The 56,022-nt window shown below is 40.5% G+C and carries 64 protein-coding genes and 1 riboswitch (2 of these 65 running past the window's edge); of the genes, 15 read left to right on the top strand and 49 right to left on the bottom strand.

Translation table 11 applies throughout. From position 1 onward, the window contains the following. The 4 genes from ACWPUA_RS02970 to ACWPUA_RS02955 form a co-directional block, all read right to left on the bottom strand. Positions 1–200, bottom strand: partial view of a chromosome partitioning protein ParB gene (locus tag ACWPUA_RS02970; RefSeq protein WP_454379007.1) — the 5' portion only. 199 nt of this gene lie to the left of the window's left edge; only the first 200 of its 399 coding nucleotides appear in the window; the start codon lies at positions 198–200; its stop codon lies beyond the left edge, outside the window. Between the two features lie 27 nt (positions 201–227). Continuing rightward, positions 228–878 carry a phosphatase PAP2 family protein gene (locus tag ACWPUA_RS02965; RefSeq protein WP_454379005.1) on the bottom strand — a complete coding sequence of 217 codons (651 nt, stop codon included), beginning with the start codon at positions 876–878 and terminating at the stop codon, positions 228–230. Then, positions 868–1,431 (bottom strand): ECF transporter S component, encoded by a 564-nt coding sequence (locus tag ACWPUA_RS02960; protein ID WP_454379003.1) that lies wholly within the window; start codon positions 1,429–1,431, stop codon positions 868–870. Before ACWPUA_RS02960 ends, ACWPUA_RS02965 begins: the two co-directional genes overlap by 11 nt. 148 nt (positions 1,432–1,579) lie before the next feature. Further along, a riboswitch (FMN riboswitch) is annotated at positions 1,580–1,798 on the bottom strand. 53 nt (positions 1,799–1,851) lie between these two features. Beyond that, complete coding sequence (locus tag ACWPUA_RS02955) at positions 1,852–2,355, bottom strand: tRNA (cytidine(34)-2'-O)-methyltransferase (protein WP_049494228.1); 504 nt, start codon at positions 2,353–2,355, stop codon at positions 1,852–1,854. A gap of 423 nt (positions 2,356–2,778) precedes the next feature. Between ACWPUA_RS02955 and trkA the strand changes: the two genes are divergently transcribed. From trkA to ACWPUA_RS02940, 3 genes are all read left to right on the top strand, one after another. Continuing rightward, complete coding sequence (trkA, locus tag ACWPUA_RS02950) at positions 2,779–4,128, top strand: Trk system potassium transporter TrkA (protein WP_454379000.1); 1,350 nt, start codon at positions 2,779–2,781, stop codon at positions 4,126–4,128. Positions 4,129–4,131: 3 nt separating this feature from the next. Then, the gene (locus ACWPUA_RS02945; protein WP_414309923.1) at positions 4,132–5,571 is read left to right on the top strand and encodes a TrkH family potassium uptake protein; all 1,440 of its coding nucleotides are present in this window, start codon (positions 4,132–4,134) and stop codon (positions 5,569–5,571) included. Between the two features lie 850 nt (positions 5,572–6,421). Next, complete coding sequence (locus ACWPUA_RS02940) at positions 6,422–7,126, top strand: CPBP family intramembrane glutamic endopeptidase (protein ID WP_454378998.1); 705 nt, start codon at positions 6,422–6,424, stop codon at positions 7,124–7,126. A 244-nt stretch (positions 7,127–7,370) separates the two neighbouring features. On the opposite strand, the gene ACWPUA_RS02935 is transcribed toward ACWPUA_RS02940, so the two are convergent. From ACWPUA_RS02935 to ACWPUA_RS02925, 3 genes are all read right to left on the bottom strand, one after another. Beyond that, positions 7,371–8,915 (bottom strand): peptide chain release factor 3, encoded by a 1,545-nt coding sequence (locus tag ACWPUA_RS02935; RefSeq protein ID WP_454378996.1) that lies wholly within the window; start codon positions 8,913–8,915, stop codon positions 7,371–7,373. Between the two features lie 209 nt (positions 8,916–9,124). Further along, positions 9,125–9,817 carry a YwaF family protein gene (locus tag ACWPUA_RS02930; protein ID WP_454378994.1) on the bottom strand — a complete coding sequence of 231 codons (693 nt, stop codon included), beginning with the start codon at positions 9,815–9,817 and terminating at the stop codon, positions 9,125–9,127. A gap of 34 nt (positions 9,818–9,851) precedes the next feature. After that, the gene (locus ACWPUA_RS02925) at positions 9,852–10,526 is read right to left on the bottom strand and encodes a YwaF family protein (protein ID WP_454378992.1); all 675 of its coding nucleotides are present in this window, start codon (positions 10,524–10,526) and stop codon (positions 9,852–9,854) included. Between the two features lie 212 nt (positions 10,527–10,738). Here ACWPUA_RS02925 and gatC point away from each other — a divergent pair, with 212 nt between their 5' ends. From gatC to nusB, 9 genes are all read left to right on the top strand, one after another. Further along, entirely contained in the window at positions 10,739–11,041 is a 303-nt protein-coding gene (gene gatC / locus ACWPUA_RS02920; RefSeq protein WP_036756926.1) for an Asp-tRNA(Asn)/Glu-tRNA(Gln) amidotransferase subunit GatC, read from the top strand. Beyond that, on the top strand, positions 11,041–12,507 hold the full coding sequence (gene gatA, locus ACWPUA_RS02915) for an Asp-tRNA(Asn)/Glu-tRNA(Gln) amidotransferase subunit GatA (protein ID WP_454378990.1): 1,467 nt from the start codon (positions 11,041–11,043) through the stop codon (positions 12,505–12,507). Before gatC ends, gatA begins: the two co-directional genes overlap by 1 nt. Then, positions 12,507–13,952: an Asp-tRNA(Asn)/Glu-tRNA(Gln) amidotransferase subunit GatB gene (gatB, locus tag ACWPUA_RS02910; protein ID WP_454378989.1), complete on the top strand. Its 1,446-nt coding sequence runs from the start codon at positions 12,507–12,509 to the stop codon at positions 13,950–13,952. The genes gatA and gatB overlap by 1 nt, the downstream gene beginning before the upstream one ends. A 53-nt stretch (positions 13,953–14,005) precedes the next feature. Next, entirely contained in the window at positions 14,006–14,398 is a 393-nt protein-coding gene (locus ACWPUA_RS02905; protein WP_006151606.1) for a hypothetical protein, read from the top strand. A gap of 50 nt (positions 14,399–14,448) precedes the next feature. Then, positions 14,449–15,417: a zinc-ribbon domain-containing transport protein gene (locus tag ACWPUA_RS02900; RefSeq protein ID WP_320693770.1), complete on the top strand. Its 969-nt coding sequence runs from the start codon at positions 14,449–14,451 to the stop codon at positions 15,415–15,417. Between the two features lie 9 nt (positions 15,418–15,426). Then, on the top strand, positions 15,427–16,578 hold the full coding sequence (locus ACWPUA_RS02895; RefSeq protein WP_454378987.1) for an SPFH domain-containing protein: 1,152 nt from the start codon (positions 15,427–15,429) through the stop codon (positions 16,576–16,578). A gap of 80 nt (positions 16,579–16,658) precedes the next feature. After that, the gene (gene efp / locus ACWPUA_RS02890; protein ID WP_004251910.1) at positions 16,659–17,219 is read left to right on the top strand and encodes an elongation factor P; all 561 of its coding nucleotides are present in this window, start codon (positions 16,659–16,661) and stop codon (positions 17,217–17,219) included. A gap of 22 nt (positions 17,220–17,241) precedes the next feature. Continuing rightward, entirely contained in the window at positions 17,242–17,631 is a 390-nt protein-coding gene (locus tag ACWPUA_RS02885) for an Asp23/Gls24 family envelope stress response protein (RefSeq protein WP_036756919.1), read from the top strand. Further along, entirely contained in the window at positions 17,624–18,046 is a 423-nt protein-coding gene (gene nusB / locus ACWPUA_RS02880; RefSeq protein ID WP_004251901.1) for a transcription antitermination factor NusB, read from the top strand. The genes ACWPUA_RS02885 and nusB overlap by 8 nt, the downstream gene beginning before the upstream one ends. Positions 18,047–18,167: 121 nt before the next feature. Here nusB and ACWPUA_RS02875 read toward each other — a convergent pair whose 3' ends face one another. From ACWPUA_RS02875 to ACWPUA_RS02815, 13 genes are all read right to left on the bottom strand, one after another. Then, the gene (locus tag ACWPUA_RS02875; RefSeq protein WP_004251895.1) at positions 18,168–18,935 is read right to left on the bottom strand and encodes an acetyl-CoA carboxylase carboxyl transferase subunit alpha; all 768 of its coding nucleotides are present in this window, start codon (positions 18,933–18,935) and stop codon (positions 18,168–18,170) included. Next, entirely contained in the window at positions 18,935–19,798 is an 864-nt protein-coding gene (gene accD, locus ACWPUA_RS02870; RefSeq protein WP_004251892.1) for an acetyl-CoA carboxylase, carboxyltransferase subunit beta, read from the bottom strand. Before accD ends, ACWPUA_RS02875 begins: the two co-directional genes overlap by 1 nt. 34 nt (positions 19,799–19,832) lie before the next feature. Continuing rightward, positions 19,833–21,200 carry an acetyl-CoA carboxylase biotin carboxylase subunit gene (gene accC, locus ACWPUA_RS02865; RefSeq protein ID WP_000488670.1) on the bottom strand — a complete coding sequence of 456 codons (1,368 nt, stop codon included), beginning with the start codon at positions 21,198–21,200 and terminating at the stop codon, positions 19,833–19,835. Between the two features lie 11 nt (positions 21,201–21,211). After that, positions 21,212–21,634: a 3-hydroxyacyl-ACP dehydratase FabZ gene (gene fabZ, locus ACWPUA_RS02860; protein ID WP_000565515.1), complete on the bottom strand. Its 423-nt coding sequence runs from the start codon at positions 21,632–21,634 to the stop codon at positions 21,212–21,214. After that, the gene (gene accB / locus ACWPUA_RS02855; protein ID WP_223333641.1) at positions 21,631–22,110 is read right to left on the bottom strand and encodes an acetyl-CoA carboxylase biotin carboxyl carrier protein; all 480 of its coding nucleotides are present in this window, start codon (positions 22,108–22,110) and stop codon (positions 21,631–21,633) included. The genes fabZ and accB overlap by 4 nt, the downstream gene beginning before the upstream one ends. A gap of 2 nt (positions 22,111–22,112) precedes the next feature. Beyond that, complete coding sequence (fabF, locus tag ACWPUA_RS02850; RefSeq protein ID WP_223333643.1) at positions 22,113–23,348, bottom strand: beta-ketoacyl-ACP synthase II; 1,236 nt, start codon at positions 23,346–23,348, stop codon at positions 22,113–22,115. 22 nt (positions 23,349–23,370) lie between these two features. Then, the gene (gene fabG / locus ACWPUA_RS02845) at positions 23,371–24,105 is read right to left on the bottom strand and encodes a 3-oxoacyl-[acyl-carrier-protein] reductase (RefSeq protein ID WP_036756905.1); all 735 of its coding nucleotides are present in this window, start codon (positions 24,103–24,105) and stop codon (positions 23,371–23,373) included. Between the two features lie 32 nt (positions 24,106–24,137). Beyond that, a complete protein-coding gene (gene fabD / locus ACWPUA_RS02840; protein ID WP_454378973.1) occupies positions 24,138–25,058 on the bottom strand; it encodes an ACP S-malonyltransferase in 921 nt (306 codons plus the stop codon). Further along, complete coding sequence (gene fabK / locus ACWPUA_RS02835) at positions 25,051–26,025, bottom strand: enoyl-[acyl-carrier-protein] reductase FabK (protein WP_004251880.1); 975 nt, start codon at positions 26,023–26,025, stop codon at positions 25,051–25,053. The genes fabD and fabK overlap by 8 nt, the downstream gene beginning before the upstream one ends. A gap of 116 nt (positions 26,026–26,141) precedes the next feature. After that, positions 26,142–26,366: an acyl carrier protein gene (locus tag ACWPUA_RS02830; protein ID WP_000257840.1), complete on the bottom strand. Its 225-nt coding sequence runs from the start codon at positions 26,364–26,366 to the stop codon at positions 26,142–26,144. Between the two features lie 58 nt (positions 26,367–26,424). After that, positions 26,425–27,399 (bottom strand): beta-ketoacyl-ACP synthase III, encoded by a 975-nt coding sequence (locus tag ACWPUA_RS02825; RefSeq protein ID WP_006151802.1) that lies wholly within the window; start codon positions 27,397–27,399, stop codon positions 26,425–26,427. After that, on the bottom strand, positions 27,399–27,833 hold the full coding sequence (gene fabT, locus ACWPUA_RS02820; RefSeq protein WP_004251873.1) for a fatty acid biosynthesis transcriptional regulator FabT: 435 nt from the start codon (positions 27,831–27,833) through the stop codon (positions 27,399–27,401). The genes ACWPUA_RS02825 and fabT overlap by 1 nt, the downstream gene beginning before the upstream one ends. Before the next feature lie 91 nt (positions 27,834–27,924). Further along, positions 27,925–28,710 (bottom strand): enoyl-CoA hydratase, encoded by a 786-nt coding sequence (locus tag ACWPUA_RS02815; protein ID WP_454378970.1) that lies wholly within the window; start codon positions 28,708–28,710, stop codon positions 27,925–27,927. Between the two features lie 253 nt (positions 28,711–28,963). Between ACWPUA_RS02815 and ACWPUA_RS02810 the strand changes: the two genes are divergently transcribed. The 3 genes from ACWPUA_RS02810 to serS all read left to right on the top strand — a co-directional run bounded on the left by ACWPUA_RS02810 (position 28,964) and on the right by serS (position 32,190). Then, positions 28,964–30,328, top strand: coding sequence for an aspartate kinase (locus ACWPUA_RS02810; RefSeq protein WP_006147931.1), 1,365 nt, complete (start codon positions 28,964–28,966; stop codon positions 30,326–30,328). Positions 30,329–30,330: 2 nt separating this feature from the next. Beyond that, positions 30,331–30,702, top strand: coding sequence for a DUF956 family protein (locus tag ACWPUA_RS02805; protein ID WP_004251868.1), 372 nt, complete (start codon positions 30,331–30,333; stop codon positions 30,700–30,702). Between the two features lie 213 nt (positions 30,703–30,915). Then, complete coding sequence (gene serS, locus ACWPUA_RS02800) at positions 30,916–32,190, top strand: serine--tRNA ligase (RefSeq protein ID WP_454378967.1); 1,275 nt, start codon at positions 30,916–30,918, stop codon at positions 32,188–32,190. 95 nt (positions 32,191–32,285) lie between these two features. On the opposite strand, the gene groL is transcribed toward serS, so the two are convergent. The 29 genes from groL to ccrZ all read right to left on the bottom strand — a co-directional run. Beyond that, the gene (gene groL / locus ACWPUA_RS02795; RefSeq protein ID WP_454378965.1) at positions 32,286–33,905 is read right to left on the bottom strand and encodes a chaperonin GroEL; all 1,620 of its coding nucleotides are present in this window, start codon (positions 33,903–33,905) and stop codon (positions 32,286–32,288) included. A gap of 15 nt (positions 33,906–33,920) precedes the next feature. Further along, positions 33,921–34,205, bottom strand: a complete 285-nt coding sequence (groES, locus tag ACWPUA_RS02790; RefSeq protein WP_269797236.1) for a co-chaperone GroES — start codon at positions 34,203–34,205, stop codon at positions 33,921–33,923. Positions 34,206–34,341: 136 nt separating this feature from the next. Continuing rightward, on the bottom strand, positions 34,342–34,635 hold the full coding sequence (locus tag ACWPUA_RS02785) for a DUF202 domain-containing protein (RefSeq protein ID WP_414277170.1): 294 nt from the start codon (positions 34,633–34,635) through the stop codon (positions 34,342–34,344). 102 nt (positions 34,636–34,737) lie between these two features. Beyond that, on the bottom strand, positions 34,738–35,592 hold the full coding sequence (locus tag ACWPUA_RS02780; RefSeq protein ID WP_454379312.1) for a PTS system mannose/fructose/sorbose family transporter subunit IID: 855 nt from the start codon (positions 35,590–35,592) through the stop codon (positions 34,738–34,740). Further along, complete coding sequence (locus tag ACWPUA_RS02775; RefSeq protein ID WP_006151610.1) at positions 35,576–36,418, bottom strand: PTS mannose/fructose/sorbose/N-acetylgalactosamine transporter subunit IIC; 843 nt, start codon at positions 36,416–36,418, stop codon at positions 35,576–35,578. The genes ACWPUA_RS02780 and ACWPUA_RS02775 overlap by 17 nt, the downstream gene beginning before the upstream one ends. Before the next feature lie 52 nt (positions 36,419–36,470). Beyond that, positions 36,471–36,965 carry a PTS system mannose/fructose/N-acetylgalactosamine-transporter subunit IIB gene (locus ACWPUA_RS02770; protein WP_254724525.1) on the bottom strand — a complete coding sequence of 165 codons (495 nt, stop codon included), beginning with the start codon at positions 36,963–36,965 and terminating at the stop codon, positions 36,471–36,473. 14 nt (positions 36,966–36,979) lie between these two features. After that, positions 36,980–37,417: a PTS sugar transporter subunit IIA gene (locus tag ACWPUA_RS02765; protein WP_454378961.1), complete on the bottom strand. Its 438-nt coding sequence runs from the start codon at positions 37,415–37,417 to the stop codon at positions 36,980–36,982. 139 nt (positions 37,418–37,556) lie between these two features. Further along, complete coding sequence (locus ACWPUA_RS02760) at positions 37,557–38,855, bottom strand: ABC transporter substrate-binding protein (protein WP_250306800.1); 1,299 nt, start codon at positions 38,853–38,855, stop codon at positions 37,557–37,559. Next, on the bottom strand, positions 38,852–39,535 hold the full coding sequence (locus ACWPUA_RS02755; RefSeq protein ID WP_254724613.1) for a response regulator transcription factor: 684 nt from the start codon (positions 39,533–39,535) through the stop codon (positions 38,852–38,854). The genes ACWPUA_RS02760 and ACWPUA_RS02755 overlap by 4 nt, the downstream gene beginning before the upstream one ends. 6 nt (positions 39,536–39,541) lie before the next feature. Then, the gene (locus ACWPUA_RS02750; protein WP_454378959.1) at positions 39,542–40,858 is read right to left on the bottom strand and encodes a sensor histidine kinase; all 1,317 of its coding nucleotides are present in this window, start codon (positions 40,856–40,858) and stop codon (positions 39,542–39,544) included. After that, positions 40,858–41,841: a substrate-binding domain-containing protein gene (locus ACWPUA_RS02745; RefSeq protein WP_250306798.1), complete on the bottom strand. Its 984-nt coding sequence runs from the start codon at positions 41,839–41,841 to the stop codon at positions 40,858–40,860. The genes ACWPUA_RS02750 and ACWPUA_RS02745 overlap by 1 nt, the downstream gene beginning before the upstream one ends. 188 nt (positions 41,842–42,029) lie before the next feature. Then, positions 42,030–42,425 (bottom strand): single-stranded DNA-binding protein, encoded by a 396-nt coding sequence (locus tag ACWPUA_RS02740; protein WP_414309940.1) that lies wholly within the window; start codon positions 42,423–42,425, stop codon positions 42,030–42,032. 76 nt (positions 42,426–42,501) lie between these two features. Beyond that, entirely contained in the window at positions 42,502–43,263 is a 762-nt protein-coding gene (locus ACWPUA_RS02735; RefSeq protein WP_320693777.1) for an SDR family NAD(P)-dependent oxidoreductase, read from the bottom strand. A gap of 41 nt (positions 43,264–43,304) precedes the next feature. Further along, the gene (gene ytpR / locus ACWPUA_RS02730; protein ID WP_454378956.1) at positions 43,305–43,931 is read right to left on the bottom strand and encodes a YtpR family tRNA-binding protein; all 627 of its coding nucleotides are present in this window, start codon (positions 43,929–43,931) and stop codon (positions 43,305–43,307) included. A gap of 9 nt (positions 43,932–43,940) precedes the next feature. Continuing rightward, a complete protein-coding gene (locus ACWPUA_RS02725; protein WP_006144978.1) occupies positions 43,941–44,258 on the bottom strand; it encodes a thioredoxin family protein in 318 nt (105 codons plus the stop codon). Beyond that, entirely contained in the window at positions 44,255–44,545 is a 291-nt protein-coding gene (locus tag ACWPUA_RS02720; protein ID WP_024053819.1) for a DUF4651 domain-containing protein, read from the bottom strand. Before ACWPUA_RS02720 ends, ACWPUA_RS02725 begins: the two co-directional genes overlap by 4 nt. A 235-nt stretch (positions 44,546–44,780) precedes the next feature. Then, complete coding sequence (locus tag ACWPUA_RS02715) at positions 44,781–45,035, bottom strand: DUF1912 family protein (protein ID WP_004251830.1); 255 nt, start codon at positions 45,033–45,035, stop codon at positions 44,781–44,783. A gap of 9 nt (positions 45,036–45,044) precedes the next feature. Continuing rightward, positions 45,045–46,379, bottom strand: a complete 1,335-nt coding sequence (locus tag ACWPUA_RS02710) for a DUF438 domain-containing protein (protein ID WP_454378953.1) — start codon at positions 46,377–46,379, stop codon at positions 45,045–45,047. Continuing rightward, positions 46,379–46,612: a DUF1858 domain-containing protein gene (locus ACWPUA_RS02705; protein WP_006151852.1), complete on the bottom strand. Its 234-nt coding sequence runs from the start codon at positions 46,610–46,612 to the stop codon at positions 46,379–46,381. The genes ACWPUA_RS02710 and ACWPUA_RS02705 overlap by 1 nt, the downstream gene beginning before the upstream one ends. Positions 46,613–46,716: 104 nt before the next feature. Next, a complete protein-coding gene (locus ACWPUA_RS02700; protein ID WP_454378951.1) occupies positions 46,717–47,496 on the bottom strand; it encodes a hypothetical protein in 780 nt (259 codons plus the stop codon). A 146-nt stretch (positions 47,497–47,642) separates the two neighbouring features. Continuing rightward, a complete protein-coding gene (gene rbfA, locus ACWPUA_RS02695) occupies positions 47,643–47,993 on the bottom strand; it encodes a 30S ribosome-binding factor RbfA (RefSeq protein WP_004251823.1) in 351 nt (116 codons plus the stop codon). 165 nt (positions 47,994–48,158) lie between these two features. Beyond that, positions 48,159–50,900 (bottom strand): translation initiation factor IF-2, encoded by a 2,742-nt coding sequence (gene infB / locus ACWPUA_RS02690; protein WP_454378949.1) that lies wholly within the window; start codon positions 50,898–50,900, stop codon positions 48,159–48,161. Positions 50,901–50,916: 16 nt separating this feature from the next. Next, entirely contained in the window at positions 50,917–51,216 is a 300-nt protein-coding gene (locus tag ACWPUA_RS02685; protein ID WP_316599279.1) for a YlxQ-related RNA-binding protein, read from the bottom strand. Next, positions 51,209–51,502, bottom strand: a complete 294-nt coding sequence (rnpM, locus tag ACWPUA_RS02680; RefSeq protein ID WP_247912793.1) for an RNase P modulator RnpM — start codon at positions 51,500–51,502, stop codon at positions 51,209–51,211. Before rnpM ends, ACWPUA_RS02685 begins: the two co-directional genes overlap by 8 nt. Positions 51,503–51,523: 21 nt before the next feature. Further along, a complete protein-coding gene (gene nusA, locus ACWPUA_RS02675; RefSeq protein ID WP_454378946.1) occupies positions 51,524–52,660 on the bottom strand; it encodes a transcription termination factor NusA in 1,137 nt (378 codons plus the stop codon). Positions 52,661–52,701: 41 nt separating this feature from the next. Then, positions 52,702–53,181 carry a ribosome maturation factor RimP gene (gene rimP, locus ACWPUA_RS02670; RefSeq protein WP_004251813.1) on the bottom strand — a complete coding sequence of 160 codons (480 nt, stop codon included), beginning with the start codon at positions 53,179–53,181 and terminating at the stop codon, positions 52,702–52,704. 165 nt (positions 53,182–53,346) lie between these two features. Continuing rightward, positions 53,347–54,498 (bottom strand): glycoside hydrolase family 3 protein, encoded by a 1,152-nt coding sequence (locus ACWPUA_RS02665; RefSeq protein WP_454378943.1) that lies wholly within the window; start codon positions 54,496–54,498, stop codon positions 53,347–53,349. A gap of 168 nt (positions 54,499–54,666) precedes the next feature. Further along, a complete protein-coding gene (gene trmB / locus ACWPUA_RS02660; protein WP_454378941.1) occupies positions 54,667–55,302 on the bottom strand; it encodes a tRNA (guanosine(46)-N7)-methyltransferase TrmB in 636 nt (211 codons plus the stop codon). Beyond that, a protein-coding gene (gene ccrZ / locus ACWPUA_RS02655; protein ID WP_006150214.1) for a cell cycle regulator CcrZ crosses the window boundary here: on the bottom strand, positions 55,299–56,022 show its 3' portion. 71 nt of this gene lie beyond the right edge of the window; 724 of the gene's 795 nt are visible here — the last part of the coding sequence; its start codon lies beyond the right edge, outside the window — the gene reads right to left on this strand; its stop codon occupies positions 55,299–55,301. The genes trmB and ccrZ overlap by 4 nt, the downstream gene beginning before the upstream one ends.

The raw sequence follows: 56,022 nt of genomic DNA, 5'->3' as shown, positions 1-56,022 counted from the left end.
ATCGTATTCCGACCTGCCAATAAAGCCTGATAAGCCCTGTGATGCCCATCTGTAATCAGCAAGCCATCTCCAAATGCAAGAACACTGATTGGATTTATATTTTGTCTCTCTACCGAGTGATAAAGCATCTGGATATCTTGCAACTTCTTTTCTGATAAGTATAGTTGGGTCGGATGAAGATCTTTTATGTTGACTTCCATTTTTATCTCCTCAAGAAGGGCTAAATCCTACTTTTGCTTGCCTGTAAAGCGCCATTGAAAGCGAAGTTTGTCATAAAATGGAAATTCAATGAATAGAATTCCAAGACCCAGACAGAGACTGGCAAGAACATCTGATGGGTAATGAACTCCCAGATAGACTCTGGAAATGATTACACTTACTAGATAGATTCCCAGTAAAATCTGGAGAATGAGCTTTACAGTCCTATCTTTCACTCTCTGTCCCACAATGATAATTAGAGAACCGATTAAGAGGGTTACTGCTAGCGAGTGACCACTAGGGAAAGAAAAGCCCTCTTCTTCAACCAAGTGTAAAATTTCAGGTCGAGGACGCTGATAGAGGTGTTTTAAGGACACAATTAAAATTCCAGCCAAACTAAGATTGCCAGCTACTAAAAGGCTTTCTGACTTCCACTTTTTTAGATAAAAAATAACAGTCAATAGAATTGCCCAAGAAATAACGATTGGTAAGTCAATCAGACGAGTAATCCCTCGAAAGATAGTTGTCAATATAGCTGGTAAATCTCCACGGATTGCTGTCTGGATAGACGAATCAAATGGTATCAATTGTTCTGGATAAAACTTAACGACATAACCCAGAATTACAAATAGTAAAAGGGCAAAAGAGCCCTTTGTTAAATATGTTTGTTTATCTTTCATAGTATTTCAAAGTTGGTTTCAAGAGGACAAATAATAACCAGAATGAGATGGCAAAGATGACTCCTTCAATCAAATTAAATGGTAAGACCATTGCCAACAAGTAATTACTAAGTCCTAGAATATTCTCTATATCGAAGTTAGCAAATTTTGCGTACAAAGGTACAGCATAAACGTAGTTTAGAACTAACATGGCTAAAGTAAGACCAATCGTCCCTGCTAAGGAAGCTAGGACAAAACGCATGGTTGTACGCTCTTTTTTCCAAATCAGACCAAAAGCAAGAACAAAGACTCCTAAGGCTACGATATTCATCGGCAAACCAATATAGGTACTAACTCCTTGGTTGTTCAGAAGGATTTTCAACAAGGACCGAAGGAATAGTACTCCTAAAGCCGCTGGTAAATCCAAGACTACCAAACCTATAAGAACTGGTAAGATACTGAACTCAATCCTTAAAAAGGGTGCCGCCGGTAGAAGCGGAAAGTCAAAGTACATCAACACAAATGAAAGTGCTGATAAAATTGCAATGGTCGAAAGTCGACGTGTGTTTGTCATAACAGGTTCCTCCAATTTTCTATAAAATCAGAAGAAGTTGGAAAGTTTCTCTCCATCTACTCTCTTAACTATCTCAAAAAATAACCTAAGCTTACAAAGAAACTGGTTTTATTTCTATTATAATGAAGCAGAATAGACAAAGCTATCCTTTCGTCTTCTCCCATCCAGACTATACTGTCGGTTGTGGAATCTCACCACATCAGCTTGCGCTCGCGGACTTATTTGGCTAAGATATTTTAGATTTATCTAGACGTCGCAGTCGAAGATAATACTTAAAGTATATCGAGACAAGACAACGAAGAGAAAGCTAAAATAGCTAGTCAAATTTACCGCCGGTCGGGAATTTCACCCTGCCCTGAAGACCCTCTAATGATAACAAAAAAAGCTTGCAAGCGCAAGCATTTTATCTCTTATCAGTGTTTATTTCAACTTATCCGTTTCGTAAGTATGAACCAGTTCGAGACCCGCAAAATTCTGTTGACGAAGGGCCTCATAGACAATCATACATACTGTATTGGATACATTGAGACTACGAACATGTTCATCATTCATAGGAATTCTGAGAGCTTTTTCAGGATGTTCTCGCATAAATTCCTCAGGCAAACCTTTATCTTCACGCCCAAAAAGAAAATAATGGTTTCCTTCTATCGTGAAGTCAGCATCTGAATAGACCTTTTCTGCAAACTTGGAAATCAAGTAGAGTTGACCATCCATTTTTTTCATAAATTCATCTAAACTATCATAAAAATAAATCTCAAGTTTGTCCCAATAGTCTAGCCCGGCTCGCTTCATTTTACGATCATCAATCGGAAAGCCCATCGGTTTGATAATATGAAGGGGCGCATTCGTCGCCGCACAGGTTCGTGCAATATTTCCCGTATTTTGTGGAATTTGTGGTTCAAACAATACAATATGATTGGCCATGCCTTGCTTCCTCTCACTAGTGCAAAAAAATAGCCACACTGCCCGGAGTCAAGCTCAGCAAACAGCGTGGTTAAGGCATCGTTAACTTACCTCACAACAGGTTTGAAGTAAATCAGCGAAACTACTTTTTTAGTATAACACTTTCAGCCTGATTGTCAATAGAAATGACTTGATTTTTTCATTTTTTTACAAACATATTTACAAAAGTTGAAATTTCAACTTTCAGCAAGCAATATCATAGAATTTACATAGATTGAGAATTTTCGGAACAAGTTTTTTCATAAACATATGATGTTTAAAGCAAAATATTTATTCGAATTCCCCTAATCCCTTTATTAAAGAAGGAAACAGTCGGTTGTTGAGTGCATTTTTTTCTAAAAAAAGGTATGATAGAGACATATTGAAAAAGTAGGTTAACTAACTATGAAGATTATTCTTGTCGGAGGGGGAAAAGTCGGTTCTGCTCTCTGTCGTTCACTGGTTGCTGACAACCATGATGTTGTCTTAATTGAACAGAACGAAACTGTTCTAAAATACTTGACTAGCCGTTTTGATATTATGGGAATCGCAGGTAACGGAGCTGACTTTGCTATGTTAGAAGCAGCCAATGTTCAAGATTGTGATATTTTCATTGCCATGACTCAATACGACGAGGTCAACATGGTTTCGGCTGTTTTGGCCAAAAAAATGGGAGCAAAGGAAACCATTGTTCGTGTACGCAATCCTGAATATTCCAACCCTTACTTTAAAGAAAAAAATATTCTTGGATTTTCACTCATTGTAAACCCTGAACTCCTAGCAGCTCGTGCTATCGCTAATATTATAGACTTCCCTAATGCTCTTTCTGTTGAGCGTTTTGCAGGCGGATTAGTCAGCTTAATGGAATTCAAGGTACGAAATGACAGTAATATTTGTCAGATGTCTATTGCTGATTTCCGTAAAAAGTTTGGCAATGTAATCGTCTGTGCCATCGAACGCGATCACAAACTCATGATTCCTAGCGGAGATATGATTTTAGAGGATAAAGACCGTATCTTCGTGACAGGAAGCCGTGTCGATATGATGCTCTTCCACAACTATATTAAGTCCAGAGTTGTTAAGAGTCTGCTCATTATTGGTGCTGGAAAAATTGCTTACTATCTTTTAGGTATTCTAAAAGACAGTCGTATCGATATAAAAGTTATTGAGGTCAATCCTGAAAGAGCCGCCTTTTTCAGTGAAAAATTCCCTAAACTCTATATAGTCCAAGGTGATGGAACAACTAAGGACACCCTCTTAGAAGAAAGTGCCCAAAACTACGATGCTGTTGCCACTTTGACAGGAGTCGACGAGGAAAATATCATTACCTCTATGTTCTTGGATAATGTAGGCGTTCAAAAGAATATTACTAAGGTAAACCGAACAAGCCTATTGGAAATCATTCATGCGACAGATTTTTCAAGTATTATCACGCCTAAGACAATCGCTGTTGATACCATCATGCACTTTATCCATGGTCGTGTAAATGCGCAATATTCTGACCTTCAAGCTATGCACCATCTAGCAAATGGACAGGTAGAAACTCTTCAATTCCTAATCAAAGAAGCCAATAAAATGACTGGCAAGCCTTTAACTCAATTGAAGCTCAAAAAGGATGTCTTGATTGCTGCTATTATCCGCAATGGGAAAACGATCTTCCCAACAGGAGAAGATACCCTCCAGGTCGGTGATAAGCTAGTGGTTATCACTTTGCTTTCAAATATCACCAAGATTTATGATTTGTTAGAGAGGTAAGCTATGAATAGAAGTATGGTACGCTTTCTTCTTGCAAAGCTACTCTTGATTGAAGCTGGGCTACTTTTAGTTCCGGTTGGTATTGCTCTTTACTATCGAGAATCTAGTCAAGTTTTTACAGCTCTTTTCTCTACCATCGGGATTCTTGTTGTCCTAGGTCTACTCGGAATCATCAGTAAACCTAAAAAACAACGTATCTATGCCAAAGAAGGAGTCTTAATTGTTGCCCTATGTTGGATCCTCTGGTCTTTCTTTGGCTCCCTTCCCTTTGTCTTTTCAGGTCAAATCCCCAATTTTATCGATGCCTTCTTCGAAACTAGTTCCGGCTTCACTACTACGGGAGCAACTATCTTAAATGACGTTTCTGTACTAAGTCGTTCGCTTCTATTTTGGCGGAGCTTTACCCACCTCATCGGAGGTATGGGGGTGCTAGTTTTTGCACTAGCTATTATGGACAATGCTAAAAATAGCCACTTAGAGGTTATGAAGGCTGAGGTTCCTGGACCAGTATTTGGTAAGGTGGTATCTAAGCTAAAAAATACAGCACAAATCCTCTACATCCTATATCTGGCAATGTTCGCCCTCTTTGTAGTGATTTATTATCTTGCCGGTATGCCACTCTACGATAGTTTTGTCATCGCTATGGGAACTGCTGGGACTGGTGGTTTCACTGTTTACAATGATGGAATCGCCCACTATAATAGTTCTCTCATTACCTATCTGACGAGTGTTGGGGTCTTGATGTTTGGTGTCAACTTCAACCTCTACTACTATCTCATGCTTCGTCGAGTCAAGGAATTCTTTTTCGATGAGGAGCTTCGTGCTTATCTCTTGATTGTCGTCGTTTCTACCGGCTTAATTACTCTCAATACACTCCACCTTTATAGTGGCGTTTCACAAAGTTTTGAGATGGCCTTCTTCCAAGTCTCTAACATCATCACTACAACTGGTTTCGGTTACGGAAACATAACCAATTGGCCTTTGTTTTCTCAGTATATCCTACTGATGTTGATGGCCATTGGTGGTTCTGCTGGATCTACTGCTGGTGGTCTCAAAGTGATGCGTGGAGTTATTCTAGCTAAAATTGCTAAAAATCAATTTTTGTCTACCATATCACCTCACCGTGTTTTAACTCTCCATGTTAACCAAACGGTAATTGATAAGGATACCCAGCACAAGATTCTCAAGTACTTTGTAGTTTACGTCATGATTCTACTCAGCTTAATTTTCATTATCAGTTTAGATGCTGACAATTTAATGATTGTTACGAGTGCCGTTTTCAGTTGCTTTAACAATATCGGCCCAATTCTCGGAACAACTGCAAGTTTCTCAATTTTTAGTCCATTTTCAAAACTCCTCCTATCCTTTGCAATGATTGCAGGACGTCTTGAAATTTATCCAATCATCCTACTCTTTATGAAGCGAACCTGGTCTAAGCGTTAACAATGTTATTATCAAAAAGCACATCCCTCAAAAATGAGGGATGTTTTTTTCTGTTGATAAGATTTTTAAAAGACAGTTGAGAGTCAAAAAATAACACTTTGGAAAAAGATGATTTTTCATGAAACATTTTAGTTATAATTTTTAAAAAACGTGGGGGTTTTATATGGAAAAAATGAACAAATCAATCCAACTTCTTTTATTGATTTCCTTGGTATATTTAGGTTGCTGTAGTTGCTTAGTTTGGCCTGGTATTGCTTTAACACTCAAACAATCCTGCTTTTACTTTTTACTTCTCTTACTATTTTTAGCAGGTATCTGTACATTTATCCACTATCTTTCAGGTCATAATCATGTAAAAAGTCAACTACATAATCGTAGTCGATCCTTCTTTTTATTGTATAGCAGCATGGTTATCATTAACGTTGCTGGAGTCTGTTTTATTTTATTTGAAAGTATAAGCACTGACACTCTACTACAAAAAGAAATCGTTGACTTGTTACTCATCTCTTTCTTTTTCCTTTTCGGACTTGATATTGCTACCTTTCTGCCGTTAAACAAATGGAGAAAATTACCAACTCATAAAAAGACAGGCAGGTTAACAACCCTTATCTTTCTTAGTTTATTTTTTCTGCACAATCCTTTAACCATATTTTCTGTCAGTTTTTATATCCTTTTGGGAGTCAGCTTTCTAAACTTTTTATTTCCTAAAACCTTAAGACAAGATTTATCCTTCTATAGTCATTTAATTCGAAATATCTTACTTGTATTATCGACACTTATGTTCTGGTAGTTAATAGAATTCCTGTCAGAAGTATGCTATAATGAAATAAATTTTTTAGGAGATATATGAATGAATTTTTTTAAAGATTATCGTAAACGATTGATTTGGCTAGGAATCTTTCTTGTCGCTATGTGCCTATCGCAAGTTCCTATCGTAACTTTAATGTTACTTCAAAAAACTCAACTTGGATCTATCTGGTCATCTCTAATAGTGGGACTTGTCTCTACTGCTGTTGTTACACTCTTTTTATATGGTGCTCACAAAAGTAAGTTATTAAATCTAAAATCAAAACTCTTTACTATTAATGACGCCCCTCGAATTGCTCTTAGTTATGTAGCCATTGTCACAGGAAATCTGATTGGTGCGATTTGGTTACAACTTCTGAAGCAAACAACTACTTCGAATCAAGAGGCTATTAATAGCCTCATGTCAGAAACTTCTATCATTTCAAGCTTTTTCGTAATTGCCCTAGTGGCACCTATTTGTGAGGAAATTATCTGTCGGGGTATCATCCCTACTAAACTCTTCGAAGGATACGAGAAAATTGGATATATTTTAGGTTGGTTTCTCTTCACTATAGCCCATATACCAAATAATCTCCCTTCTTTCTTGATCTATGGCTGGATGTCTGCAGTACTAACTTGGACTGCTTATCGCACCAAACGACTAGAGATGTCTATCTTCCTCCATTTAGTAATTAATGGAGTCAGCATTCTATTGCTTATCTTCCTTACATTCCTTATCAAGGTTGTTGGTATAGATGCTTTTCAATAAATAGAAGTTCCACTACTAATAAAAAGACTAGAAATCTATTTAATTTCTAGTCTTTTTGTTTATTCTTTGAGTGATTCCAAACTAAGTTAGTGAGGCAGGTAGCTAGACTACTTTCTAACTATTACGACACGAAGAGGCGAAAACGATTATTTTTCGCCGATGAGTTAGTAAGGCAGTTAGGCAAGTCTTATAGGACTTGCCGTAGTCTACTTAGATTGCTTTGCAATCAAGTAGACTTACTGAATTACATCTTCTCTTCCAACTCCACATCTGGATACTTGTCCGCAAACCAGCGGAGAGCAAAGTCATTTTCGAAAAGGAAGACAGGTTGGTCAAAGCGGTCTTTGGCCAAGATGTTTCGACTTGAAGACATACGTTCATCTAAATCTTCTGGTTTAATCCAACGAACTGTCTTTTTACCCATAGGAGTCATGACAACTTCAGCGTTATACTCGCCTTCCATACGGTGTTTAAAGACTTCGAACTGGAGTTGTCCAACAGCACCTAGCATATACTCACCTGTTTGGTAATTCTTATAAAGCTGAATGGCTCCTTCTTGTACCAACTGTTCCATTCCCTTGTGGAATGATTTCTGTTTCATAACGTTCTTAGGCGAAACCTTCATGAAAATCTCAGGTGTGAAGGTTGGTAGTGGTTCAAACTCAAACTTGTTCTTCCCAACAGTTAGCGTATCTCCAACCTGATAAGTACCAGTATCGTAAACCCCGATAATATCTCCTGCTACGGCATTGGTCACATTCTCACGACTTTCTGCCATAAACTGAGTAACATTTGATAGTTTAGCACTCTTACCAGTACGAGGAAGATTAACACTCATACCACGCTCGAATTCACCCGATACGATTCGAACAAAGGCGATACGGTCACGGTGACGAGGGTCCATATTGGCTTGGATTTTAAAGACAAAACCTGAGAAATCCTTATCATAAGGATCGACAAGTTCACCGTCTGTCTTCTTGTGCCCATGAGGTTCTGGAGCAAACTTGAGGAAGGTTTCTAAGAAAGTCTGCACCCCAAAATTAGTCAAGGCCGAGCCAAAGAAGACTGGTGTCAAATCACCTGCAAGAATGGCTTCCTCTGAGAATTCATTTCCTGCTTCATTCAAGAGTTCGATATCCTCTTTCACTTGTTCGTAGAATGGGTTGCTAGCAAAGAGCTTATCGCCATCTTCTAGACTGGCAAAGCGTTCATCCCCTTTATAAAGTTCCAGACGTTGGTTATAAAGGTCATAAAGTCCTTCAAAGGCTTTCCCCATCCCAATCGGCCAGTTCATTGGGTAACTCGCAATTCCCAAGACTTCTTCCAATTCTTGCAAGAGATCTAGTGGTTCACGACCGTCACGGTCCAGCTTGTTCATAAAGGTAAAGACTGGAATCCCGCGGTGTTTGACAACCTCAAACAATTTCTTGGTTTGGGCCTCGATACCCTTGGCAGAGTCTACTACCATGACCGCAGCATCCACCGCCATCAAGGTACGATAGGTATCTTCTGAAAAGTCCTCGTGTCCTGGAGTGTCTAGGATGTTTACCCGTTTCCCATCGTAGTCAAACTGCATAACAGATGAAGTGACTGAAATCCCACGTTGTTTCTCGATATCCATCCAGTCTGACTTAGCAAAGTTTCCTGTTTTCTTCCCTTTTACAGTACCTGCCTCACGAATCTCTCCTCCAAAATAGAGCAATTGCTCAGTGATGGTTGTTTTCCCCGCGTCCGGGTGAGAGATGATGGCAAAGGTACGGCGTTTTTTAATTTCTTCTTGAATACTCATAACTTCTCTTTCTTTCTACTTTTTTAATTATTTCAATTTATAATCACTCTTTATTACATCGGACCCTAACATTCCTTTCAACACTCCATTATATCGGATTTTAGAGAGTTTTTCAATTGCTTACACAAGAAAAAGCAGGTCAAGATACTAGACCTGCTCTTCAGATTCTTTTGTTCAATATTTATTTTGTATCGCTAGTTACAATCTCTTCAAAATTTAATTTTTTCTAGAGCAATTTTCTTTTCCCAACGTTTTTTAAACAAAATATCAAAGAGCACTAAGGCTGCAGATAGAATGATTGAAACCAGAAGATACTTTATCCATATAGGGGCATCTGGGATAAAAGGTGTGGTATTCAAAAGCCCATAGTTTCCACCTGTCACTTGATTGACTCCAACTAGAAAAAGATTAAGAATAAAAGTGTAGGCAATAATTCGATACTTTTTCAGCAAGGTCTTATCGTAGTGATTCATGAGATAGACCAGGGAATTGACCAAGAGGGCATAATGACCAATCAGGAAAGAAAAACTGGTAATATGCGGAAAGTCATAGGGGTCAAAAACAGGGTAGCCCAAGGCAAATACTGCTCCACTTGCTCCCAAAAGGGCAAAATACTGCTTGGTCTTCCATTTGTCAGGTAAGAAAACAACCGCGAACATGGCCAAACGACAATGGTAAAGAGGCAAGCTGTTCGAAAACGGAATCCCAAATCCAATATACCAAGTGTAGAGCGCTAGCAGTTGCGCTATTTGAATCCACTTAAACAATCGAACAAATTTGGGATTTTTGTAGTAAGTAAGAGAAGCATAAATAGACAAGGCAAGAAGGCCTATCATAACTCCATACCAAAAAATCGGAATAGGCGGTGGCGTCGTTTGGGTTCTTGTAATAAAATGATGCATAAAGTCTCCTTAAGGTAACGAATTCAGTTGTATATTAACTATTCTTATGTTTATATTTAACGAGTTGATTGATAAGGATGAGAATACCTGTCATCAAACTGGTCACTATCAAATAGTTAAGCAAACTACCATGATCCCCAATCACAGGTGGCTGGCTCATAAAGCCATAATTTCCTCCTGTCAAGAGGTTGGCAAGAAAGATAATGGCATTGACCCCAAAAGTCATCTGGCATATTTTCCAAGTATCTCCTTTTTCAACCTCATAATATCTAACAAGATAAATCAAGCAGTTAGCCAAGAGGGCCCAATGTCCGAAAACATTGTTCACAGACGAAACATGAGGGAAAGGAAAAGGATAAAAGACTGGATAAACCAAGGCCATAATAGAACCAAAAACTCCAACCAGGGCAAAATATTGCTTGAAAAAGGTCTTATTAGGGGCAAAAAGAATTATCCACATAGCCATGCGACTATGGTAAAAAGGGAGAGCCTCAGATAGGGGCAGACGTGCAGCAATATACCAGGCGTTGATAATGAGCAACTGAATCAATTGTCCCCAATACCAAAAGTTTCTGTAACCTTTAGATGATGCGAAACGAATCGATAAAACAGCTATGATTACCAAAGATGTAGGTAATAAAAAGTACCAGGCTCCCAAATGAGGAGGAACTGTCTTTTTACTGGTAAAAAGTAACTCCCAAAGCGTCATATGTCATCCTTAACGTGTTCTAGTTGAGTCAATTCTACATCCTTTTTACCAACTAGAAACGACTGTTATTCTTTCTTCTAATTTCAACCATTATATCGAAATAAAAAGTATTTTTCAATTTCTGTTTCTTTTTAGCTTGGCTTGCCTTATTTATAGGAAAATATGGTAAAATAGAACAGATAAAGAATCATCATTTCACGAAAGGATATCCGATGAAAATTACGCAAGAAGAGGTAACTCACGTTGCCAATCTTTCAAAATTAAAATTCTCAGAAGAAGAAACTGCAGAGTTTGCGACAACACTCTCAAAAATTGTTGATATGGTTGAATTGCTCAGTGAAGTCGACACAACTGGTGTTGCACCTACTACAACGATGGCTGACCGTAAAACTGTTCTCCGACCTGATGTGGCTGAAAAAGGAACAGACCGTGACCGCTTGTTTAAAAATGTACCTGAAAAAGATAACTACTATATCAAGGTGCCAGCTATCCTAGATGATGGAGGAGATGCCTAATGACTTTTAACAATAAAACGATTGAAGAGTTGCACAATCTCCTTGTCTCTAAGGAAATTTCTGCAACAGAACTAACACAAGCAACTCTTGAAGATATCAAATCTCGTGAGACAGCTATCAATGCTTTCGTCACTATCGCTGAGGACCAAGCTCTTGCTCAGGCTAAAGCTATTGATGAAACTGGTATTGATGCTGACAATGTCCTTTCAGGAATTCCGCTCGCAGTTAAGGATAACATTTCTACAGATGGTCTCTTAACAACAGCAGCCTCAAAAATGCTTTATAACTACGAGCCAATCTTTGATGCGACAGCTGTTGCCAATGCAAAAGCCAAGGGCATGATTGTCGTTGGGAAAACCAACATGGACGAGTTTGCCATGGGTGGATCAGGTGAGACTTCTTACTACGGTGCTACTAAAAATGCTTGGGACCACAGCAAGGTCCCTGGTGGATCATCAAGTGGTTCAGCTGCAGCTGTAGCTTCTGGACAAGTCCGTTTATCACTTGGTTCTGATACTGGTGGTTCTATCCGCCAACCTGCTGCCTTTAACGGGATTGTTGGTCTCAAACCAACCTACGGAACAGTTTCACGTTTCGGTCTCATTGCCTTTGGTAGCTCATTAGACCAAATTGGACCTTTTGCACCAACTGTTAAGGAAAACGCCCTCTTGCTCAATGCCATTGCTAGCGAAGATGCCAAAGACTCTACTTCTGCTCCAGTCCGCATTGCCGACTTTACTTCAAAAATCGGCCAAGACATCAAGGGCATGAAGATTGCCCTTCCTAAGGAATACCTTGGTGAAGGAATTGACCCAGAAGTCAAAGAAACCATTCTGAATGCTGCTAAGCACTTTGAAAAGCTTGGTGCTATCGTCGAAGAAGTTAGCCTTCCTCACTCTAAATACGGTGTGGCAGTCTACTACATCATCGCTTCTTCAGAAGCTTCCTCAAACTTGCAACGTTTTGATGGTATTCGTTACGGCTACCGCGCAGAGGATGCGACTAATCTTGATGAAATCTATGTAAACAGCCGCAGTCAAGGTTTCGGTGAAGAAGTTAAACGTCGTATCATGCTAGGTACTTTCAGCCTTTCATCAGGTTACTATGATGCCTACTACAAGAAGGCTGGACAAGTTCGCACCCTTATCATTCAAGATTTCGAAAAAGTCTTTGCGGATTATGACTTGATTTTGGGACCAACTGCTCCTAGCGTTGCTTATGACTTGGATTCACTCAACCATGATCCAGTTGCTATGTACTTGGCTGACCTCTTGACAATTCCTGTCAACTTAGCTGGTCTTCCTGGGATTTCGCTTCCTGCTGGATTTGTTCAAGGTCTACCAGTAGGACTCCAATTGATTGGTCCTAAGTATTCAGAAGAAACTATCTACCAAGTAGCTGCTGCTTTTGAAGCAACAACAGACTACCACAAACAACAACCCGTGATTTTTGGAGGTGATAACTAATGAACTTTGAAACAGTCATTGGACTTGAAGTCCACGTAGAGCTCAACACCAATTCAAAAATCTTCTCACCTACTTCTGCCCACTTTGGGAATGACCAAAATGCCAACACTAACGTGATTGACTGGTCTTTCCCTGGAGTACTACCAGTTCTCAATAAAGGTGTTGTCGATGCTGGTATCAAGGCTGCACTCGCTCTTAACATGGACATCCATAAGAAGATGCACTTTGACCGCAAGAACTATTTCTACCCTGATAATCCTAAAGCCTACCAAATTTCTCAGTTTGATGAACCAATCGGTTACAACGGATGGATTGAAGTGGAGCTAGAAGACGGTACAACTAAGAAAATCGGTATTGAACGTGCTCACTTGGAAGAAGACGCCGGTAAAAACACGCATGGTACAGATGGTTACTCTTATGTTGACCTCAACCGTCAAGGGGTGCCTTTGATTGAAATCGTATCTGAAGCAGACATGCGTTCACCAGAAGAAGCCTACGCTTATCTAACAGCCCTCAAGGAAGTGATCCAATACGCTGGCATTTCTGACGTTAAGATGGAAGAAGGTTCTATGCGTGTGGATGCCAACATCTCCCTTCGTCCTTATGGTCAAGAGAAATTCGGTACCAAGACAGAGTTGAAAAACCTCAACTCCTTCTCAAACGTTCGTAAGGGTCTTGAATACGAAGTCCAACGTCAAGCTGAAATCCTTCGCTCAGGTGGTCAAATCCGCCAAGAAACACGCCGTTACGATGAAGCCAACAAGGCAACTATCCTCATGCGTGTCAAGGAAGGGGCTGCAGACTACCGCTACTTCCCAGAGCCAGACCTACCACTCTTTGAAATCTCTGATGAGTGGATTGAAGAAATGCGTACGGAATTGCCAGAGTTTCCAAAAGAGCGCCGTGCTCGCTATGTATCTGACCTTGGCTTGTCAGACTACGATGCTAGCCAGTTGACTGCCAATAAAGTCACTTCTGACTTCTTTGAGAAAGCTGTTGCCCTAGGTGGTGATGCTAAACAAGTCTCTAACTGGCTCCAAGGTGAAGTCGCCCAGTTCTTGAATGCTGAAGGTAAGACGCTTGAACAAATCAAATTGACTCCAGAAAACTTGGTAGAAATGATTGCTATCATCGAAGATGGAACGATCTCATCTAAGATTGCTAAGAAAGTCTTTGTCCACCTAGCTAAAAATGGTGGAGGTGCTCGTGAATACGTTGAAAAAGCTGGTTTAGTTCAAATTTCAGATCCTGATGTTTTGATTCCAATCATCCATCAAGTCTTTGCGGATAATGAAGCTGCTGTTGCCGACTTCAAGTCAGGAAAACGAAACGCTGACAAGGCCTTTACTGGATTCCTCATGAAGGCGACTAAAGGGCAAGCCAACCCACAAGTAGCCCTCAAACTGCTTGCCCAAGAATTGGCTAAGTCGAAAGATAGTGAGTGAAATATACTTTCGTTAATAACCCTTTCTACTAAAAAATAGAATACGGAGAATAAATGAACAAATTTTTACGGGTACTATTTATTTTAGTTATTGTCGCCATGTTGGGTGCTTCTGTTCTACAAATCTTTCTCCCATCATATATGGGAGAGCATTCTGGTTACGGTATTTCTGCAGGATGGCAAAGAGAAATTGGAATTTGGAATCTAGCCGTTTTAATTATTATTCTTGCTGTTAATATTAAATACGATTGGTTTTACCTGAGAATTGCCCTTCTTGCCCTCATCATTGGTGGTATAGGAATAGGAACAAATCATTTGTTAAATTTTATTGAATATCATTCTCCTGTTAATGCGATTGGTGCTATCGAGAATTATTTACTCGTATTTGGTTGGATTATAGGATGGTTTATTGAAAATAAAACTATAAAACTCAAAAACTCTTTATAGACATAAAATTTACCAAAAACTATTTTTGTACTCACATAGTTAGGAGACATATGAAAAAGTTATATACTCTTATCGCTACCTTCTTGCTTCTTATCTTTGTGACACCCCTACAATCCATCGATGCAGGTGTCGGACATTCTCGAAGTGGTAGCTCTAGCCGCAGCAGCTCTCGAAGTAGTAGCAGTAGCCGAAGTCGTTCTAGTAATAGTTCTTCTTCACGAAGCAGTTATCATTCTAACAATAGATACTCAAGTTCAGGAGGTTCTCTAGGGACCGGAATGAACATTCTTATCATGTTTGGTGTTGGGGCTTTCCTACTCTTCATGCTCATCAAATATTTGAGTGACCAAAATTCGTCATCTGGTAAATCATATGGAAACTCAACTGGATACAATGTTGAACCAACACTTCACCGTCGAGTTGAAAATAACACCTTGGCTATTAATCGTGTACACCATGGTGATCCAAACTTTGATGCGGATGCTTTCACTTCATGGGTTAGAGAAGTTTACATCCAATTACAGGCAGCCTGGACTAAAAAAGATTGGAATTTGGTGCGCTCACTTGAAAGTGCTAGCCTCTATTCTCAACACAGTGCTCAACTGGAAGACTATATCCAATCTCAAACAACGAATGTTTTGGAACGTGTTTACGTTGAAAATGTTCGAATCAAAGATTTCTACGAAAATCCAGATGGAAATGATACTTTAGTGGTTATCCTTTCATCTACTTTGAGAGACTATGTCATCGAAGATAAGACTCGTAAGGTTATCGAAGGAGATCCTCAACAAGATCTATTTACAGTTTATCAAATGAACTTCATCCGCAAACATGGTAGCCAAACTGAAAACAATGTTCAAGATGAAGCTGTTAGCGACCACTGTCCAAACTGTGGTGCTCCACTTAGAATCTCAGCTATAAGTCAATGTGATTATTGCGGAGCTGAACTCACACGTAGTCCAAATCAATGGGTTCTTGATACCTATGAAGTTGTGGATGAAGACGAACTTTATAATTAGGAGGAAATTATGGGATTTATTCGTGCTGCCCTTTCAGCTGGGCTAAATAGTTTTAATGATAGCAAATTCAAGGAAGCCGTTGTACTTCCAGACCACATCTCTTCAGACGTCATGGCCATCAAGGGACAATTGCTTACAAAAGATCCTGACGGTGGTTCAAGACAAAGCAACCAAAATACTGGTCTTTTAACAGACGGTTCTGTTGTTATTGTCCCTCAAGGATATGTTGCTGTCCTTGTCAATAACGGTACCTTCCTAGGGGATGTACTTGAAGCTGGAAGCCATGAATGGCGTGCAGGTGATAACGCTTGGCTCCTTGAAAAAGGTGGAATCAAGGGTACTTGGGAAAACTTTAAAAACCGCTTCTCTTTTGGTGGACAAGTTATTACTCGACAAGAAATCATCTTTATCCGTATGCAACCAATTGCAGGGAATAAATTTGGTACCCAAAATGCTGTAGAGTATTTCAGTGAACGTTACCAACAATTGCTCAACATTCGTTTTTACGGATTATTTGATATCAAGGTTGCTGATCCAGTTCTTTTCTATGTTAGCTCTATCAGCCAACAAATTGAAGATCATAAACCATTTACAATCCAAGATATTGCTCAAGGAACACTTCGACAAAATATCTCTCCAAAAATCGCAATTGCTATCGCTAAGTATACCAATGAAAACGGAGTTGATATCTATAGCCTAAATGCTAACCAAGACACTTTCAATGAAGTAGCTAAACAAGAAGTTAATAAGGTTTGGACAGGACTTTATGGTATTGAAGCAACCAATATCTTGCTTGAAGACCTCAGCTATGACCAAGAAAGCCTAGAAATTGTTCGTAAACTTGATAGCGAACTTGTTGCTATGAAATATAATACCATTGAGATTGAAGAACGTCGTGCTCGTAACGAAGCTCTCATTGCGGCAGCCAATAACGAAGGTAATGGCAATGGTATGAACATGTTTATGGGTATGAATCTTGGTCAAACTCTCGGTGGCCAACTCACCCAACAAGCTCAGAATCAAGCTCCAGCTCAAAACAATGGACAAGCTCCAGCTCAAAACAATGGACAAGCCACAAGTAAGAACTTTTATATCGAGGTCGATGGCAAGTACGTATTAGTAACCAAAGATGAAGAAGGAAACATCGTTCCTGTCAATTAATCTCACTTCCCTGATATTTGAGAAATCTTACGACTTATGATACAATAAAGAGTAAATTATTTTATTAAAGAGGTAAAAACATGATTGAAGCAAGTAAATTAAAGGCTGGTATGACCTTTGAAACAGCTGACGGAAAATTAATCCGCGTTTTGGAAGCTAGCCACCACAAACCAGGTAAAGGAAACACTATCATGCGTATGAAATTGCGTGATGTCCGTACTGGTTCAACATTTGAAACTAGCTACCGCCCAGAGGAAAAATTTGAACAAGCGATTATCGAAACTGTGCCAGCACAATACTTGTACAAAATGGATGATACAGCTTATTTCATGAACACTGAAACTTACGACCAATACGAAATTCCTGTTGTAAATGTTGAAAACGAATTGCTTTACATCCTTGAAAATTCTGAAGTTAAAATTCAATTTTACGGAACTGAAGTAATCGGTGTAACAGTACCTACAACTGTTGAATTGACAGTTGCTGAAACTCAACCATCTATTAAAGGTGCTACTGTTACTGGTTCTGGTAAACCAGCTACAATGGAAACTGGACTTGTCGTTAACGTTCCAGACTTCATCGAAGCAGGACAAAAACTCGTTATTAACACTGCAGAAGGAACTTACGTTTCTCGTGCCTAATCTCTAAGAAAGAGGTCATTCTATGGGAATTGAAGAACAATTAGGCGAAATCGTTATCGCCCCACGTGTACTTGAAAAAATCATTGCAATCGCTACAGCTAAAGTTGATGGTGTCCACTCTTTTTCAAATAAATCAGTATCTGACACCCTTTCAAAACTTTCACTCGGTCGTGGCGTCTATCTAAAAGAATCTGAAGAAGAACTAATAGCTGATATCTATCTCTATCTTGAGTATGGTGTCAAGGTTCCTAAGGTTGCAATGGCTATTCAAAAAGCTGTAAAAGATGCCGTTCGTAATATGGCTGATGTAGAACTCAATGCTGTGAATATTCACGTTGCTGGTATTGCACCAGATAAAACACCAAAACCAGCATTAACAGATTTGTTTGATGAGGACTTCCTCAATGACTAGTCCATTATTAGAATCTAGACGCGAACTACGAAAATGTGCCTTCCAAGCACTGATGAGTCTTGAATATGGTTCTGATATTGAAACTGCTTGTCGCTTCGCTTATACTCATGATCGAGAAGACGACGAGGTAAAACTCCCTAGCTTCCTAATCGATCTTGTATCTGGTGTTCAAGCTCAAAAAGAGGAACTAGACAAACAAATCACTCAGCATTTAAAATCTGGTTGGACGATTGAACGTTTAACCTTAGTTGAAAAGAATTTATTGCGTTTAGGAGTCTTCGAAATTACTTCTTTTGATACTCCTCAACTCGTAGCTGTGAATGAAGCTATTGAACTTGCAAAAAGCTTTTCAGATCAAAAATCAGCCCGTTTCATTAACGGACTGCTCAGTCAATTTGTAACTGAAGAAAATTAACTATAAAAAGTGTTTGACAGATATCAAACACTTTTTTATTTCACTTCAATCAAATGAATGGTTCTTTTCGAGAACAAGAAAAAGCTAGAACTTATAGTTAGTTCTAGCTTTTTTATATTTCTTAATATTTTCTAAAGCGTTGGTAACGTTCCTCAATGAGCTGCTCTAGTGGCAGTTTACCAAGTTCATCAAGTTCTGCTCGGAGTTGTTCTTTGACTTGCTTGATTAGATCTTTACTTGATAGACCTACCTCAGAGATAACCTTATCAACAATTTTCATATCTAGCAATTCGAAAGAAGTAATTTTCATCAACTCTGCAGCTTCCATGGCACGACTGCCATCTTTCCAAAGAATAGACGCAAAGCCTTCAGGACTGAGAACTGCATAGATCGAGTTTTCTAACATCCAAACACGGTCAGCTACTGCAAGAGCTAAAGCCCCTCCTGAGCCACCTTCACCGATAATAATGGCAATAATTGGCACCTTAAGATCACTCATCTCCATAAGGTTACGAGCAATAGCTTCACCTTGACCACGCTCCTCTGCTCCGACACCAGGATAGGCACCAGCCGTGTTGATAAAGGTTACAACAGGACGGCCAAATTTTTCAGCCTGCTTCATCAAGCGAAGGGCTTTTCGATAACCTTCAGGATGAGGTTGTCCAAAGTTACGGTTAAGATTATCCTGTAAGCTTTTACCTTTTTGAATTCCAACAACAGTTACTGCTTGGTCTCCCAACCAACCGATACCACCAATAACAGCACCATCATCTCGGAAAGAGCGATCACCATGTAGCTCTACAAAGTCATCAAATATTCCTGTTGCGAAGTCCAAGGCAGTTAAGCGGGTTTGTTCACGTGCTTCTCTGACGATTTTTGCAATATTCATCAACAATCCCCCTTATGTAACCTTACTAATCGAGCAATCATATCTGGCAATTCTCTCCGTTTAACAATCGCATCCACAAATCCATGTTCTAACAAAAACTCTGCTTTCTGGAAATCCTCTGGCAAATCTTCCCTTACGGTATTTTCAATGACACGACGTCCAGCAAATCCTACCAAACTTTGAGGCTCTGCCAATATAATATCCCCTTCCATAGCAAAGGAAGCTGTAACACCACCAGTTGTTGGATCAGTAAGGATTGTTAGGTAAAAGAGACCTGCATTGGAATGACGTTTGACTGCTGCAGAGATTTTGGCCATCTGCATTAAACTCATGATTCCTTCTTGCATACGTGCTCCACCAGATGCTGTAAACAAAACGACTGGTAATTTTTCAGCTGTCGCGTATTCAAACAAACGAGTGATTTTTTCACCAACTACTGTTCCCATAGATGCCATGATAAAGTTAGAATCCATGATTCCGAGAGCAACTTTTTCGCCCTTAATCAAAGCAGTTCCTGTAACAACAGCCTCATCAAGACCTGTCTTTTCACGCATAGAGGCCAATTTTTTCTGGTAGCCTGGAAATTCCAATGGATCTTGCGTCTCAATTCCTGTAAACATCTCTAGGAAGCTTCCCATATCAATGGTTAAAGCAAGACGCTCTTGAGCTGAAATACGGAAGGTATAGCCACAGTGAGGACAAATACGGTCACTTCCCAAATCCTTCTGGTAAATGGTATGTTTACAACCTGGACATTTTGAGAAGAGTTCGTCCGGAACCTCAGGCTTGGCTTGGGGCTTTTCTCTAAGTGAACGATTGGGATTAATTCGTATATATTTATCTTTTTTACTAAATAGAGCCATACATCCCCCTTTTCAGTCTCATATTCTTTTTACATTATTCTTTTTCTTGATAGTGTGGTAAGAAAGTTTCCATCAAGAATGAAGTATCGTAGTCTCCTGCTATCACACGACGATCGGAAATCAAATCGAGTTGAAAATCAGCATTGGTGACAACCCCTTCAATTTCGAGTTCATAAAGAGCTCTTTGCATTTTCATGAGTGCATCAAAACGATTTTCACCATGAACAATAATTTTAGCAATCATACTATCATAGTATGGCGGGATGGTATACCCTGGATAAACTGCAGAATCAACACGCAAGCCAACACCACCGCTTGGTAGATAAAGATTAGTAATCTTACCTGGGCTCGGTGCAAAATTAAAGGCTGGGTTTTCTGCGTTGATACGGCACTCAATAGCATGCCCTTTTAGAACAATGTCCTCTTGCTTAAGAGTCAAAGGTTGACCTGACGCAATACGGATTTGTTCCTTGACAATATCCACACCAGAAACAAATTCGGTTACTGGATGTTCTACTTGGACACGAGTATTCATCTCCATAAAGTAGAATTTCCCAGTTGCTTCATCTAGTAGGAATTCAATCGTACCCGCATTTTCATAACCAACAGACTCCGCTGCACGGACTGCTGCAGCACCAATTTCATTACGCAGTGTCTTCCCAATGGCAATTGAAGGACTTTCTTCTAAAACCTTTTGGTTATTCCGCTGAAGCGAACAGTCACGCTCACCTAGGTGAATCACATGTCCCATCTGGTCAGCAAGAATCTGTACCTCAATGTGGCGAGCAGGATAAATCACGCGCTCTAGGTACATAGCTCCATTACCAAAGTTAGCTTTGGCTTCACTAGAGGCTGTTTCAAATGCTGATACAAGGTCTTCTGCCTTTTCAACCTTACGAATTCCTTTACCACCACCTCCAGCTGAAGCTTTCAGCATAACTGGATAACCAATTTTTTCGGCAACAGCCAGAGCCTCTTCTGCAGTATGGACTTCTCCATCTGATCCTGGAATGACAGGCACATTAGCCTTAATCATTTGAGCACGGGCGTTAATTTTATCTCCCATGACATCCATTACTCGAGCTGATGGCCCGATAAATTTGATACCGACTTCTTCACACATAGTTGCAAATTTGGAATTTTCACTTAAAAAACCAAATCCAGGGTGAATAGCTTCAGCTTCAGTCAAGACCGCAGCTGATAGGATGGCATTGATGTTCAGATAAGATTCTGTAGCCTTCCCAGGGCCGATACAGATAGCCTCATCAGCCAAAAGCGTGTGGAGAGCTTCCTTGTCAGCAGTCGAATAGACAGCGACTGTTGCGATTCCTAACTCTCGTGCCGCACGAATAATACGAACAGCAATTTCACCACGATTGGCAATTAAAATCTTACGAAACATGGAAAACCTCCCTAGTTTCCAATAGCAAAGGTCAAAGTACCGCTTGCTGCAAGCTTACCATCTACTTCTGCCTTCGCTTCTACTACGGCGATTGTGCCACGACGTTTGACAAAAGTTGCTGTCATGACAAGCTGATCACCAGGAACAACTTGTTTCTTAAACTTAACCTTATCCATACCAGCATAGAAGACAAGTTTCCCTTTGTTTTCAGGTTTAGACAATTCCAAAACACCTGCTGTCTGAGCCAAGGCTTCCATAATGAGGACTCCTGGCATAACTGGGTATTGAGGAAAATGACCATTGAAGAAAGGTTCGTTAATCGTTACATTTTTAATAGCAACAATTGTATCTTCACTAACTTCTAAGACACGATCTACTAAGAGCATGGGATAACGGTGTGGCAAAGCTTCTTTAATTCCTTGAATATCAATCATTTGATACGTACCAAGCCTTTCCCAAACTCAACCATTTCTTCATTTTCAACAAGAATTTCTGTTACGACACCGTCTTTAGGTGCTGGAATTTCATTCATAACTTTCATAGCTTCAATGATGACCAAGGTTTGGCCTTTTTTAACAGTATCACCGACTGAAACAAAATTAGGTTTGTCTGGTCCGGCAGCCAAGTAAGCAACACCGACAAGTGGACTTTCTACAAGATCCCCCTCAGCTACAGATTCATTAGCACTTGATTCTGAAACTGCTTCTACAGCTGGTGTAGTTGGAGCTTGTGGTGCAACTGTCGGTACAGCTGCTGGAACTACAGGTTGATGTGCTGGACTTGTTTCTGCCACAAGTTTCGCTTCATTCTTACTGAAGACCAACTCGTCCGTTCCATTTTTATAAGAAAATTCTTTCAAGCTCGACTGGTCAAATTGTGCCATCAAGTCTTTGATTTCATTTAAATTCATTTTTACTTATTCTCCCAACGTTTGAAAGCAAGAACTGCGTTATGTCCACCAAATCCAAAAGTATTTGAGATAGCATAAGGAATTTCATGTTCCAAGCCTTGTCCATAAATAACGTTTGCTTCAATGTAGTCTGACACTTCTGTTGTCCCAGCTGTCATTGGAACATAGTTGTTACGGATTGCTTCAATTGTTGCAATAGCCTCAACTGCACCTGCTGCACCGAGCAAGTGGCCTGTAAATGACTTGGTTGAAGATACAGGTACTTCCTTACCAAGAACTGCTACGATAGCACCACTTTCTCCCTTTTCATTAGCAGGAGTTGATGTACCGTGAGCATTGACATAAGCTACTTGGTCTGGTGTGATTTCAGCTTCGTCCAAGGCAAGTTTGATAGCTTTAATAGCCCCTTGGCCTTCTGGATGTGGTGAAGTCATATGGTAGGCATCACAAGTGTTCCCGTAACCAACAACTTCCGCTAGGATAGTTGCTCCACGTTTTTCAGCATGTTCTAAGCTCTCAAGAACCAACATACCTGATCCTTCACCCATGACAAATCCATTACGGTCTTTATCAAATGGAATAGAAGCACGAGTTGGATCCTCTGTTGTTGAAAGAGCTGTTAAGGCTTGGAAACCAGCGATAGCAAATGGAGTAATTGAAGATTCTGATCCACCAACTAACATGATATCTTGGAAACCAAATTTGATAGAACGGAAGGCGTCTCCGATAGCATCATTTGATGAAGCGCAAGCTGTGTTGATAGATTTACAGATACCATTGGCACCAAAGCGCATAGCTACATTTCCTGCAGCCATATTTGGCAAGGCTTTTGGAAGTGTTAATGGTTTAACACGTTTTGGTCCTTTTTCGTGAAGTCGAAGCACTTGGTCTTCGATTTCTCTGATTCCACCGATACCTGATGCAACGATGACACCAAAGCGGTCTTTATCAAGCGCTTCTACGTCAAGATTTGCATTGTTCACTGCTTCTTGAGCTGCATACAAGGCATATAAAGAATAATCATCGAAACGATTGGTATCTTTTTTTACAAAATATTTTTCAAAAGGAAAATCATTAATCTCTGCTGCATTATGGACGTCAAAAGCACTGTGATCAAACTTGGTGATTTCACCAATCCCAATCTTTCCATTCTTTAAACTGTTCCAAAATTCTTCTGGCGTATTCCCAATTGGAGATGTTAATCCATAACCTGTTACTACTACACGATTTAGTTTCATTTTCATACCTCTATTTTAACTCTTATTGCATGGTAAGTCCACCATCAATTGCAATGACTTGTCCCGTTAGATAATCTTGGCTTGCAAGAAAGGCTGTGACCTCTGCCACTTGCTCAGCTTGACCAAATTGTTTCATCGGAATTTGTGCCAACATGGCATCTTTTACCTTATCAGATAGGACTGCAGTCATGTCTGATTCAATCATTCCTGGTGCAATGGCATTGACACGCACATTACGATTGGCTACCTCACGTGCTACTGATTTGGTAAATCCAATTAGACCAGCCTTAGATGCAGCGTAGTTCGCTTGACCGATATTTCCCATCAAACCAACGACACTGGACATATTGATAATGGCCCCTTCACGAGCTTTTATCATCTGCTTCAAGACTGCTTGCGTCATGTTGAAGGCTCCCGTTAGATTGACTTTCAAGACCTTCTCAAAATCTTCTTCTGTCATCTTCAGCATGAGAGTGTCTTGAGTAATCCCGGCGTTATTCACTAGGACGTCAACTGAACCTAGCTCTTCAATGGCTTGATCCACCATTCGTTTTGCATCCGTAAAATCAGAAACATCACCAGAAATAGCAAGGACCTTCACCCCGTATGGTTTAAACTCGTCTAGAAGCTCCTCGGAGATCTCACCACGACTATTCAAGACAACGTTGGCTCCCAAGCTGGCAAATTTATGAGCAATGGCAAGACCAATTCCTCGACTTGAGCCTGTAATAAAGACATTTTTCTGTTCTAGTTTCATTTTTCTCCTTTCAGAACTTCTATCATCCTGATCTAATTTTCTAAGAGTGCTTGTAAACTTGCTTGATCTTCCACATTTGCAAGTTGAGCAGTTTTATCAATCTTTTTAACAAATCCTGACAAGACTTTCCCAGGACCGATCTCGATAAAACGTGTCACACCAGCTTCTTGCATAACTGCAATGCTTTCATAGAAACGAACAGGTTCCTTGACTTGACGAGTCAAGAGTTCTGCAATTCGTTCTTTTTCCATGACTTTTGCTTCTGTATTACCAACAAGGGGACAAGCAAAGTCATTAAACTCAACATCTTCTAGGACTTGAGCTAATTTTTGACTAGCAGATTCCAATAAAGCTGTATGGAAAGGTCCAGAAACATTTAGCGGAATTAAGCGTTTTGCTCCTGCTTCTTGCAAGAGTTCAACTGCACGATCCACAGCAACCACCTCACCACCAATAACAATTTGACTTGGGGTATTGTAGTTAGCTGGAGTCACAACACCAAGTTGAGAAGCTTCTTGACAAGCTTGTTCAATAACTTCAACTGGAGTATTGAGTACGGCTACCATTTTACCAGACCCTGCAGGTGCCGCTTCTTCCATATAAGCTCCGCGCTTAGCAACTAGAGCCACCGCATCTTCAAAATCCAAGGCGCCACTAGCTACAAGGGCAGAATATTCACCAAGAGACAGGCCTGCCACTATATCTGGTTGGTAACCTTTCTCCTTTAATAGTCGGTAAATGGCAACGGATGTAGCCAAAATAGCTGGTTGTGTGTACCGAGTCTGATGTAGCTTTGTTTCATCATTGTCAATCAAGTCTCGAAGATCATAACCTAAGACTTGGCTAGCTTGGTCGATTGTTTCCTTGACGATAGCATATTGGTCGTATAGTTCACGTCCCATTCCAAGGTACTGGGCTCCTTGACCTGCAAATAGAAAGACTGTTTTAGTCATTTCTTGTAACTCCTGCCCAACGAGCGGCTTCTTTTTGAATTTTCTCAGCTGCACCATAGTAGATATCTTTTAAGATTTCTTCAACTGTTTCTTCTTTAGATACCAAACCTGCAATCTGGCCGGCCATTACTGAACCGCCATCTACATCACCATGGACAACAGCCTTGGCTAAGGCTCCTGCACCCATTTGTTCAAAGATTTCTAAGTCTGGATTTTCTTGTTTAAAGGCATCTTTTTCAGCTTGCTCGAAATCACGAGTCAATTGATTTTTGATGGCACGAACTGCGTGACCAAAATGTTGTGCTGAAATAGTTGTATCAATATCACGAGCTTTTAAAATCTTAGCTTTGTAGTTTGGATGAGCATTTGATTCTTTAGCAACTACAAAACGAGTTCCTACTTGCACAGCTTCCGCACCAAGCATAAATCCAGCAGCAGCTCCCTCACCGTCTGCGATACCACCTGCAGCGATAACAGGAATTGAAACAGCCGCCGCAACTTGACGGACCAAGGTCATGGTTGTTAATTTACCAATGTGTCCACCGGCTTCCATACCTTCACAAATGACAGCATCTGCACCGATTTTTTCCATACGTTTAGCCAAAGCTACGCTAGGAACTACAGGAATAACGGTGATTCCTGCTTCATGAAATCGCTCCATATATTTACTTGGGTTCCCTGCACCAGTTGTGACTACCTTAACCCCTTCTTCAATAACGAGGTCAACAATATCATCAACAAATGGAGACAAGAGCATGATATTGACACCAAAAGGCTTGTCTGTTAAAGATTTAATCTTATCGATGTTGGCTTTAACCACTTCTTTAGGTGCGTTTCCTCCACCAATGATTCCGAGACCACCAGCTTTTGAAACAGCTCCAGCCAAATCGCCATCTGCTACCCAGGCCATTCCACCTTGGAAGATAGGATATTTAATATTTAATAATTCAGTGATACGTGTTTTCATATTGCCTCCATAAGTCTTGCTTACGTAATAGTTCGACTTTATTATAATTTGACGGTCAAACTATTACCTAAACAAGAGGGAGCGGGTCTCCCCTACTCCTTCTTTATTTATTCTAATTATTTAGTTTGCTCTTCAACGTAAGCAACCAAGTCGCCAACTGTTTTCAAGTTGTCTTCAGCTTCGATTTGGATATCAAAAGCGTCTTCAATTTCTGAGATTACTTGGAACAAGTCCAATGAATCTGCATCCAAATCATCAAAAGTAGATTCAAGTGTTACTTCTGATGCATCTTTTCCGAGTTCTTCAACGATAATTTCTTGTACTTTTTCAAATACTGCCATGATAGACTCCTTTAAAATAAATAGTTTTTTTATAACAATGTGATCACCACATGATTACCTAAATTGTAACAATAAGTGTGCCCCATGTCAAACCTCCACCGAAACCTGACAAGAGAATTTTTTGGCTACCATCCAAATGGATGAGTCCTTCTTCTACACACTCAGAAAGTAAAATCGGGATACTTGCCGCACTAGTATTTCCATACTTCATCATATTAGCAGGAAGCTTGTCACGATCGACACCGATTTTTTTAGCCATCTTATCTAAAATTCGAATATTCGCTTGATGAAGCAAGAGATAATCGAGTTCATCTGCTGATATTGGACTTTTTTCGATGGTCTGTTTAATAGATTTAGCCACGTCTCGAATTGCAAAGTCAAAAACTGCTCTCCCATCCATTTTCAAGAAAACATCTGGTTCTTCTTGAATCGAAAATGGTGAAATCAATCCTGTCTGTCCATAAGTGAGACACTCACCACGAGAACCATCGCTATTGAGACTTTCAGCTAAGAAATGTTTTTGGTCACTTGCCTCAAGTAGTACACCACCAGCTCCATCTCCGAACAAGACAGCTGTTGAGCGGTCAGACCAATCCAAAGATTTTGACATGGTCTCACTACCGATAACCAACCCCTTACGATATGTTCCTGAAGAAATGAACTTTTCTGCAGTCGATAGGGCAAAAACAAACCCACTACAAGCAGCTGTTAAATCATAGGCAAAAGCCTTATGAGCGCCAATCTTTGCCTGAACACGAGCTGCGGTTGAGGGCATCATTGAGTCAGGTGTCATAGTCGCTATAATGATGAAATCTAGCTCTTCAGCAGAAATCCCTGCCTTCTCTAGAAGTTGTTTTGCAACCTCTGTAGCCAAATCTCCTGTTGATTCTGTCTTAGAAATATGGCGTTCTTTAATCCCTGTCCGACTTGAAATCCATTCATCACTCGTATCCATGACCTGAGCCAAGTCTTCGTTAGTGATAATCTGCTCTGGAGCATAATGAGCGACCTGGCTTATTTTTGCAAAAGCCATTACTTCAAATCCTCCAAAAAGTGATAAAGATTAGTTAACCCTTTTCCCATAACTTCAATCTCTTCAGGACTCATGCCCTCGATAATTCTTTCGACCATGGCCTTATGGAAACGTTTATGAAGACGGTGAACGAGACGACCTTTCTTTGTCAAATGCAGATGTACTACACGACGATCTTGATCTGAACGGATACGTTCGATGTATCCTTTTCTCTCCAAATTGTTTAAACTCGTTGTCACAGTCCCTAGAGTTACCATCAACTCTTTGGAAACTTGACTCGGAGTCACTTCTGGATACTTACCGATAACATCAATCGTGTGCATTTCTTTGATAGAGATGTCTTTGAAACGACTACCTCGCAAACTTACTTCCTCGATCACTAGGACGTTGTTAAAAATTGATGTTAAATAATCATTGACTTGTTGGTAGTCCATTTCTCTTCCCTCCTTTATCAAAAAAAGTTTAATAATCAAAACATTTGACAAGAAAAGTATATCAAACTTCAAAGAATAGTGCAAGTATTTTTTATTTCCCGATAAATTTTGGACGTCTTCTTTCAGAATGTGCACGAACACCTTCTTTAAAATCTTCCGTATAGGATAGTGATTTTTGTAGTTCCAATTCAAGCTGAGCATATTCATGCCACTGCTTGAACTCACTTTCCCAAACAAGTTTCTTAATCGCAGAATAGGAATTTGAAGAACCACGTCTCAACTTCTTCAACAATTGTTCTCTAGTTTTCTCTAATTGTTCACTAGTACATAGACGATATAGAGCTCCTGCCTCCATTGCCTTTTCAGCGGTGAAAGCTTCTCCAGTCATAGCTAATTGAGTTGCTCTAGTTGCACCGAGCGATCTTGTCAGCAAGAATAATCCACCCGCGTCAGGAGCCAATCCTACACCTACAAAAGCCTGGATAAATTTAGACTTGTCAGATGCGATACAGAAATCAACTGCCAAGGCCATATTGGCTGCAGCTCCAGCAACTGCTCCATCCACCTCCATGATAACAGGTTTAGGAATCTGTTTAATCTTATAAGAAATAGTATTGACCAATTCAGCAATTCGAGTTAAGGAATCAATATCATCCTCATCTACAGCACGTTTCATTTCAACTAAATCGCCACCGACAGAAAACACCTTACCAGCAGCATTGATGAGAATAAATGAAACAGAATCGTCTTTTTCAGCTAATTCCAGTGCTTCTAAAATTTCTTCACACATAGGAATATGGAAACCATTTGCCACCTCGGGACGATTTAAAGTAATCACCGCTAAATCGTCTTGAATTTGAAAGATAATATGATTCATAGCCACTCCTTTAATTTAAAAAGCTGATTAAATTATTTTATCTTCAAAGTATATCTTTTTCTTTTTAGTTATACAAGCAAAAATCGATTAAAAGTGTATCAGCCGATTTTTTAAGGGTATTTTCTATACTAAAAATAACTAAGTTAAGCTAATCATGTCCAGACCTCTAATAAGATGTAGCCTTTCCTATTGCAGATTGAAAAAAGCCCTTCTTTCTGCTATAATCGTATAAAATACAAACTGAGGAGTTTTTATGAAGGTTGTAAAATTTGGAGGAAGTTCACTCGCCTCTGCAAGCCAATTGAAAAAGGTTTTAAACATTGTAAAAAGTGACCCTGAACGTCGTTTTGTAGTTGTGTCTGCACCAGGAAAGCGCGATGCTAAAGATACCAAGGTTACGGATGCTTTGATTAAATATTATCGTGATTATGTAGCAGGAAATGATATCAGTGCTAGTCAAAATTGGATTATCGATCGTTACGCTGCAATGGTTAGCGAACTAGGACTTAAACCAGCTGTTTTAGAACGAATCTCAAAAAGTATCCGAACTCTCGCTACCCTTCCAATTGAAAACAATGAATTTCTTTACGATACCTTCCTTGCTGCAGGAGAAAATAACAACGCTAAACTCATTGCAGCTTACTTTAACCAAAATGGATTAGAAGCTCGCTATGTTCATCCACGAGAGGCTGGTATTGTTGTTACAAGCGAACCTGGAAATGCTCGCATCATTCCTTCAAGTTATGATAAAATCGAAGAGCTCAATAATGGTACAGAAGTTCTAGTTATCCCAGGATTCTTTGGCGTGACCAAGGAAGATCAAATCTGTACCTTCTCACGTGGTGGATCTGATATCACTGGTTCAATTATCGCAGCTGGAGTTAAAGCTGACCTTTATGAAAACTTTACTGATGTTGACGGAATTTTTGCTGCCCACCCTGGTATCATTCACAAGCCACACTCAATCCCTGAATTGACCTACCGTGAAATGCGAGAGTTAGCCTATGCAGGTTTCTCTGTACTACATGACGAAGCACTCCTTCCAGCCTACCGCGGAAAAATCCCTCTTGTTATCAAAAATACCAATAATCCTGACCATCCAGGTACTCGCATCGTTCTGAAACACAGCAGTGATGAATTCCCAGTAGTGGGGATTGCTGGTGATTCTGGTTTTGTCAGCATCAATATGTCTAAGTACCTCATGAACCGCGAAGTTGGTTTTGGTCGTAAAGTACTTCAAATTCTAGAAGACCTGAATATTGGTTGGGAACACATGCCTACAGGTATCGATGACCTTTCTATCATCCTTCGTGAGCGCGAGCTTACACCAATCAAAGAGGAAGAAATCCTCCGTCAACTTGTTCAAAAAGCAGAGGTCGACCACGCTGAAATCGAACACGATCTCTCTATTATCATGATTGTTGGCGAAAAAATGAAGCGCCATATCGGGGTAACTGCTACAGCCACTCGTGCCTTATCTGAAAACAATATCAACATTCAAATGATGTCACAAGGTTCTAGTGAAGTTTCTATCATGTTCGTTGTCCACAAAGACCAAGAAAAAGCGGCTCTTAAGGCTCTCTACCAAGCATTTTTCGGCGAAAGTAAGGAAGACTAAACATGGCACAATCTCTCAATAAAGTCGTTGACTTACAAACTACTGGAACTTCTTACCTCTCTATACAAGGAAAAGTTGGAAAATTTCTGGTAGGAGACCAAGCCTTGGAGTTTTACTCGGATCGCAATATTGAGGATTATATTCAAATCCCATGGTCTAGCGTTAATCAAATCGGAGCCAATGTTTCAGGCCGTAAGGTTAGTCGTCATTTTGAAGTTTTTACAGACCAAGGAAAATTCCTCTTTGCCTCAAAAGACTCCGGAAAAATTCTTAAAATTGCTCGGGAAAAAATCGGAAATGAAAAGGTTGTGAAGCTTCCAACCTTACTCCAAATCATCGGTCGTAAAATCAAAAATCTATTTGCAAAAAAATAGAAAGTTTAGTATAATCATAGAAACGGATAAGTAGGTTATCCTCTTCTTCCAGAAAGTCTGCGGGTGCTGCGAGCAGATAGGAGAGATAGGTGAAATTCTACCGTTGTTTTAAATCAAATACAGAATCAAGTGCACACCTGTGAAGTTGGATGGAACCGTGGCTCTGCCACTCCAACGCTTTGTCAGGTGTGTTTTTTTCATAAAGGAGTTTATATGCTAGATATCAAACGTATTCGTACAGACTTTGATGCTGTCGCAGAAAAATTGGCTACACGTGGTGTAGACGCTGCTATCTTGAACGAGATGAAAGAAATCGATGCTAAACGTCGTGACATCTTGGTCAAGGTTGAAACCCTCAAGGCAGAGCGTAACACGGTTTCTGCTGAAATCGCCCAAGCTAAGCGCAACAAGGAAAATGCCGATGATAAGATTGCTGCCATGCAAACCCTATCTGCCGAAGTCAAAGCACTCGATGCAGAATTAGCTGAAATCGATGCTAAATTGACAGAATTTACCACTACTCTTCCAAACATCCCAGCTGACAGTGTTCCTATTGGGGCAGACGAAGATGATAACGTAGAAGTTCGCCGTTGGGGAACTCCTCGTGAGTTTGACTTTGAACCAAAAGCCCACTGGGATCTCGGAGAAGATCTTGGTATTCTTGACTGGGAACGTGGTGGAAAAGTCACTGGAGCTCGTTTCCTCTTCTATAAAGGCCTCGGAGCTCGCTTGGAACGTGCCATCTACAACTTTATGCTAGATGAGCATGGTAAGGAAGGTTATACTGAAGTCATCACCCCTTACATGGTTAACCATGATTCTATGTTTGGTACTGGCCAATATCCAAAATTCAAGGAAGATACGTTTGAATTGAAAGACACAAACTATGTCCTTATTCCTACAGCTGAAGTACCTTTGACTAACTACTACCGTGATGAAATTCTTGACGGAAAAGACTTGCCAATCTACTTTACTGCTATGAGTCCATCATTCCGTTCAGAAGCTGGTTCTGCTGGTCGCGATACTCGTGGCTTGATTCGTTTGCACCAATTCCACAAGGTAGAAATGGTGAAATTTGCTAAACCTGAAGAATCATACGAAGAACTAGAAAAGATGACAGCCAACGCTGAAAACATCCTTCAAAAACTCAACTTGCCATACCGTGTAGTTGCTCTTTCTACTGGAGATATGGGCTTCTCAGCAGCAAAAACTTACGACTTGGAAGTATGGATTCCTGCACAAAATACCTACCGTGAAATCTCAAGCTGTTCAAACACAGAAGATTTCCAAGCACGTCGTGCGCAAATTCGTTACCGTGATGAAGCCGATGGTAAGGTTAAACTTCTCCACACCTTGAACGGTTCTGGACTTGCTGTTGGACGTACAGTGGCAGCAATTCTTGAAAACTATCAAAACGAAGATGGTTCTGTTACTATTCCTGAAATCCTTCGTCCATACATGGGTGGAGCTGAAGTTATCAAACCATAACATTTTCAGATAAAAAAAGAGGAAGCTGTGCTCCCTCTTTTTAAGTAATTCAAAAGAAACAGGTAGAAATCATGATTTCTACCTGTTTTTATTTATTAGTAACCACCCATCATTGATGGATCCATAGCTGGAGCTGGTGCTACCGGTTCTGGCTTGTTAGCCACAACTGCTTCTGTTGTCAAGATAAGACTTGCAACTGAAGCTGCGTTTTGAAGGGCTGAACGGCTAACCTTAACAGGATCGATAATACCTGCTTCAATCATATTAACCCATTCACCTGTCGCAGCGTTGAAGCCAGTTCCAAGCTCTGCATTTTTCAAACGATCAATAACGATTGAACCTTCATAACCTGCATTGTAGGCAATTTGACGAACTGGCTCTTCTAAGGCACGAAGCACGATGTTGCGCCCTGTCGCTTCATCTCCTGTCAATTCCAAAGTTTCAACGGCTGAGATGACATTAACAAGGGCAGTACCACCTCCGGCAACGATACCTTCTTCCACGGCTGCACGAGTAGCGTTGAGGGCATCTTCAATGCGGAGTTTCATTTCTTTCAACTCAGTTTCAGTTGCAGCACCGACCTTGATAACTGCGACACCACCTGACAATTTTGCCAAGCGTTCTTGCAATTTTTCACGGTCAAATTCAGAAGTTGTAGTTTCAATTTGAGACTTGATAATCGCAACACGGTGAGAAATAGCTTCAGGATTTCCAGCACCTTCTACGATAACCGTGCTATCTTTGTCCACAGTTACTCTCGCTGCTTGACCTAGCGCCTCAATAGTAGCGTCTTTCAACTCAAGACCAAGATCTTCTGTGATGACTGTTCCACCTGTCAAGATAGCGATGTCTTCTAACATAGCCTTACGGCGGTCACCAAATCCAGGAGCCTTGACAGCTACGACATTGAAGGTTCCGCGAATCTTGTTCAATACAAGAGTCGGAAGAGCTTCGCCATCTACATCATCCGCAATAATCAAGAGTGGACGATTGCTTTGAAGAATGCTTTCTAGAAGTGGCAAGATTTCTTGGATATTTGAAATCTTCTTATCAGTAATCAAAATGTATGGATTTTCAAGATCAGCCACCATTTTTTCGCTATCTGTCACCATGTACTGCGATAGGTAACCGCGGTCGAACTGCATTCCTTCAACAACTTCAAGTTCTGTTTCCATACCACGTGATTCTTCAATAGTGATGACACCATCTTTACCAACTTTTTCCATGGCTTCAGAAATGTATTCACCGACTTTCTCAGAACGAGAAGATACGGCAGCAACCTGAGCGATGGCTTCTTTATTAGCAACTGGAATGGCATTGTTTTTCAAGGCTTCTACAGCTGCGGCAACTGCTGCTTCAATCCCACGACGAATGCCGATTGGATTAGCACCTGCTGTGACGTTTTTGATTCCTTCGCGGACGATTGCTTGAGTCAAAACAGTTGCAGTTGTTGTTCCGTCACCTGCAATATCATTTGTTTTTGAAGCTACTTCTGATACCAATTTGGCACCCATATTTTCAAAATGGTCTTCTAATTCAATTTCTTTGGCAATAGTAACACCGTCATTGGTAATCAATGGTGAGCCAAATGATTTTTCAAGAACGACATTACGACCTTTAGGTCCCAAAGTTACTTTAACAGTATCTGCTAGAATATCAACGCCACGAACCATAGCTGAACGAGCGTCTGATGAAAATTTAATGTCTTTTGCCATACTTACTTTCTCCTATTATTCTTCAACGATTGCCAAGATACTAGCTTCACCCACGATGAGGTATTTTTCATCCCCATCTTTAACATCAATACCTGCATGAGCTTCAACTAAAACATGATCTCCAGCTTTTACACTTGGAGCGACTAACTCACCGCTCAAGGTACGAACACCTTGTCCAGTAGCCACTACAGTAGCTGTTTTCGTTTCTTCTTGGCCTGATTTTGCGAGGACGAATCCCCCAGCAGTTTGTTCTTTTTCTTCAATTTTCAAGACCACACGGTCTCCTAATGGTTTCAACATCTGTTTTCCTCCATAAGATAATCATATTGTTAGCACTCTTTACACACGAGTGCTAAACCATAGTTCTATTGTATCACTTAGTCAGAAATAGTCAAGAAAAAAACACCTCAAAAATGAAAGAGATGTTCCTTTAATATTAATTGAGAATCGTCAACTTTTGATTGAAATCATCAATAACCTTTTGGAGATTGATCCGCCCGCGGTAGATACCATATCCAAAAACAACCATGCCCAAGATTCCAACCAAGGCAAGTAAAATTCCGAAAATTAAGAGTGGGAGGAAGCTTTTATGAAAAAGATAAATCAATACTACACCAATACTAGCAGTGATAAAGAGCAAACTGAACCAACGACCCAGATTTTCAAGCATGTGACGTTGATACTTAATTTCTGTTTCATATCCATTAACAAGTTCTTGTTTTGTAACCATGAAAATCCTCCTGAAAAAAAATTGAGAATGAAGTGTAAGAGAAGGAGATTAGTTTACTTCATTCTCAAAATTTTTACTAGTAAATATGGGGTACTCTCGACCTTAGTAATTAAGATGTGGGTCAAAGATACCTAGAGCAACACCAATTAAAGCGACAACAACTAGAATTAACATGACTTTGTTTGGTGAAACTTTTTTCTTAGACATCAACCACCAGCAAATAGTGATGAAGGTTGCTGTCAAGAGACCTGGATAAACACCATCAATCTTTTCTTGAATTTTAAGGAAGGCTTCTCCGTCAGCATTTTTGAATTCGAGGGCTGTTGTAACAGAGACCCAAGTCGCTGCTACGGCACCGATAACCATACCACCGACAACGCTGATTGCTTTACGAAGAGCTTGTCCTTTTGGTCCTACTAGGAATTCAACAGCTTTATCCCCTAATTGATACCCTTTGAAGAAGGCAAAGCGCATACCAAAGTAGACTAGGAAGTTCCATACGACGATGTAGAAGATAGCACCAGCGACGTTACCACCTTTAGAAAGACCAAGTGCAATCCCCAAAAGAACTGGAATCAAGGTACCAACGATCAAAGAGTCACCAATACCAGCGATTGGTCCCATCAAACCGGCACGCATCCCATTGATGGTTTCACCATCTACTGCATCTCCGTTTGCACGCGCTTCTTCCAAACCAGCTGTAATCCCTACAACAAGAGATCCAAGTTGCGGTTCAGTATTGAAAAAGGCGGTATAAGTTTGCATAGCATCTTTTTGTTCTTCTTTTGTATCATACATTTCTTCTACGATTGGAAGCATAGAAGTCAAGTACCCGAAGGTTTGCATGTGTTCTTGAGAGAAACAAGTCAAATGACCATAATACCAATGATGAAATGCTTTTGCTAATGTTTTCTTTGAAATTTTCTTTCTATCAGCCATTTTAAATATCCTCCTCATCATCGTCTACGTAAACAACCCCAGCCGGAGCAGCTTTCATAGATTTAATCACTTCAAGTTCATAGTAGATTACTGCAAAGATCAATGAAACAACTGCACTAGCTACCAAGTTCAAGCCGAGAGATTTAGCCAAGGTAAATCCAACAAAGAATGGAATGAAGTCAGTTGCTTTTGTAACAATTTGTTTCAACAAGATAGCAATACCGACACATGGGAGAAGGGCTCCAACTGTAAAGAGGGCTTTCATCCAGAAACCATCCATAGGAAGGTAAAGTTTCATCAAATCAACCATGTTTTCACCATATTTGGTGATAATCATAGTTGGAAGGAAAGAGAAGAGGAAGTGAGAGATCCATGGGTAAACCCAGTCAACTGCGTAGAGTTTTTTGAAGTTTCCTTCTTCAACGGCTTTCCAACCAATGTGTTGCCAAAGCAAGTTCATGGTAGCTGTACCGTAGAAAAGAACAGTACCGATTGTCCCAACGGCTGCACCGATTGGGGCTGCAGCTGCTGCAATTCCAGCTTCGTCTGTGATGTGATTTGCATGCACAAACAAGATAGCAAGAGGAACACCGATATAAGAGATGGCACGAACATCGGCAGATACGGTTCCACCAGGTGTTACCAAGGCGATATAAACGACTTGAAGGGCAACCCCGACCATAATACCGGTTGTCACATCTCCAAGAATTAAACCTGAAATCAACCCACCAATCAAAGGACGACCGAGTGTATAGTTCCCGATACTGGAACCACCCATACCAGGCATTGAAGACAAGCTGGCGAAAACAGCAAGCAAGATTGCTTGAATCCATGAAATTGTCATAACAAACGCTCCTTTTTGTTTGTAAATTTATTTAACAGTTGAACTGTTAGTTTTAAAAACCAAATTTTGATTTGAAATCATCCCAATAACCGATCGAAACATCAGGCAACAACTGGAATTTCACCTTATATCCTGCTGCTTGAATGGCTTGGAAGGCTTCTGCTTCTTCCTGAGTGATGGATTGGTTATTACCCAATTTCACTGCACCAGGACGATCATTTGCAGGGCCAACGATGATTTCTTTAACATCTCCTGGGAAAAAACCTTGATCCACCAAAATTTCCTTCATATCGATTGGATTTTTGGTGATCAAGAAGTACCGACTGTCAGATTCCGTTACTTTTGCTGACTTTTCTTTAAAGGCCTCTTTTGTCCATACAAAGGTTTTCTTGTCTGATGCGCCTTTGTAAGCTTGGATCAAAACCTTGTTTGATGCTGCTGCATCATTTACGGCAATCAAACCATCACATGGTTTTTCTTTTGCCCAGCGTGTGACTGTTTGACCGTGAATCATGCGGTCATCAATCCGTACAAATGTTACTACCATAAGGTACCCCCCTATTAAATATCGTCATCATCTTCTTTAGCACTAGTGGCTGAAACTTCAAAAGGTTGTAGTGCAGATTGTGCTTCTGATAAGATAGTTGCTGACAAATCGTCTCCATCCAACACATCCTTCATCACAACTGCTGTCAAGGCCATGGTGAGGTTCATCCCACCAAGGATCAAAGTTCCATCTAGCTTTCCAGCTTCTTCTAGGACAGTGGCTGCCGTGGTTAATGGACTACCACCTACAATATCTGCCAAGACCAGCACAGAATCATCTGCTGTCAATTCTGAAATGCTCTCTCTAAAGTCAACTGCAAAGTCATCGACTGATTTTCCTTCTTTGAGTCCAACTGCGATGACTTGATTCATCTTGTCACCAGCAAACATAGCTAGCGATGTTTTTAGCCCTTCTGCCAATCCACCATGACTGACTAAAATGAGGTATTTCATTTTGCTACGCCTCCTTTATTTGACTCTATTGTAGATTATTTGGAAGCGCTTTTACATTGTCAAATGTCACATTATAAACATGACATTTAGCAATAAAAAAATGACATCTGTCACTTGACACGATGTCATCTTATTTTCTTTAAACTCCTACCTGAAGACTACTTTCAATCTCCCTTTGAATTTGCGGCAGGCGGTTCTCAACATCCTGATCGCGTAAAGCATTGCTAATTAAATAGTCCAGCTTTTCTAACACTTCTTTGGATACATTCTTGGGACTACTTTCAACAGCTTGTTCCATGATACGATTTAAGGTCTGATTGGTCAAGGAATCCGTGCCAAAATCATCTACCTGTAGAAGATCTTTACTAGACTGACTTTGGACCACCTGTGGCATAACGGAAATCCCTTGAGATTGTGCAAAGAGGAGTTGTTGAATTTCTGGATCCTCTGTCAACACTTGCATCAATTCCCAAGCTAACTTTGAATGAGGAGTCCGAGCTGACATAGCAAAAGAAGTAGTCGTAACCAAGGTCGCCTTGGTGGTTTTTGACTTAGCAGGCATAGGAATACAGGTCCAGGTGAAGTTTGAATATTTGGAAACATGGTAGGGATAAGGTTTATAAGTCCTATATTGAGCCAAAGTCATGGGGTAAAACGCTACTTTCCCTTGGTCAAAATCTTTGGAACTCACCTTATAGTTCTTATTCAGCTCTTCCAATTTTTGTAAAAAAGTCAAAGATTCTTTGACTTCTGGAGCCGTAAGTTTGAGCATCCCACCCTGAAAGAGACTACCCCCATTTGCTGCCAAAGCTTCTTTCCAGGTGTATTCTGTACTCCCAAACTGATCCAATTGACCATCTCCATTGGTATCTTTGGTTAGTTTTTTACAAATTGTATAGAACTCTTCCAAGCTCCAACCTTCTTTGGGAACCTCAATGCCTTCTTTATCCAGCAAATCTTTATTGACACACATCAAAATAGGATTACTTTCATATGGCAAGGCATAGGTTTGCCCCTGATAGACACCTGATTCAAATGCAACAGGATAAAAAGCAACTTGGTCTTCTTTATTCATATAGCCGTTTAACTTTTCTAAAACGCCACGTGCCGCCAATAAGGACAAATCTTTCTCAGAAACCATAAACACATCAGGGGTCTTTCCTGATACAATTTTTTCTGAGAGCCAGTTTGAATATTCCGACTGCGGAATTCCATTTTCATATTCCACACGAACATTAGGATGGGACTTTTCAAATTTTTGGATCGCAAGATCCAATGCATGGGAACGTTGACTGGTCGGTACATCCCAACTAGAACCTGCATAAACTCCTATATGAAGGACGGTCGGTTGCTGTTTCCACCAATAAAAACCAGCACTCAAAGAGAGCATAAAAAGGAGACAAATCCCTAAACAAAGTTGCTTTCGCTTCAATTTCATTCCGTATTTCCTTTTGAAAAATCACGTCGGGTCACTCCTGTTTGGACTGACCAAATCGCTAATTGCGTTCGATCTCTTAGGTTTAATTTCGACAAAATCGTTGATAAGTAATTACGAACAGTTCCTTCTGATAAAAAGAGTTTAGCCGCAATCTCTTTATTTGACTCACCATAGCCAATCTCTTGGATAATGCGCCATTCCGTCATACTCAAATCCTTAACGTTATCCTCATCCACAGCAATAGAGAAATTTGATTTGGCCATTTGTGAGAAAATTTGAAAGACCTTGCTTGCGATATCAGGGTTGATCATTGCTCCTCCCTGATGCACCACCTTAATAGCTTCATAAAGCTCCTCTGTCGAGGCTCCTTTTAAGAGATACCCTGAAGCACCATACTTGAGCGCACTATAGATAAATTCATCATCGTCAAAGGTTGTTAAAATAATAATTTTGATATCCGGATAGTGCTCTTTTACTTCTTTTGTAGCTAAAACCCCATCCATGCCTGGCATCCGAATATCCATTAAGATTAAATCTGGATGCGAGTGTGGAATGCTAGATAAGACATGATTCCCATCTTCCACTGTGGCTACCACTTCAATATCTGAGTAGGCCGACAAAATAATTTTCAAAGATTCTCGAATCAAGGACTGGTCATCCGCCACCATTACTTTTATCATCATCTCTTATCTCCCTTCTTTATATTTTGGTAAACTAACACGTGTGAAAAATCCATCGCGACTTTCAAATTGAAGCTGGCCTCCTAGAATTGAAATACGCTCCATCATCTGCTTGAGCCCATATCCATAGGTCAAGGTTTCAAACCCAACTCCATTATCCTGCAACTCAATCATGTAATCTTCTTCGTCCTCAAAAAAATGGAGGACCATGTGGCTGGCATGACCGTGGCGAACCGCATTAGTCATAGATTCTTGTATCACACGAAAGATTGTATCTTCAATCATGACGTCCATATCGACATCGATCCATTCATAGTTGAGATCAACTTGCAAGTTTGAAAGAATTTGGTATTCGCGGATTGTCTTTTCTAAAGCATCTTTGAGAGTTCGCTCCTCAAGGGCTCCTGGACGAAGGCGATTTAGAGAGCCTCTCACATCCTGGATTCCTTCACGGACGACTTCTGATACGTTTTTTACCTGTTCTTTGGCACGACTTGGATTGATATCAATCAAGACCCCGACAGCATCTAAACCTGCTGAAATCCCTGTTAACGCGTGTCCCAAGGTATCGTGAATCTCCCGAGCAATCCGCTTGCGCTCCCGATCCTCCGCAATCTTCTCAGATAAGGCCATATAGTTGTTCAACTCGGTATTAACCTTGGACACCATGGCCAGCTCTTGTTCAACTTCATGATTTTCCGCAAGGACATTCATGATATAAAATAAAAGTGAAATAATGAAGAGTACCATATTCAAGGCGTAGAGGGAATTCTTTAAGAAAAAGGCCAAAATACGGATAGATTCAGGATAAAAATAAATATAGGTATCAAGAGAAGGAATTGGGAAGAAAAGCGAAAAGACGTCTGAATTGGTTACAAGGAGCATCAAGAAGCTCACTAGGATAAAGGCAAACCAATACTTCCGATCTCTCTTGGTATTCAACTCTTTGGAGCCATAGAAGATATCCGCAAAAACCAAGAGAATGAGCCCGTTATAAGCTATGTTCTGAACCCACATCAACAGTAGCATCAGGAGAATCTCCAGAAGATTCCTCTTATCAAAAATGGACCATCGACTTGTTTGAGGTCTATAACGACTCATTGATATTAAGGCAATCCCAGCAAATAAGATTGCTGACAACCAAAAAGTCGTAGATGGAGCAAAAGGAATACGCTCTAGGCGCTCCAATAATAGAGAGGCTTGGCGTTGAGCGATGATATAGTTGGTTGCTTGAAGATAGATGATGCTGTTGAGCATAACAGCAATAAAATTCACGACCATAAGAATGGCCAAACTGTATCGAACACCTCTAAACTTTCTCATTACTGCCACCCATTCACATCAAACTGATCAATGTTTTCCTTTGTCATCATTTCAACTGGAATAATCACCTCTTTGGTATAGCTCTTCCCTTCAGAAATATCTTGGATAACTTCCATAACACGGTCTCCCATCTTCAAGGGAGATTGAGCAACGGTTCCCACTACATCATCCGTCGAGTGCAACAAGGATTTCATATCTGGTGAGCCATCAATTCCATAAATTGCAATGGACTGGCTATTTCCTTGCTCCTTAATTGCAGCTAAAGCTCCTATAGCCGAGCGGTCATTTAAGGCAACCAAGGTATCAATTTCAACCCCTGATTGTAAAAAATTCTGGACAGCCGGCATGGCGATCTCCGTTTGCCCCTTGGTTTCTAGTTCCGATACAATCTGATAAGAACTGTGCCCCTCTATAGTGTCTTTAAACCCCTGAATCCGCGTATCTGCTGAGACAGTCCCTTTATGCTCCAAAAGGAGGACTCGAGCGCTAGAAGAACGTTTCATGAGCTCTTTAGCAATCATTACTCCCGCTTGGTAGTTATCAGATACAATACTTGCATCGGGCTTAAAATTTTTCAGTTGGGTATCGACTGCAATGATTTTAATTCCTTGTTTTCTAGCTTTTTCAAGAGCAGTTAAAATGGACTGGCTATCCCCCTTGACCGGATTGATCACAATCACATCAACTTTTTGAGCACAAAAATCATCAATCTGCTTGCTCTGCCTTTCTTCATCCAATTCTGGATCTCGGACGCAAACAAGAGCTCCTCTTTCATCGGAAATTCTACTAATTTCCGAATGAATACTTTTATAGAACTCATTATTCATGGTCATATAGGTTACACCAATTTTAGTCTGATCCTTGATGCCACTTGTTTGACAACGGCCAAAAATCCAAAAGAGAGTACAGACCACTGGGAGCAGCAATAATATACGCTTTATCAGCCATTTCAACAATTCTTTTTTCTCTTTGTTTCCCTTCAAGCTTCGTTCCTTTTTCTGAAAATTTTGAATATACTTTACTTTATTTTACTATTTTTTCAAAAAAAGTGCTTGATTTTATTGTACAAATGCATTTAACTATTTTATTTCAAAGAAATAATTCCCGAATCATTTGACTATTATAAACCAAAAAAGCTGGTCTATTGACGAACCAGCTTTCTTTATTATTACTAGAAGGGAAGTTCCTCCTCTTCCAAAACTAGATCTGCTAAGTCTTGGCCTGCATTATTTTCACGCATAGCACGTTGGGCACGACTTTCCAAAAGTTGGAAGCCTGTAGCGAGAACTTCGGTCACATAGTTGGTCTGACCATTTTTCTCGAACTTACGGGTACGAAGCTCCCCGTCTACGGAAATGAGACTACCTTTGCTTGCATAGCTAGCCAAAGTTTCAGCAAGTTTGCCCCAAACAACAATATTGATGAAGTCAGCTTCACGTTCCCCATTTTGGTCCTTGAAACGACGGTTAATGGCAATAGTCGCACGAGCCACTGACTTGTCGTTGTTGGTTTTGTGCAACTCTGGTGTTGCAACGATTCTTCCGATAAGAATAACTTTATTAAACATTTTTTCATCCTCCTACTTATCTATTCGAAGGAAATTAAAAAAAGTTACAAGATTTGTAACCTTTTTAAAAATAATATTAATCTCTATGAATCATAAATCCAGTTGCTTGTTGATTGGCCATGATGGTCATATCGGTGATTTGTACTCGTCGTGGTTGACTGGTCACATAAACTACAGCATCTGCAATATCTTGCGCCTGCAAGGCTTCAAGTCCCTGATAGACCATCGCCGCCTGTGCCTCATCTCCATGGAAACGGACCTTAGAAAAGTCAGTCTCTACAATACCAGGCTGAATAGTGGTCACCTTGATATCTGTCGCAATGGTGTCAATCCGAAGCCCGTCTGAAAAAGTTTTGACTGCAGCCTTGGTTGCTGAATAGACTGCTGCACCTGCATATGCGTAAATCCCTGCAGTAGATCCCATATTGATAATATGCCCTTGATTAGTTGCTACCATGGAAGGCAAGAGACAGCGTGTAACAGCCATTAAACCCTTGACATTGGTATCCAGCATGGTCAACATATCCAACTCTTCATAGTCCTGATAAGGCGATAAGCCTAGAGCCAGTCCAGCATTATTGACCAAGATTTCAACCTGACCTACTGTCTCTAAAATTTCTGAACAAACAGTCTTTACCATGCTCATATCTGTAACATCTAACGGAAAGGTCCAGATTTTTTGATTTGGAAAGGCTTCTGCGAATTCAGTTTTTAGAGTTTTGAGCCTTTCTGTTCGACGCCCTGTGAGTACAACATTCTCACCTTTTTCTAGATATGCACGCGCAATGGCTTCACCGATACCTGATGTTGCACCTGTAATGACTACATTTTTTGCCATCTTATTTCCCTCTGTCAAAGATTATAGGTAACTTTCATTGATTAAGCAGTCCAGTGCTTAGCCGGGTCAAAGGGTGTTCCAACTACCTGGTCGTCTGATAATTCAATGACACCACGTTTTTGGGGAGCATTTGGCAAGGCAAGCTCACGAGGACTACACATCATACCAAAACTCTTTTCCCCACGAAGTTCCCCTGAGAAAATGAGATTGCCTTTTGGCATCATGGCTCCAGGAAGAGCAACAATGGTTTTCAAACCAATACGTGTATTGGGAGCACCAGCAACGATTTGTACTGTTTTGTCATTCCCAACAGCAACTTGGCAGATATTTAGATGGTCACTATCTGGATGCGCCACCATTTCTACAATCTCACCAACCACAAATTTGGGTTCCTTGTCATTGATGATTTCTTCAGCAAATCCTTCTTCTTGCAATTCTTGGTTCAAACGGGCTACTTGGTCGTCAGTTAAAAAGACTTGCCCGCGCTCAGCGATTTCAAACATGCTAGAAACTTCAAAAATGTTCCAAGCGACAGTTTCACCAGTTTCTTTTAGGAAAACACGCGCTACATTACCTTTACGCTCAACATCTAGCTTGGCATCACCACTGTTTTTCACGATGACCATAAGGACATCGCCGACATGTTCTTTATTATATGTAAATATCATTCTTTTCTCCTATTTCAAACTTGCTAAAAAGTCATTGATTTGCCCCTTGGTTTTACGGTCACGATTGACAAAACGTCCAATCTCCTTGTCCTTGTCTAAAACAACAAGACTTGGAATCCCGTATACATCCCAAAGTTTAGCAAGTTCCATGTACTCATCTCGGTCTACCCGTATAAAAGTGAACTCTGGATTTGCCTCCTCAATCTCTGGCAAGGCAGGATAGATATAACGGCAGTCGCCGCACCAATCCGCAACAAAAAGGAAGACCTTCTTGCCATCCTGCTCTACTAGATTTGCTAATTCTTCGATATTTTTAGGAGAAATCATAAGACTTCCTCCTCGTAGATGAGATCTTCATCTTCATAGACAAAGGTATAGTGACGACCATCTTCAAAAATGACACCACCAACAAGACGTTCTAGGCTACTTTCGTATACTTGGACATAGAGAGTACCAATCTCACCCATTTCTGAGAAATAGTCACGCACAATAGCCGTTAACTCTTCCTGTGTCTTCATGAGTTTGTGATCATCAGCTACTTTCTTAGCACCAAAGGCAAGTGCTCCAAGCCCTGCCACGACTAAACCTGTTTTAATAATATTTTTCGTTTTCATGCTAACATTGTAACACAAAAAGGCTCAAGGAACAATGAAAAAGAGAGTGGGACAGAAATCGGTAATTCGTTAGAATTCGATTTCGTCGTCCCACCTCCGCACAGTTGAGTAGGGCTGTAAAAGCTGATGAAATCAGCGTAGTAGAGCCCACTCAACCACTGCGTCTTGCTCGACAATCCAAAGACAATTGAGAGGCTAGGACTTTTGTCCCAGCCTCCTTTCTAATTTCTAAACATTAATAATTTCTCTCGCCAAACAAACCTTCTGGTAAATCATGGAATCCCTTGCCTGCCTTGAAGTTTTCAAATTTACCTAGTAAGAACTGGTAGGCATCCAAACGACTCTCGTAGCGAATCATGGCATCTTTAGCGCGCTCATCTTGATCTTCTTCATAGACCTTTTGACTTTCCTTAAGAGCCATATCATTGATCATAATCTGGGTATTAACCCAGGCTTCAAATTCCTTCATAAATTCTTGCTCGTAACTCATTGTTTCTCCTTATTCTAATCCACGGAAAAAGTCGCTATCAATCTCACGGTAGGGTTGGATGTCCTGAACATATTCCAATACTCCTTGAAACTCTCCTGCTTGATCGTGGACAGCTGCGTAAGTGACATGGACAAACTTTCCACGTGATTCTGACTTGAACCACATCTCGTACTTGTCTTTTTTCCCTTCACGAAGACCTTGTATAATCGCTTTGACTTTCTCCAAATATTTTGGTGGATGGCATAGTTCGACATTTCGTCCAACCTGAGACGGTGTTCGCTTGAAAATCATTTCATCTGCTGGCGTATTATCGTTATAATACTGGAAGATATCATCCTTATTCACAAAGGTAATCTCCATCGGCAAATGATTAAGGATAAGATTCGCCTGTTCAACTGAGAGATAGCCATTGCCAAAAGCCTGCTGGCTGTTGCGATCTAGCACCGTTTCCTTTTCCTTTGGTGTAAAGGTGATAGTAAACTGACCTTCTGGTGTATCAATCACTTGCTGAACTTGTCCATCTACAGTTTCTAGCTGAGTTGGTTCTTCTACACTTTTCTCCTTAACAAAACGTTGACGTTCAGGAATCCATTTCTCAGACGGACGGATAATAGCATATCCATAGGCATCACTTTCCTCAGCAATCTGAATCCAGTCATCCTGGGTAAAGGATTCAAGCAGAATCATGAGAAGGATTGATTCTTCCTTAAAAATCATACTTTCAAACTCTGTCGCAAAAGCTTCAAAAGCTTCCTTTACGGTGGAAATTGGCACTTCTGGGAGCGACTTAGTTGCCACTAAGGCTGTTTGAAAGAGATCCCTAATCTGATCATCCACTCCCCACATGACTTTGGGAGGTGAATCATGTCCATAACGTTCCATGATAGGAAAAAAGAGCTCTTCCTTGCGCTGGTAGTGGATATCAAATTGACCAACAAGCCCCATCTGACGTACCAAACCCTTACGCATCTCCGCCAGCATTTCCTCATCGTCCACAGATTCATAAGTCGAGAGCAATCTACGGACCCGAATCAGAGCAGCACGGAGGGCTAAATTTTCATCCTTAAAGACACGCACAGGGTGACCAGGATGCTCGGTGTCTTCGACTTCTACGCCTTTAACAGCATTTTTAAAGAGATTAGCATGCACATCACAGAGTTCCATGACATCTTCAAAGGTGACGCCTGAGTCAGAGTTCATCAACTCGTGCTCCATGAGGGAAATCTCAATAGCAGATACACCTGTAAAAGTAGCATCGAATCGTTCCTGAACGGACTCTGGAGAGGCCCCATTATGCAATTCTAATAAAATATCCCGCAGGATATGAATACGTTCATCTGTCATTAGTCTAACCCGATCACTTCGTAACCATTTGCTTCAAGCGTACGTACAATCTTATCCATAGGAGTCCCTTCAAGCTTTGAGCCTTGTTTGAGCGAAACTTTTCGCCCTACAGTATTACGCATCAAGGGATTTGCAAGAGGTTTAAAACCAAGCTCAACCAAAACATCTAAAACTTCTGGATGTTTATCCACCACTTCCGCAACGGGAATTGATACATCGATTATATTGTCCATGAGAACCTCCATGAGTCTATTTCTAATCATTTAACTGCTTTTATTATACCATAAGGAATGGGATTAAAAAAACTAGCAACACAAGACTTGCTAGTTTCTTCATATCAGTCAGCTTCGATTCTCTCAGCCTCTTTTCGAATAATTGCTATATCATTTTGATATTGCACTTCAGAATAGTTAACTAATTTGGACAATTCTTTTTGCAATCTTTCGCCCATGGGTTTCATAGTCGCATAGGTTAATCCCCCTGAAATAACCCCACCTAGAATAGGAATCGCTTTTCCCATTCCCTTTGCCAAGCCTCTCCTTGTAAGAGTAACCCCAAAAATTTTCATAACCTTTTTTAAAATAGGGTACCAGCCAGCTTTGGCTACGGCTTTCTGAGGTACTGTGGTCATTACATGTTTAGCGACTGTAACACCACTAGAACGAAGCAAGGCACCCGCTCCGTTTACCCCAAGCATGACCCCTAGATAAAGTAATAGTGTGTTTTTAGCTTCTTCACTTAAGTCATTTCTTGATGCCCAAAGATCATTAAATCCATAAATATATCCCAATTCTTGGGCTAATTTCAAGGAAAAAGCATAAAACTGAGCTACATCCGTTGGAATAGTAAGCGCCATTAGAATACCTCCAGGTAGACCTACTAGAACAGATGTTCCACTTGCTCGTAAAACATTATCCTTTATGCAGGACCTGGCTACCCTATCTAAGGTTTCCTGGGGTAATAATGAAGGAGGACCTTGTTCTAACAATTTGGCAATATCCCTCTTATCTAATTCTTTAGAGAACTTCTCCACTAAAAATTTTTCTCTATTTACTTTCACGACAGGAAGCTTTACAACTTGTTGTAAAACTTTTATAGCTAGATCTTGTTTAGCCATCTATATCTCCATTTTATATTCAAGTTAAGCTTTATCATATCATACTATTAGAGATTTATACATTTTTTTAACCGACTTTTAAGAAGGGCAACTAATTAATCTATCATCATGTTTAAAGTAACAAAAAAGAGGGTTGCCCCTCTTTCTTATTTCTTATCCAGATTGCGTAACATTTCGTCAATCTTGTTTCCATACTCGATGGATTCGTCTTTGACAAAGGTCAAGTCTGGAATTTTATACAATTTCAAATTGTGACCAAGCTCACGTTTGATAGTTCCGGTTGCTTTTTCAAGCCCGATTTGAGCTTTTTGATTATCTGAAGCAAGATTACTCAAAATGGTGTAGTAAACCTTAGCTACAGACAAGTCACCTAGCATCTGAACATCTGTGATGGTCACTCCTTGGACACGGGGATCACGGACTTTCTTTTGCAAAATCTCATTGACTTCGCGTTTGATTTCCATGCCCACACGATCCGTACGGAAATGATTTCCCATGCTATTCCTTCCTCTCTATTGAATCAAAAGCTAGGCCAGCAGACCTAGCTATTTCTAGAAGATAGAGGAACTAGAGCCATTTGAATCTAGGAAACAAGCCTTAGATAGAACTGAAGTTCATCAAGGCGCTGTTGACAACGAGTCAAATGAGCTATCGTTTCTCTATTATCGTTTGATTTCTTCCATGATATAGGCCTCAATCACATCATCCATCTTGATATCATTGTAACCATCAATCATGAGACCACCTTCACGGCCGTTTGTAACTTCTTTGACGTCATCTTTATAGTGTTTCAAGCTTGCAAGTTCACCATCGTAAATAACGACACCGTCACGAATAACACGGACTTTAGAGTCACGGGTAACTTTACCGCTAGTAACCATAAATCCACCGATTGTTCCGACTTTAGACACTTTGAAGGTTTCACGGATAATCGCTTCACCGATAACTTTTTCTTCAAATTCTGGATCAAGCATACCTTTCATGGCTTCTTCCATCTCTTCGATAACCTTGTAGATAATGCTGTGGAGACGGATTTCTACATCGTCGGCTTCTGCTTGTTGGCGAGCTTGTGGTGTAGGACGTACGTTGAAACCAACGATAAAGGCATTTGAAGCTTCCGCAAGAGTCACGTCAGATTCGTTGATGGCACCAACTGCTGAGTGGACGATGGTAACTTTTACACCTTCCACATCAATCTTTTGTAGTGATGCAGAAAGGGCTTCAACTGAACCTTGTACGTCGGCTTTGATGATGACGTTAACAGACTTGAGTTCACCAGCTTTAAGAGTGTCAAAGAGGTTTTCAAGGCTTACACGCTGTGTAGCTTGACGTTGCTTCATAAGAGCACGTTTGGCACGCTCTTCACCTGCTGCACGAGCAGATTTTTCATCTTCATAAACGGCAAAGTGATCACCTGCCATCGGTGCTTCGTTCAAACCTGTAATAGATACTGGTGTTGATGGTCCTGCAACCTTAACACGACGTCCAAGGTCATTGGTCATGGCACGGACACGTCCGAAAGTATTACCAACAACGATTGGGTCTTGAACGTTCAAGGTACCTTGTTGAACAAGGAGGGTTGCAACCGCACCTTTACCTTTATCCAAGCGAGCTTCGATAACAGTACCGATGGCACGAACGGTTGGGTCTGCTTTGAGTTCTTGAATTTCAGCTACAAGAAGAACAGTTTCCAAGAGTTCATCGATATTTTGGTTGAATTTGGCTGAGATTTCTACAAACTCAGAATCTCCACCCCAAGCTGTTGACATAACACCGTGTTCAGCCAATTCGCCGATTACACGTTCTGGGTTGGCACCTGGTTTATCAATCTTGTTAATAGCAACGATGATTGGAACATTAGCTGCTTTTGAGTGGTTGATGGCTTCGATAGTTTGAGGCATAACCCCGTCATCTGCCGCTACGACCAAGATTGTAATATCGGTAACAGAGGCACCACGTGCACGCATAGAAGTAAAGGCCGCGTGTCCTGGTGTATCAAGGAAGGTAATCTTCTTACCATTTTCCTCAATCTGGTAGGCACCAATATGCTGAGTGATACCACCTGCTTCTCCTGTAGCGACACGAGAATTACGTAGGGTATCCAAAAGGGTTGTTTTACCATGGTCAACGTGTCCCATGATAGTTACAACTGGTGGACGTTCAACCAACTTGTCTTCATTTAGATATCCATCTTCTACGAAGAAACGTTCGATATCCGCATTGTCCACTTCTACCTTTTGTTTAGCTTCAATTCCATAGTCAACCATGAGGAGTTCGATTGTTTCTCCATCCAAAGATTGGTTTTGAGTGGCCATAACGCCCATCATAAATAGTTTCTTAACAATCTCAGCTGGTTCACGTTTGATACGTTTTGCGATTTCCGCAACAGTCATACCATCTGTATATTCAAATTCTGTTGGCAATTCATGGAATTTACGCTCTGTAATAGGTTTTGGAGCCTGATTACGGTTATTTTGTTTATTTCCTTTTTTATTTTTCTTATTGTTATTCCAGTTACTATTTCTTTGATTTCTCACTTGATTCTGACTACTTCGATTCTTTTGTTGTTTTCTAGGACCATCTTCCTCATGATCGTAATCATCACGATCTTTGTCTGGTCGAGCTTGCTTTTTACGACGTGTATCCACTACAGCCTCTTTGGCTACAGGAGCTACTTCAACTACAGGCTGAGTTTGTTCAGCTAGTTTAGCAGCTTCCTCAAAGATTTCTTCTGGCTCCTTGCGTTTATTAGCTTGAGCCAAGGCTTCTTTGGCAACTTGAGACTGTTTGAAGCGTTCCTCGCTTGAGCGTGCGTATTCTGCATTTTGCTCAGCCTTCAGAGCTGCTGCTCGGGCTTTAAAATCAATACGAGGACCAGCTTGGTTGGGACGATTATCAGCTTGTTGGCGATAATCATTACCGCGATTTCCTTGGCCTTGTGGTTTCTTCCCTTGGTCGTTAAAACGACGATTGTCACGGTTCCCTTGACCAGGTTTCCCACCATTACGGTTATCGTTCTTTTGACGGTTACCGTTTTGTTGTTGATCGCGGTTGTTACCCTTGTTTTGCTTGCGTCGTTCCGCTTGCTCTTTGGCACGCGCTTCACGTTCAGCCTTAAAGTTTCGACTCTGTGGTCTTGCAGCTACAACTTTTTCTTCCTTAGGAGTTGCTGGCGTAGCTGGTTTACTTTCCACCTTCGCTTCACTTGCTTTTGGCGCTACAGGTTTTGCTTCTGATTTAGGAGCAGCAGGCTTAAAGCTAGCTACGATTTTTTCAGCAGCAGCCGCCTCTACGCTTGAAGCATGGCTTTTCACTTCCAAGCCTAGCTCTTTTGCACGCGCTACAATATCCTTACTTTCTTTTCCAAGTTCTTTTGCGATTTCGTACAATCTTTTCTTAGACAAATCATGTCCTCCTCTTCTATTCCATAAGAGACCTCATTTTCTTTGTAAATCCAGCATCTGTTACAGCCAGAACCTTTCTCGATTTCCCGACTGCTATGCTTAATTCCAGTGTTGAAAACACGGTAATAACTTCTACTTGATAATAGTGGCTTTTATCCTGAATCTTCTTGGTCAGGTTAGGAGCAGCATCATGGGCCAGAAATACCAGTTTTACTTTCTGGTCTTGAATAGCCTTAACCACCATCTCTTCACCCGAAATGATTTTCCCTGCTCGCTGAGCAAGTCCCAAGAGATTACTTACTTTTTGCTTATTCAAGTCCTAACTCTCTTCTTTTTACTTTGTGATTGACATAGGCAATCAGCTCGTCATAAAAGCTTTCTTCAACTTCCATATTAAAGCTACGGTTAAAGACTTTTTTCTTTTTAGCCTCTAGGGCTTCTGCATTATCTAGCTTGATATAAGCGCCCCGGCCATTAGCCTTGCCTGTCGGGTCGATAAAGACCTCACCTTCTTTGTTCTTGACAATACGAAGTAAATCTCGCTTATCAATCACATCGTTGGAAACAACAGACTTGCGCAAAGGGATTTTTCTTGTTTTCATCTTTCCCTCCTCTAGCAGATCTTATTCTTCAATCAATTCGTCTGTTTCAGCGTAATCCACTTGACCTGCTTCTTCCATCTCTTCAAATTCACTTGCAGACTTGATATCGATACGGTAACCAGTCAAATGGGCTGCTAAGCGAACATTTTGTCCACGACGACCGATAGCAAGAGATAGTTTGTTATCTGGTACAACAACCAAGACACGCTTGCTATCGTTTTCATCAAAGATAACTTGGTCAACTTCAGCAGGAGCAATGGCATTGTAAATAAATTCAGCTGGATCTGCTACCCACTCGATTACATCGATGTTTTCTTCTACAGGTACCATGCGGTCGCTCTTAGCATCGTAACGAGCTGGATGGAATTTGCTTGTGATTTTCTTAATGTTTGCTCCACCGCGACCAACGATTGTTCCGATAGCGTCCACATTTGGATTATGACTACGAACAGCAACCTTTGTACGGTCACCTGCTTCACGAGCTACGCTCATGATTTCAACGGTTCCATCGTAAACTTCTGGAATCTCTTGTTCCATCAAACGTTTGATCATCTCTGGGTGGCTACGGCTAACAAAGACGTTTACTCCACGAGGATTGTCTTCCACTTTGTAGACATAAACTTCGATACGGTCATGGGAAGCAAACACTTCTCCAGGAATTTGGTCTTGTTTTGACAATTGGGCTTCGATGCTACCAAGGTTAACATAAATGAAACGGTTGTCAAAACGTTCTACTGTACCTGACATGATTTCTTGTTCATGCTCTTTGTATGTATTGTAGGTAATTGCACGTGTTTGCTTACGCATTTTTTCCATGATAGTTTGTTTAGCAGATTGGGCTGCTACACGACCAAACTCTCCTGGTGCTTCTTCAAATTTGATTTTGTCACCAAGCTCATAGGCTGAATTAATAGCAAGGGCATCTTTTAAACTGATTTCCAAACGGCTATCAAATACTTCATCAACAACTTCACGGACAGTATAGACAGTAAAGTCACCTGTCTTTTCGTTGAAATCAATAGCTACACTATCAGATTGACCATAGCGTCTACGGTAAGCAGAACGAAGTGATTCTACTACTGCGTCGATGATATCTTCTTTCTTGATTCCCTTGTCTTCTTCCAAAATGCGGAAGGCCTCTAGCATTTCTTTACTCATGTTCTTTTTACTTTTGAATTCTCAAAAGCTATCCTTTCTTTCTATAATTTTACTGCTAAACGTGCTTTTGATACCAAGTTATATGGAATTTGGACTGTTTTCTTGCGAGTTTTATCCATATATTCCATAGTCAACTCATCCTCTTCAAAGGACAACAAGGTTCCTTCAAAAACCTTTTGCTTATCGATGGCTTGATAGAGCCCGACATGGATGTATTTCCCAACCGCTCCAGCAACTGCTTCCTTGGTTTTCAAAGGACGCTCCAATCCTGGACTTGTAATTTCTAGGAAATATTGTTCTGGGAAGGGATCCGGCTTGATAGTATCTAGGACAGGACTGATAATTTCAGTCAAGTCTGCTGTATCATTCAAGGTGATTCCTTCAGGCTTGTCTACAAAAATACTAAGAATCATGTCACTGCCAATCTTTCCGTACTCGATATCTACGAGTTCAAAAGGAGCTTCAATAACAGGTTCTACGACTTCTCTGACTAATTCAACGATAGTTGCGATTGCGTCCACCTCCTCATAAGCAAGAGGCGAAGATATCTCCCCGCCTCTCTTTCTTATATTCTTGTTATTAGTATAACACAAATCAATCCAACCTGCAAGGATTTGACCTTTTCACAACCAATAGAAGGCTTTCCTTCAAAGGTTTCTGCATGATTTTATAAATGACGTTTCCTTTTACTGAGACGTATCGAATAATCCCAAGTCATATTTCCATGCTAAAATACGTCTTACAGACTCATCAATACGCTCTTCTGTCAAGTCCCCATAAGAAATTTTCTTTAATAGATAAGGAATCTGAGTTTGGTAGGAAGAACCTAGGATTAAATCATTTCCAGCTAATATTACCTGGAGAGCAGCTTCATCCTGACTGACAAAATCGGCTAATCCTGCCATATCTAAATCATCCGTCATTATGACCCCTTTAAAATTCAGCTCCTTGCGAAGAATTTCGTTGATTTTTGGCGAGATAGATGACGGCACTATATCAATTTTAGTCAGGATGTTGTGAGAAACTAAAATACTATCCGCACCTGCATCTATGCCAGCTTGAAAGGGTAGAAAATCTGCTTGTCTTAAATCATCCAAAGAGCGGTTGTCTTGGATAATGTCGGTATGACTGTCTCCATTATCACCATATCCTGGGAAATGCTTCAAGGTTGAACCGACCTTATTCTTTTGAAGTTCTTCTACAACTTGCTTAACATAACTTGCAGTTGTTTGGGCATCTTGTCCTATGGTCCGATCGTAAATAAAGGCTGATGAATCACCAGCAAGATCCGCAACTGGAAAGAGTCCAGCATTGATACCAACAGATTTCAGCACCTCTGCCTTTTTCCTAGTATCAGAAAGAACAGCCTCCATCCCTCCTTGATGATAAAGGGTCATAGGAGATTGGAAAGGAGTCTCCAAAATCGAACTGATACGTGTTACTGTTCCCCCTTCTTCATCTGAACCAATCAATAAAGGTGTCTTGGAAGCGGCCTGGTAGCGACTTGTCAAAGCCTTCATATCCTCTAAGGTTTGTCCTTCAAAATCTCGTCCAAATAAGATATAACCAGACAAATGATAGGATTTGAGATCTTCTATTTGATGATCGGCAGGAACTCTAGCCCAGAATAATTGCCCGACTTTCTCCTCCAAGGTCATTGTGGCTAATCTATCTTCAACAACCTTTTCCTTATCTGTTTCACTGGTTTGAGTAGTTTTCTCAGTTTTTTCTACTTGCACATCTGCTTGTCGATGGTGTTGATAATCCAAAAAAATCAAACCACCTATCACAAGGAGAAAGAAAAGATAGACTACAACAGGTTTTATGCTTCTTCTCATAACCCCTTCATTATACCACTTATCAGGGCACAAGTACACACTTATCAAAAACCCAAATCTATAAAAAACTCAAGGATTTAGTCCTGTCGAAGACAGAACTAAATCCTTGAGTTACATATTTACATTATATTTGAGTGAACGACAGTTTTTCACTAACAAGTCTTTACATTAAAACTGAGCTTCAACTCTATAAATGACTTGACCCTTGCTTGAAAACTTTTGCTCATACTCAGTCATAACATTTTCTTCAAAGTCGCTGGCATGTAAATCTAACCAAACGCCCTTGAGTTTCATGCCATATTGTGAAAAGCTCACTAAGCTATATTCAAACAAGCCACGATTATCTGTCTTGAAATGAATTTCACCGTGTTCAGGTAAGATTCGTTTGAAAGTGTCCAAGAAGCTCTTATAAGTCAAACGACGCTTCTCATGGCGTTTTTTAGGCCATGGATCCGAGAAATTCAAATACAAGCGGTCAATTTCACCATCTTCAAAATAATTGGTCAATTCTGAACCATCAACCCATAAAAGTTTGATGTTGGGAACTCCAACTTCTAAGACCTTGTCTAAAGCATAGCTTAATACAGACTTCTGAATATCAATCCCGATATAGTTGATGCTAGGATTTTGTTTGGCCATTCCTGTTACGAAAGCTCCTTTGCCACTACCAACCTCTACATGGATTGGATTGTCATTGCCAAACAAATCTCGCCACTTCCCTTTAGCTTCTGCGGGGTTTAAGACAACATACTGCGGATTAGCCTCTAACAGTTCTGTTGCCCCTTTACGATTTCTAACTCTCATTTTTTCTTTCCATACTTTTCTCGGAAGCTACGCAAAGCATAGATTTCCCGATTTACATTATCCAAATCTTGATTTTCATAGTATTTGGTAATGAGGCTCAAAAATGACAGTTGAGCATACCAATATAACTTATTCAAGACAGTTTGATTATACTTATAGCCATAATTAGTTAGCCATTCTTGCCACTGATACTCTGGAATATAGTGACAGAGCAGATAGGCCACATCAAACATACGATCAGTCAAGCGAACAGAATCCCAATCTACTAAATAAATCAAGCCACTCTCTGTTTCAAACCAGTTGCTATGACGAACATCCCCATGGACTATGGTTGCATAGTCTTCCCTAAAGCCAGGAAGATTCTCACGCAAATCACCTAAAACCATACGTAGATACTGGTTGTTTTTTAAAGCATCCGGAGCCTTGTTTACCCATGACTGAAGTAAATCCGAAGGTGTTTCCATTGCATATCCCAATCTTGTCAACTGGGTCATTAAGGGACGTGAACAGTGTAAACGTGTCAAAATATCGATAATTTGTTTACGGTTCATATCACTTGGCGTCAAAATTTTTCCTGTCAACCATTCCTGAGCGGACATATCACGGCCGTCTGGTAAACGACGGCTCCAGAGCAATTGTGGTGCAATTTGCTCTCTAGCTAAACCAGGCAGGATTGGAGAAGTATTCATTTTTATAAAAACACGTTTTCCATCAGGATAA

Source organism: Streptococcus sp. Marseille-Q6504, from assembly GCF_965111625.1.
Note: the sequence above shows the minus strand (reverse complement) of the source record. Positions and strands in the feature narration are given on the sequence as shown.

Bases quoted from the DNA above. Each gene is read 5' to 3' on its own strand.
- ACWPUA_RS02965 (WP_454379005.1), bottom strand. From the start codon at position 878: ATGAAAGATAAACAAACATATTTAACAAAGGGCTCTTTTGCCCTTTTA.
- ACWPUA_RS02960 (WP_454379003.1), bottom strand. From the start codon at position 1,431: ATGACAAACACACGTCGACTTTCGACCATTGCAATTTTATCAGCACTT.
- ACWPUA_RS02955 (WP_049494228.1), bottom strand. From the start codon at position 2,355: ATGGCCAATCATATTGTATTGTTTGAACCACAAATTCCACAAAATACG.
- trkA (WP_454379000.1), top strand. From the start codon at position 2,779: ATGAAGATTATTCTTGTCGGAGGGGGAAAAGTCGGTTCTGCTCTCTGT.
- ACWPUA_RS02945 (WP_414309923.1), top strand. From the start codon at position 4,132: ATGAATAGAAGTATGGTACGCTTTCTTCTTGCAAAGCTACTCTTGATT.
- ACWPUA_RS02940 (WP_454378998.1), top strand. From the start codon at position 6,422: ATGAATTTTTTTAAAGATTATCGTAAACGATTGATTTGGCTAGGAATC.
- ACWPUA_RS02935 (WP_454378996.1), bottom strand. From the start codon at position 8,915: ATGAGTATTCAAGAAGAAATTAAAAAACGCCGTACCTTTGCCATCATC.
- ACWPUA_RS02930 (WP_454378994.1), bottom strand. From the start codon at position 9,817: ATGCATCATTTTATTACAAGAACCCAAACGACGCCACCGCCTATTCCG.
- ACWPUA_RS02925 (WP_454378992.1), bottom strand. From the start codon at position 10,526: ATGACGCTTTGGGAGTTACTTTTTACCAGTAAAAAGACAGTTCCTCCT.
- gatC (WP_036756926.1), top strand. From the start codon at position 10,739: ATGAAAATTACGCAAGAAGAGGTAACTCACGTTGCCAATCTTTCAAAA.
- gatA (WP_454378990.1), top strand. From the start codon at position 11,041: ATGACTTTTAACAATAAAACGATTGAAGAGTTGCACAATCTCCTTGTC.
- gatB (WP_454378989.1), top strand. From the start codon at position 12,507: ATGAACTTTGAAACAGTCATTGGACTTGAAGTCCACGTAGAGCTCAAC.
- ACWPUA_RS02905 (WP_006151606.1), top strand. From the start codon at position 14,006: ATGAACAAATTTTTACGGGTACTATTTATTTTAGTTATTGTCGCCATG.
- ACWPUA_RS02900 (WP_320693770.1), top strand. From the start codon at position 14,449: ATGAAAAAGTTATATACTCTTATCGCTACCTTCTTGCTTCTTATCTTT.
- ACWPUA_RS02895 (WP_454378987.1), top strand. From the start codon at position 15,427: ATGGGATTTATTCGTGCTGCCCTTTCAGCTGGGCTAAATAGTTTTAAT.
- efp (WP_004251910.1), top strand. From the start codon at position 16,659: ATGATTGAAGCAAGTAAATTAAAGGCTGGTATGACCTTTGAAACAGCT.
- ACWPUA_RS02885 (WP_036756919.1), top strand. From the start codon at position 17,242: ATGGGAATTGAAGAACAATTAGGCGAAATCGTTATCGCCCCACGTGTA.
- nusB (WP_004251901.1), top strand. From the start codon at position 17,624: ATGACTAGTCCATTATTAGAATCTAGACGCGAACTACGAAAATGTGCC.
- ACWPUA_RS02875 (WP_004251895.1), bottom strand. From the start codon at position 18,935: ATGAATATTGCAAAAATCGTCAGAGAAGCACGTGAACAAACCCGCTTA.
- accD (WP_004251892.1), bottom strand. From the start codon at position 19,798: ATGGCTCTATTTAGTAAAAAAGATAAATATATACGAATTAATCCCAAT.
- accC (WP_000488670.1), bottom strand. From the start codon at position 21,200: ATGTTTCGTAAGATTTTAATTGCCAATCGTGGTGAAATTGCTGTTCGT.
- fabZ (WP_000565515.1), bottom strand. From the start codon at position 21,634: ATGATTGATATTCAAGGAATTAAAGAAGCTTTGCCACACCGTTATCCC.
- accB (WP_223333641.1), bottom strand. From the start codon at position 22,110: ATGAATTTAAATGAAATCAAAGACTTGATGGCACAATTTGACCAGTCG.
- fabF (WP_223333643.1), bottom strand. From the start codon at position 23,348: ATGAAACTAAATCGTGTAGTAGTAACAGGTTATGGATTAACATCTCCA.
- fabG (WP_036756905.1), bottom strand. From the start codon at position 24,105: ATGAAACTAGAACAGAAAAATGTCTTTATTACAGGCTCAAGTCGAGGA.
- fabD (WP_454378973.1), bottom strand. From the start codon at position 25,058: ATGACTAAAACAGTCTTTCTATTTGCAGGTCAAGGAGCCCAGTACCTT.
- fabK (WP_004251880.1), bottom strand. From the start codon at position 26,025: ATGAAAACACGTATCACTGAATTATTAAATATTAAATATCCTATCTTC.
- ACWPUA_RS02830 (WP_000257840.1), bottom strand. From the start codon at position 26,366: ATGGCAGTATTTGAAAAAGTACAAGAAATTATCGTTGAAGAACTCGGA.
- ACWPUA_RS02825 (WP_006151802.1), bottom strand. From the start codon at position 27,399: ATGGCTTTTGCAAAAATAAGCCAGGTCGCTCATTATGCTCCAGAGCAG.
- fabT (WP_004251873.1), bottom strand. From the start codon at position 27,833: ATGGACTACCAACAAGTCAATGATTATTTAACATCAATTTTTAACAAC.
- ACWPUA_RS02815 (WP_454378970.1), bottom strand. From the start codon at position 28,710: ATGAATCATATTATCTTTCAAATTCAAGACGATTTAGCGGTGATTACT.
- ACWPUA_RS02810 (WP_006147931.1), top strand. From the start codon at position 28,964: ATGAAGGTTGTAAAATTTGGAGGAAGTTCACTCGCCTCTGCAAGCCAA.
- ACWPUA_RS02805 (WP_004251868.1), top strand. From the start codon at position 30,331: ATGGCACAATCTCTCAATAAAGTCGTTGACTTACAAACTACTGGAACT.
- serS (WP_454378967.1), top strand. From the start codon at position 30,916: ATGCTAGATATCAAACGTATTCGTACAGACTTTGATGCTGTCGCAGAA.
- groL (WP_454378965.1), bottom strand. From the start codon at position 33,905: ATGGCAAAAGACATTAAATTTTCATCAGACGCTCGTTCAGCTATGGTT.
- groES (WP_269797236.1), bottom strand. From the start codon at position 34,205: ATGTTGAAACCATTAGGAGACCGTGTGGTCTTGAAAATTGAAGAAAAA.
- ACWPUA_RS02785 (WP_414277170.1), bottom strand. From the start codon at position 34,635: ATGGTTACAAAACAAGAACTTGTTAATGGATATGAAACAGAAATTAAG.
- ACWPUA_RS02780 (WP_454379312.1), bottom strand. From the start codon at position 35,592: ATGAGGAGGATATTTAAAATGGCTGATAGAAAGAAAATTTCAAAGAAA.
- ACWPUA_RS02775 (WP_006151610.1), bottom strand. From the start codon at position 36,418: ATGACAATTTCATGGATTCAAGCAATCTTGCTTGCTGTTTTCGCCAGC.
- ACWPUA_RS02770 (WP_254724525.1), bottom strand. From the start codon at position 36,965: ATGGTAGTAACATTTGTACGGATTGATGACCGCATGATTCACGGTCAA.
- ACWPUA_RS02765 (WP_454378961.1), bottom strand. From the start codon at position 37,417: ATGAAATACCTCATTTTAGTCAGTCATGGTGGATTGGCAGAAGGGCTA.
- ACWPUA_RS02760 (WP_250306800.1), bottom strand. From the start codon at position 38,855: ATGAAATTGAAGCGAAAGCAACTTTGTTTAGGGATTTGTCTCCTTTTT.
- ACWPUA_RS02755 (WP_254724613.1), bottom strand. From the start codon at position 39,535: ATGATAAAAGTAATGGTGGCGGATGACCAGTCCTTGATTCGAGAATCT.
- ACWPUA_RS02750 (WP_454378959.1), bottom strand. From the start codon at position 40,858: ATGAGAAAGTTTAGAGGTGTTCGATACAGTTTGGCCATTCTTATGGTC.
- ACWPUA_RS02740 (WP_414309940.1), bottom strand. From the start codon at position 42,425: ATGTTTAATAAAGTTATTCTTATCGGAAGAATCGTTGCAACACCAGAG.
- ACWPUA_RS02735 (WP_320693777.1), bottom strand. From the start codon at position 43,263: ATGGCAAAAAATGTAGTCATTACAGGTGCAACATCAGGTATCGGTGAA.
- ytpR (WP_454378956.1), bottom strand. From the start codon at position 43,931: ATGATATTTACATATAATAAAGAACATGTCGGCGATGTCCTTATGGTC.
- ACWPUA_RS02725 (WP_006144978.1), bottom strand. From the start codon at position 44,258: ATGATTTCTCCTAAAAATATCGAAGAATTAGCAAATCTAGTAGAGCAG.
- ACWPUA_RS02720 (WP_024053819.1), bottom strand. From the start codon at position 44,545: ATGAAAACGAAAAATATTATTAAAACAGGTTTAGTCGTGGCAGGGCTT.
- ACWPUA_RS02715 (WP_004251830.1), bottom strand. From the start codon at position 45,035: ATGAGTTACGAGCAAGAATTTATGAAGGAATTTGAAGCCTGGGTTAAT.
- ACWPUA_RS02710 (WP_454378953.1), bottom strand. From the start codon at position 46,379: ATGACAGATGAACGTATTCATATCCTGCGGGATATTTTATTAGAATTG.
- ACWPUA_RS02705 (WP_006151852.1), bottom strand. From the start codon at position 46,612: ATGGACAATATAATCGATGTATCAATTCCCGTTGCGGAAGTGGTGGAT.
- ACWPUA_RS02700 (WP_454378951.1), bottom strand. From the start codon at position 47,496: ATGGCTAAACAAGATCTAGCTATAAAAGTTTTACAACAAGTTGTAAAG.
- rbfA (WP_004251823.1), bottom strand. From the start codon at position 47,993: ATGGGAAATCATTTCCGTACGGATCGTGTGGGCATGGAAATCAAACGC.
- rnpM (WP_247912793.1), bottom strand. From the start codon at position 51,502: ATGAAAACAAGAAAAATCCCTTTGCGCAAGTCTGTTGTTTCCAACGAT.
- nusA (WP_454378946.1), bottom strand. From the start codon at position 52,660: ATGAGTAAAGAAATGCTAGAGGCCTTCCGCATTTTGGAAGAAGACAAG.
- ACWPUA_RS02665 (WP_454378943.1), bottom strand. From the start codon at position 54,498: ATGAGAAGAAGCATAAAACCTGTTGTAGTCTATCTTTTCTTTCTCCTT.
- trmB (WP_454378941.1), bottom strand. From the start codon at position 55,302: ATGAGAGTTAGAAATCGTAAAGGGGCAACAGAACTGTTAGAGGCTAAT.